At 53.2% G+C, this 57,671-nt stretch carries 47 protein-coding genes and 1 pseudogene (2 of these 48 only partly in view); 12 read left to right on the top strand and 36 right to left on the bottom strand.

The features are described from left to right. Positions 1-408: the final stretch of an ABC transporter substrate-binding protein gene (locus tag AC6I8L_RS20430; RefSeq protein ID WP_058960758.1), read on the top strand. 477 nt of this gene lie to the left of the window's left edge; only the last 408 of its 885 coding nucleotides appear in the window; its start codon lies off the left edge, out of view; its stop codon occupies positions 406-408. Beyond that, positions 405-2,324: a Fe(3+)-hydroxamate ABC transporter permease FhuB gene (fhuB, locus tag AC6I8L_RS20425; protein WP_064511349.1), complete on the top strand. Its 1,920-nt coding sequence runs from the start codon at positions 405-407 to the stop codon at positions 2,322-2,324. The genes AC6I8L_RS20430 and fhuB overlap by 4 nt, the downstream gene beginning before the upstream one ends. Before the next feature lie 7 nt (positions 2,325-2,331). Here the strand turns inward: fhuB and AC6I8L_RS20420 are convergent, their stop codons facing one another. Then, the gene (locus AC6I8L_RS20420; RefSeq protein ID WP_058960790.1) at positions 2,332-3,351 is read right to left on the bottom strand and encodes a helix-turn-helix domain-containing protein; all 1,020 of its coding nucleotides are present in this window, start codon (positions 3,349-3,351) and stop codon (positions 2,332-2,334) included. A 102-nt stretch (positions 3,352-3,453) separates the two neighbouring features. Between AC6I8L_RS20420 and AC6I8L_RS20415 the strand changes: the two genes are divergently transcribed. Continuing rightward, entirely contained in the window at positions 3,454-4,938 is a 1,485-nt protein-coding gene (locus tag AC6I8L_RS20415) for an MFS transporter (protein WP_479401742.1), read from the top strand. Between the two features lie 3 nt (positions 4,939-4,941). Here the strand turns inward: AC6I8L_RS20415 and ddpX are convergent, their stop codons facing one another. From ddpX to AC6I8L_RS20375, 8 genes are read right to left on the bottom strand one after another with little or no spacing between them, the layout of a single operon-like run. Then, positions 4,942-5,502, bottom strand: a complete 561-nt coding sequence (ddpX, locus tag AC6I8L_RS20410) for a D-alanyl-D-alanine dipeptidase (RefSeq protein WP_058960759.1) — start codon at positions 5,500-5,502, stop codon at positions 4,942-4,944. 15 nt (positions 5,503-5,517) lie between these two features. Next, positions 5,518-6,630, bottom strand: coding sequence for a M24 family metallopeptidase (locus tag AC6I8L_RS20405; protein ID WP_058960760.1), 1,113 nt, complete (start codon positions 6,628-6,630; stop codon positions 5,518-5,520). Beyond that, positions 6,630-7,856 carry a M20 family metallopeptidase gene (locus AC6I8L_RS20400; protein WP_058960761.1) on the bottom strand — a complete coding sequence of 409 codons (1,227 nt, stop codon included), beginning with the start codon at positions 7,854-7,856 and terminating at the stop codon, positions 6,630-6,632. The genes AC6I8L_RS20405 and AC6I8L_RS20400 overlap by 1 nt, the downstream gene beginning before the upstream one ends. 10 nt (positions 7,857-7,866) lie before the next feature. Beyond that, positions 7,867-9,504 (bottom strand): dipeptide ABC transporter ATP-binding protein, encoded by a 1,638-nt coding sequence (locus AC6I8L_RS20395; protein ID WP_058960762.1) that lies wholly within the window; start codon positions 9,502-9,504, stop codon positions 7,867-7,869. Next, positions 9,504-10,331, bottom strand: coding sequence for an ABC transporter permease (locus tag AC6I8L_RS20390; protein ID WP_058960763.1), 828 nt, complete (start codon positions 10,329-10,331; stop codon positions 9,504-9,506). The genes AC6I8L_RS20395 and AC6I8L_RS20390 overlap by 1 nt, the downstream gene beginning before the upstream one ends. Continuing rightward, a complete protein-coding gene (locus AC6I8L_RS20385) occupies positions 10,324-11,271 on the bottom strand; it encodes an ABC transporter permease (protein ID WP_058960764.1) in 948 nt (315 codons plus the stop codon). The genes AC6I8L_RS20390 and AC6I8L_RS20385 overlap by 8 nt, the downstream gene beginning before the upstream one ends. A 9-nt stretch (positions 11,272-11,280) precedes the next feature. Beyond that, positions 11,281-12,879 (bottom strand): ABC transporter substrate-binding protein, encoded by a 1,599-nt coding sequence (locus tag AC6I8L_RS20380; RefSeq protein ID WP_058960765.1) that lies wholly within the window; start codon positions 12,877-12,879, stop codon positions 11,281-11,283. Positions 12,880-12,900: 21 nt separating this feature from the next. Continuing rightward, complete coding sequence (locus tag AC6I8L_RS20375) at positions 12,901-14,181, bottom strand: M20 family metallopeptidase (RefSeq protein ID WP_058960766.1); 1,281 nt, start codon at positions 14,179-14,181, stop codon at positions 12,901-12,903. A gap of 79 nt (positions 14,182-14,260) precedes the next feature. On the opposite strand from AC6I8L_RS20375, the gene AC6I8L_RS20370 reads away from it, so the two are divergent. Continuing rightward, positions 14,261-15,031, top strand: a complete 771-nt coding sequence (locus AC6I8L_RS20370) for a GntR family transcriptional regulator (protein WP_058960767.1) — start codon at positions 14,261-14,263, stop codon at positions 15,029-15,031. Between the two features lie 62 nt (positions 15,032-15,093). On the opposite strand, the gene proX is transcribed toward AC6I8L_RS20370, so the two are convergent. From proX to AC6I8L_RS20355, 3 genes are all read right to left on the bottom strand, one after another. Beyond that, a complete protein-coding gene (gene proX / locus AC6I8L_RS20365; protein WP_058960768.1) occupies positions 15,094-16,092 on the bottom strand; it encodes a glycine betaine/L-proline ABC transporter substrate-binding protein ProX in 999 nt (332 codons plus the stop codon). A gap of 451 nt (positions 16,093-16,543) precedes the next feature. Beyond that, entirely contained in the window at positions 16,544-17,911 is a 1,368-nt protein-coding gene (locus tag AC6I8L_RS20360; protein WP_167347118.1) for an MFS transporter, read from the bottom strand. Between the two features lie 267 nt (positions 17,912-18,178). Beyond that, positions 18,179-18,928, bottom strand: coding sequence for an IclR family transcriptional regulator (locus tag AC6I8L_RS20355; RefSeq protein WP_058960770.1), 750 nt, complete (start codon positions 18,926-18,928; stop codon positions 18,179-18,181). A gap of 247 nt (positions 18,929-19,175) precedes the next feature. On the opposite strand from AC6I8L_RS20355, the gene AC6I8L_RS20350 reads away from it, so the two are divergent. Genes AC6I8L_RS20350 through AC6I8L_RS20340 form a run of 3 tightly spaced genes read left to right on the top strand, consistent with a single transcriptional unit; the run spans position 19,176 to position 24,586 of the window. Beyond that, a complete protein-coding gene (locus AC6I8L_RS20350) occupies positions 19,176-20,519 on the top strand; it encodes an NAD(P)/FAD-dependent oxidoreductase (protein WP_058960771.1) in 1,344 nt (447 codons plus the stop codon). Positions 20,520-20,527: 8 nt separating this feature from the next. After that, positions 20,528-22,579, top strand: coding sequence for a hydantoinase/oxoprolinase family protein (locus AC6I8L_RS20345; protein ID WP_058960772.1), 2,052 nt, complete (start codon positions 20,528-20,530; stop codon positions 22,577-22,579). A 15-nt stretch (positions 22,580-22,594) separates the two neighbouring features. Further along, entirely contained in the window at positions 22,595-24,586 is a 1,992-nt protein-coding gene (locus tag AC6I8L_RS20340) for a hydantoinase B/oxoprolinase family protein (protein ID WP_058960773.1), read from the top strand. 65 nt (positions 24,587-24,651) lie between these two features. Here AC6I8L_RS20340 and AC6I8L_RS20335 read toward each other — a convergent pair whose 3' ends face one another. Beyond that, complete coding sequence (locus AC6I8L_RS20335; RefSeq protein WP_479401749.1) at positions 24,652-26,052, bottom strand: YfcC family protein; 1,401 nt, start codon at positions 26,050-26,052, stop codon at positions 24,652-24,654. Then, positions 26,039-27,178: a M20 family metallopeptidase gene (locus AC6I8L_RS20330; protein ID WP_058960775.1), complete on the bottom strand. Its 1,140-nt coding sequence runs from the start codon at positions 27,176-27,178 to the stop codon at positions 26,039-26,041. The genes AC6I8L_RS20335 and AC6I8L_RS20330 overlap by 14 nt, the downstream gene beginning before the upstream one ends. Positions 27,179-27,288: 110 nt before the next feature. On the opposite strand from AC6I8L_RS20330, the gene AC6I8L_RS20325 reads away from it, so the two are divergent. After that, entirely contained in the window at positions 27,289-28,212 is a 924-nt protein-coding gene (locus tag AC6I8L_RS20325) for a LysR family transcriptional regulator (protein ID WP_058960776.1), read from the top strand. 6 nt (positions 28,213-28,218) lie between these two features. On the opposite strand, the gene AC6I8L_RS20320 is transcribed toward AC6I8L_RS20325, so the two are convergent. After that, complete coding sequence (locus AC6I8L_RS20320) at positions 28,219-29,088, bottom strand: NAD(P)-dependent oxidoreductase (RefSeq protein ID WP_058960777.1); 870 nt, start codon at positions 29,086-29,088, stop codon at positions 28,219-28,221. 49 nt (positions 29,089-29,137) lie between these two features. Further along, complete coding sequence (locus AC6I8L_RS20315; RefSeq protein WP_058960778.1) at positions 29,138-30,343, bottom strand: MFS transporter; 1,206 nt, start codon at positions 30,341-30,343, stop codon at positions 29,138-29,140. A gap of 190 nt (positions 30,344-30,533) precedes the next feature. On the opposite strand from AC6I8L_RS20315, the gene AC6I8L_RS20310 reads away from it, so the two are divergent. Next, positions 30,534-31,142 carry a TetR/AcrR family transcriptional regulator gene (locus AC6I8L_RS20310; RefSeq protein ID WP_058960779.1) on the top strand — a complete coding sequence of 203 codons (609 nt, stop codon included), beginning with the start codon at positions 30,534-30,536 and terminating at the stop codon, positions 31,140-31,142. Between the two features lie 7 nt (positions 31,143-31,149). Here AC6I8L_RS20310 and AC6I8L_RS20305 read toward each other — a convergent pair whose 3' ends face one another. The 11 genes from AC6I8L_RS20305 to AC6I8L_RS20255 all read right to left on the bottom strand — a co-directional run bounded on the left by AC6I8L_RS20305 (position 31,150) and on the right by AC6I8L_RS20255 (position 42,273). Then, positions 31,150-31,599: a GNAT family N-acetyltransferase gene (locus AC6I8L_RS20305; protein ID WP_058960780.1), complete on the bottom strand. Its 450-nt coding sequence runs from the start codon at positions 31,597-31,599 to the stop codon at positions 31,150-31,152. Positions 31,600-31,694: 95 nt separating this feature from the next. Further along, positions 31,695-31,916, bottom strand: a complete 222-nt coding sequence (locus AC6I8L_RS20300; protein WP_058960781.1) for a hypothetical protein — start codon at positions 31,914-31,916, stop codon at positions 31,695-31,697. Positions 31,917-32,140: 224 nt separating this feature from the next. Beyond that, a complete protein-coding gene (locus AC6I8L_RS20295) occupies positions 32,141-32,764 on the bottom strand; it encodes a response regulator transcription factor (RefSeq protein ID WP_058960400.1) in 624 nt (207 codons plus the stop codon). Positions 32,765-32,906: 142 nt separating this feature from the next. Then, a complete protein-coding gene (locus AC6I8L_RS20290; RefSeq protein ID WP_498014647.1) occupies positions 32,907-34,907 on the bottom strand; it encodes an autotransporter outer membrane beta-barrel domain-containing protein in 2,001 nt (666 codons plus the stop codon). 466 nt (positions 34,908-35,373) lie between these two features. Beyond that, positions 35,374-35,946: a DUF1120 domain-containing protein gene (locus AC6I8L_RS20285; protein ID WP_058960402.1), complete on the bottom strand. Its 573-nt coding sequence runs from the start codon at positions 35,944-35,946 to the stop codon at positions 35,374-35,376. A 10-nt stretch (positions 35,947-35,956) separates the two neighbouring features. Further along, on the bottom strand, positions 35,957-38,365 hold the full coding sequence (locus AC6I8L_RS20280) for a fimbria/pilus outer membrane usher protein (RefSeq protein WP_153012289.1): 2,409 nt from the start codon (positions 38,363-38,365) through the stop codon (positions 35,957-35,959). A 5-nt stretch (positions 38,366-38,370) separates the two neighbouring features. Continuing rightward, positions 38,371-39,072, bottom strand: coding sequence for a fimbria/pilus chaperone family protein (locus tag AC6I8L_RS20275; RefSeq protein WP_058960404.1), 702 nt, complete (start codon positions 39,070-39,072; stop codon positions 38,371-38,373). A gap of 221 nt (positions 39,073-39,293) precedes the next feature. Continuing rightward, positions 39,294-39,992, bottom strand: coding sequence for a DUF1120 domain-containing protein (locus AC6I8L_RS20270; RefSeq protein ID WP_082678112.1), 699 nt, complete (start codon positions 39,990-39,992; stop codon positions 39,294-39,296). 31 nt (positions 39,993-40,023) lie between these two features. After that, the gene (locus AC6I8L_RS20265; RefSeq protein WP_058960406.1) at positions 40,024-40,707 is read right to left on the bottom strand and encodes a DUF1120 domain-containing protein; all 684 of its coding nucleotides are present in this window, start codon (positions 40,705-40,707) and stop codon (positions 40,024-40,026) included. A gap of 29 nt (positions 40,708-40,736) precedes the next feature. Next, a complete protein-coding gene (locus AC6I8L_RS20260; protein ID WP_058960407.1) occupies positions 40,737-41,441 on the bottom strand; it encodes a DUF1120 domain-containing protein in 705 nt (234 codons plus the stop codon). Positions 41,442-41,628: 187 nt separating this feature from the next. Continuing rightward, positions 41,629-42,273: a response regulator gene (locus tag AC6I8L_RS20255; RefSeq protein WP_498014764.1), complete on the bottom strand. Its 645-nt coding sequence runs from the start codon at positions 42,271-42,273 to the stop codon at positions 41,629-41,631. Positions 42,274-42,634: 361 nt separating this feature from the next. On the opposite strand from AC6I8L_RS20255, the gene AC6I8L_RS20250 reads away from it, so the two are divergent. Both AC6I8L_RS20250 and AC6I8L_RS20245 read left to right on the top strand, forming a co-directional pair. Beyond that, positions 42,635-45,523, top strand: coding sequence for a response regulator (locus tag AC6I8L_RS20250; RefSeq protein WP_479399953.1), 2,889 nt, complete (start codon positions 42,635-42,637; stop codon positions 45,521-45,523). Between the two features lie 107 nt (positions 45,524-45,630). After that, on the top strand, positions 45,631-46,245 hold the full coding sequence (locus AC6I8L_RS20245) for a LuxR C-terminal-related transcriptional regulator (RefSeq protein WP_479399952.1): 615 nt from the start codon (positions 45,631-45,633) through the stop codon (positions 46,243-46,245). A gap of 20 nt (positions 46,246-46,265) precedes the next feature. On the opposite strand, the gene AC6I8L_RS20240 is transcribed toward AC6I8L_RS20245, so the two are convergent. Together AC6I8L_RS20240 and AC6I8L_RS20235 are read right to left on the bottom strand one after the other, a co-directional pair. After that, positions 46,266-49,691, bottom strand: coding sequence for a transporter substrate-binding domain-containing protein (locus tag AC6I8L_RS20240; protein ID WP_498014632.1), 3,426 nt, complete (start codon positions 49,689-49,691; stop codon positions 46,266-46,268). A 185-nt stretch (positions 49,692-49,876) separates the two neighbouring features. After that, positions 49,877-50,494, bottom strand: coding sequence for a response regulator transcription factor (locus AC6I8L_RS20235; protein ID WP_058960413.1), 618 nt, complete (start codon positions 50,492-50,494; stop codon positions 49,877-49,879). A 284-nt stretch (positions 50,495-50,778) separates the two neighbouring features. Here AC6I8L_RS20235 and AC6I8L_RS20230 point away from each other — a divergent pair. Further along, a pseudogene (locus tag AC6I8L_RS20230) lies at positions 50,779-50,901 on the top strand (Fic family protein); the annotation flags it as partial. A gap of 116 nt (positions 50,902-51,017) precedes the next feature. Here the strand turns inward: AC6I8L_RS20230 and AC6I8L_RS20225 are convergent. From AC6I8L_RS20225 to AC6I8L_RS20195, 7 genes are all read right to left on the bottom strand, one after another. Continuing rightward, positions 51,018-51,887: an ATP-grasp fold amidoligase family protein gene (locus AC6I8L_RS20225; RefSeq protein WP_058960414.1), complete on the bottom strand. Its 870-nt coding sequence runs from the start codon at positions 51,885-51,887 to the stop codon at positions 51,018-51,020. A gap of 5 nt (positions 51,888-51,892) precedes the next feature. Beyond that, positions 51,893-53,128 carry an oligosaccharide flippase family protein gene (locus AC6I8L_RS20220; protein ID WP_498014631.1) on the bottom strand — a complete coding sequence of 412 codons (1,236 nt, stop codon included), beginning with the start codon at positions 53,126-53,128 and terminating at the stop codon, positions 51,893-51,895. 447 nt (positions 53,129-53,575) lie between these two features. Then, a complete protein-coding gene (locus tag AC6I8L_RS20215) occupies positions 53,576-54,442 on the bottom strand; it encodes a DMT family transporter (protein WP_058960476.1) in 867 nt (288 codons plus the stop codon). A 5-nt stretch (positions 54,443-54,447) separates the two neighbouring features. Then, positions 54,448-55,818: an amidase gene (locus AC6I8L_RS20210; RefSeq protein ID WP_058960415.1), complete on the bottom strand. Its 1,371-nt coding sequence runs from the start codon at positions 55,816-55,818 to the stop codon at positions 54,448-54,450. After that, positions 55,811-56,014 carry a hypothetical protein gene (locus AC6I8L_RS20205; RefSeq protein ID WP_034822440.1) on the bottom strand — a complete coding sequence of 68 codons (204 nt, stop codon included), beginning with the start codon at positions 56,012-56,014 and terminating at the stop codon, positions 55,811-55,813. The genes AC6I8L_RS20210 and AC6I8L_RS20205 overlap by 8 nt, the downstream gene beginning before the upstream one ends. A 66-nt stretch (positions 56,015-56,080) precedes the next feature. Then, positions 56,081-57,088, bottom strand: coding sequence for an ABC transporter substrate-binding protein (locus tag AC6I8L_RS20200; RefSeq protein WP_034822438.1), 1,008 nt, complete (start codon positions 57,086-57,088; stop codon positions 56,081-56,083). A gap of 2 nt (positions 57,089-57,090) precedes the next feature. Then, positions 57,091-57,671: the 3' portion of an ABC transporter permease gene (locus AC6I8L_RS20195; protein ID WP_058960416.1), read on the bottom strand. The gene runs 262 nt beyond the window's last position; the window shows 581 of its 843 coding nt (coding positions 263-843); the start codon falls outside the window, past its right edge; the stop codon is at positions 57,091-57,093.

The raw sequence follows: 57,671 nt of genomic DNA, 5'->3' as shown, positions 1-57,671 counted from the left end.
TATCGCCAGCGCCTGATTAATCCTCAACACACGCGCGTACTGGTGATGGTGTTGGATCAGGATGGTAAGTACGCAACGCTTTACGGTAACGGCAGTCTGGCCGATGCGGTGTTACGCCAGCTCGGTTTGATAAACGCCTGGCAGAAATCGGTTAACGCTGCGCACGTCGCGCGAGTGCGCATAGAGGAACTGGCCGATCTCCCCTGCGACTGGCTTTTCTACACTGAATTACCGACGGCGATGACACGTTTGATGCGCGCCCGGCAGCCGAACGGTTTATGGCACCACTTGCCGATGGTGGCGCAAGGGCGTGTGACCCGTTTGGATCATTTCTTTCCGTTTGGCAGCCTCGCGACGGCGCTTGGGCTGGCGGACGATATCACTCGCGTACTGGAAACCGCATCATGAAACCGATGAGCGCCATGGTGCTGCTATGCGCCGCTTTTATTGCGGCTCTCACGCTGGTCACCGTCAATTACTCCACGTTGCTGGCACGCTATCCCGTCTCACTATCATCGCTGCTGGTTGAGCAAAGCTTTCTGCCGCGCATCGCTGTCAGCCTGCTGTGCGGCGCGGGCCTGGCGTTGGCCGGTTTGCTGTTTCAGCAGGTGCTGCAAAATCCGCTGGCTGAACCGGGAACGCTCGGCGTGGCTGCCGGTGCCAATCTGGCGATGTCCGCAGCGCTGGTTTTCGCGCCCGGCCTGCTGGTCATCGGCTTGCCGCTGCTGGCGCTGATCGGATCGATGGTGGCTATTTTGATCCTGATGGCGCTCACCGCGGGTCGCCGATTCGCACCGCTGAGCGTGATTCTGGTTGGCATGGTTCTCAGCCTGTACGGCAACGCCCTGAACACACTATTGGTGCTGTTCAACCACGATTACCTCAGCGATCTGTTTAGCTGGCAAGCCGGGACACTGGCGCAAAGCGGCTGGAGCAGCAGCCTGGTATTGGCGGTAACGCTGGCTTGTGCACTGATCGCCAGCCTGCTGCTGGTCAGGCCGCTGACGGTGCTGGGATTATCCGAGCAAAATGCCCGTGCGTTGGGTCTGGCCACCGTGCAGGTGCGCTTTATGGCGCTGGGCGTGGCGGTGTTTCTGAGTGCGATGATCACCAGCCAGGTGGGGATTATCAGTTTTATCGGGCTGGCGGCCCCGGCGATGGTTAAAGCCTGCGGCCTGCGCCGCTTCCCACAGCAGCTGATTGCCAGCATGCTCTCCGGTGCAACCTTACTGCTGTTGGTCGATCAGCTCGCATTACGCTGTTCCCCTGCGGCGGGCGACATTCCATCAGGCGCCGTGACGGCACTGTTAAGCGCACCGTTATTATTGATACTGCTGATGCGGCAACGCGCCATACATCTGCCGACCGGGCAAACGCGGCTCAGCGCTACCCCGCGTTTCAACACGCGTCAACTGGGGATGCTGTTACTGCTTTTGCTGCTGATTCTGCCTGCGTCTCTCTGGTTCAACCGTACACCGCCAGGCGCAATCACTTCGCAATTGCTGGTCTGGCGCTGGCCGAGAATCAGCGGTGCGCTCTGTGCAGGGATGATGCTGGCGTGTGCGGGGGTGCTAATTCAACGCTTAACCGGTAATGCGATGGCGAGCCCGGAGCTGACCGGCATCAGCAGCGGCGCGGCCCTCGCGGTGTTATTGACCGTGTTGTTCACCTCCTGGCCCCTGACGTTTATGTTACCCGCTGCGGTGGTCGGCAGCCTGGTCGCCATGCTGTTGCTGTTTTTGTTTGGCGCGCGCAGTAGGTTTAACCCGCAGAAGATGGTGCTGATTGGTTTGAGCCTCACCAGCCTCGCCAGCGCGCTGAATATGATACTGATGCTAAGTGGCGACCCGCGTGCCCTGATGCTGTTGAACTGGAGTACCGGCTCGACCGCGAACATAGACGCAAGCATGGCCGCTGGTGCGATGGTTGCCGCGATGGTGTTGTGTCCGCTGGCGTTGATGATGCAACGCTGGTTAACGCTTTTAGGATTAGGGCAGCCGACTGCTCAGTCATTGGGCATCGCCTTGCGCCGCACGAATTTGTTAATTCTGCTGCTCACGGCATTACTCACTGCTGCGGGCACACTGCTGGTCGGCCCGCTGAGTTTTATCGGTTTGCTGGCACCGCAGTGCGCCAGAGCGCTGGGTGCCCATTTGCTACGTCATCAGCTGTGCGCCGCCGCGTTGATGGGAGGATTGTTGATGGTGCTTGCCGACTGGTTGGGGCGCAACATCGCCTGGCCATGGCCGATCTCCGCCGGGCTGTTGACTGCATTTATCGGTGCACCGTGGTTTTTATGGCAACTGCGCAGAACGTCAGGCTGAAGAACACTCAGCCCATCACAAACCGCTCATTGAACGCCTTGCGCCATTTGGTCGGCGTGGTGTTAAAGCGTTGTCTGAAGTGATGGCGCAACGCTTCGGGAGAACCAAACCCCGCCTGCTCAGCGACCTGATCAATACTGAGCGCGTTGTTTTCCAGCATCGCGCAGGCCTTTTCCAGCCGAATGCCGAGCAACCACTCGCCCGGCGAGGTGCCGGTGGCATCATGAAAGCGACGAATAAAGGTGCGACGGCTCATGCCTGCTTGCCGAGCCAACTGCTCGATCACCAACGGCGCGTTCAGATTATTGCGCAAATCGTCGAGCAGGGGCGCGAGGCTATTGCTGCGGCGTTGTGGAACAGGTTGTTGGATCAACTGCGCCTGGCTGCCCTCTCGTAGCGGCGGCGTCACCATTCTGCGTGCGGTGCGATTGGCGACATCAATGCCGTAATCGCGTCGAATCAGATGCAAACATAAATCGACACCTGCTGCACCGCCCGCCGAAGTGATGATGCTGCCTTCATCCACGTAAATCATGCCGTGTTCCACCTGCACCTGAGGAAATCTTTCGGCCAGGATCTCGGTGCTGTTCCAGTGGGCGGTGGCACGTTTCCCGTTTAACAGCCCCGCTTCACCCAGTACAAAGCTTCCGGCACAAATGGAGACAATCCGTGTGCCATTTTGATGGGCTTTTTGTAACGCTGTGATTAACGCCTCAGAGGCCGGTGCGGTCACGCTGCGCCAGCCGGGGATGACGATGGTTCCGGCGTCTTCCAGTAACTCAAGCCCGCCATCCACCACCAGGCGCACACCGCCCTGCGCACCAAACACGCCCTCTTCCACCGACGCCACGCTCAGGTCATACAGCGGATGGCCGAAGACGTCATCTGCTCGGCCAAACGCTTCAACGGCAGTACCAAATTCAAAGGTACAGAGGCATTCATACGCCAAAAGCACCAGCCGCCGATTTTTCGGCGCTGCAGGAGGGGAACGCAGAGAAGAAGTGATTTGCATGTCAGCCTTATCCATGATGTTGGCACGATTTTGACGATATCTGGCATCGGCATGGATTTCCACCGTTGCGTCAATCTTCCATGCTGGCACGCTCTTAACGTGACGCAGGAATTCAGGATGAAGAACATGTTGGCGCTGATGGCGGTGTGCTTAGCCGCGTTGATGTCGGGGCTGGAAATCTCCAGCGTGCCGGTGATTTTGCCGGTACTGGAACAGGAGATGCAGGCGAATTTTCGCGATCTGCAGTGGATCATGAATGCCTATACGCTGGCCTGCACCGCCGTTTTAATGGCGACCGGCACGCTGGCGGATAACTATGGCCGCAAGCGCATCTTTCTCATCACCATTGTCGGTTTTGGTTTGACCTCGGTGATGTGCGGGCTGGTCGGGAGTGCATTCTGGCTCATCATCGGGCGCTTCCTGCAAGGGCTAAGCGGCGGTGCGATGTTAACCTGCCTGATCGCCATACTCTCGCACCAGTTCCCGCAGGGAAAACCCCGTAGCCAGGCCTTTGCCGCATGGGGGATAACCTTTGGCTTTGGTCTGGGTTTCGGTCCTATCATCGGCGGGATGCTGGTGGCGGTTTTAAGCTGGCAATGGGTGTTTCTGGTGCACGGCTTTATCGCGCTGCTGACATTCGTGCTCGCACTGAAAAATGTGGATGAATTCCACCCTGGCCAAAGCAACAAACTCGATCGGGTTGGGTTGATCACCCTCACCCTATGCGTGGTTGGCGTGACCTATCTCATTACCCAGGGTGCCAGCATGGGTTGGCGAGGTCTTGAAGCCCGGCTAATTATGCTGGTGATCCTGATCAGCTCAGTGGTGTTTATTCGCACGGAGAAGCGCCATCCTCACCCAATGTTTGATTTCTCGGTGTTTCGCATTCGCTCCTTCTCGGGGGCTTTGATGGGTTCGATTGGCATGAACTTCAGTTTCTGGCCGCTGATGATCTACCTGCCGGTTTATTACCAGAGCGGGCTTGGGTTCAGCAGTATGGATACCGGTTTTGCCCTGCTTGCCTATACCTTGCCCACCTTATTGATGCCGCCGATAGGGGAAAAACTGGTGCTGCGATTTGGCGCTGCCCGTGTCATTCCCCTCGGATTATTTTCGATCGGTGCTGGGTTCGTGCTGATGAAACTGGCCATCACGTACCAACTGAGTTTGCTGCCGGGTGCCCTGCTGGCGGGAACCGCGCTCGGGCTCACCAATACGCCGGTGACCAATACCACGACCGGTTCCGTTGCCGCTAATCGGGTAGGCATGGCTTCCGGGATTGATATCAGTGCACGTTTAATCACGCTGGCGATCAACATCGCCTTGATGGGCAGCCTGCTGGTGGCAGTGATCGCCTCCAGTCTGCGGCAACGGCTTCCTGCCTCCAGCGATGTGGTTGCGCTCGCAGAACGCATAGCGGCTGGCGCTGAAGTTTCGCTTAGCCGCGCTATCGCCTCGCAAGTGCTGGCTGACGGTTTTTCCGCCGTGCTGACCTATGGCGCGCTGGGTGTAAGCGGTCTGGCACTGGCGAGTTATCTGCTGTTCAGGCCCAAAAGTCTCAGAGTGGCTGAGCGGACGACCCATCCCTGCCGACGAGAGTGAGGGTTATCGCGCCACGCAGCCAAAGCGATCTTCCAGCAACGGATAGCGCTGCGCATCCGGTAACTCAAAATGCCACCACTCGGTTGGCATACCGACAAAACCGCCTGCCAGCATAATGGCATTGAGCATCAAACGATGGCGCTGTGCCTGTGGCGGTACATCGGGATGGAACGGATGCGAAAGATCTTCCATCGCATCAAAGGCGGTGCCCATATCCAGCACCTTGCCCGCGTCATCCACTAACGTCAGATCAATCGCCACGCCACGGCTGTGATTCGAGCCGATTGCGGGCGGCACCACGTAGTCGGCATCCGGGCAGGCATCCCATAGATGCCACTGCGCCTGCTGGGGGCGATAAGCATCAAAAATCAGTAAGGTGAAGCCAGCCAGTCGGGCGACCTCAACACTTTTTTGCAACGCGCGCGCCGCTTCTGGATGCAGCAGGGCCCGCGCTTCGCGATAAATGCCGTAACCGGTGATGTTATCGGTCGTGGCGTATTTCAGGTCAAAAGCCAACGTTGGAAAGCTAGCGGCTAAATCAGTGAGTAAAATGTCCTGCGTCATCCTTCATCCTGTTGATCAATGTTCCGGCAATGATAATAGCTGGCGCGGCAGCGTTGTCAGCCGCTCTGCACCCTGCGGCGTCACGCGAACGGTTTCGCTGAACGCCAGACTTTGCGCGGAAGTATACATATGGAACACCATATCCTCCTCCAGTAACCACTCCGCTTTGGCATGGAAGCTACAGGAAAAATCACTCGGGCGCGGCGTGCGCGTATACAGCCCCAGCGCATAGCCGGTGATGTTGGGATAATCCGTACGAAGTCCATTGCGCAATAACCCCTCGCGCACAATCGCATCCACTTCCCGTGCGCTGACGCCGGGTTTCATGGCCCTGAACTGTTCATCCTGTATTGCGATAAGTTGCAGCGCCAGCTCAGCGCGCTGGGTGGAGATCTCCCCCACAATAAACGGACGCATCAGACGCGCGCTGTAGTGTTTCACTTTAGGAATCAGCTCTACGTGCAGCACATCGCCACGCTGTAAACGCTGTTCATGGCCGCTGGCATGGAGAAAACCGTTGTCGCCGCTGGCGATGACGATAGGCCCGGTTTCCCCGGTATCCGCACCCAGACGCAAAAATTCGCCTGCCGCCAGCGCAGCGACATCGCGTACACGCCAGCTGCCCTGCACGGCTTTGCCCATCGCGTCCAGCGTGGTATCGGCAATGGCGGAGGCCTGACGCAACGCCTCCAGCTCTGCCGGGAATTTCACGCTGCGCAGCCGATCGCTCACACCGGTTAAATCGCACCACTGCACGTCCGGCAAATGGCGCGACAGCTGCTGCCAGCTGTGCACCGTCAAGCCATAAGAGGTGTAATCCGCGCCCAACCGCGCCCGTTGAAAACCGCGTCGGAGCAGACTGTGCGCCACCGCAAACCACGGGTCCTGATCGTCACGATAGCTTTCTACTGCCAGCGCAGGAGATTGCGCCCGGCACGGCGCTTCATCTAACTGGCGCAGCACCATCCAGGGATTGCCGTTAAGCGGCACCAGGCAAGCGCGATACAAGGTTTCTGACACGGTATAACCGGTCAGCCAGGCCAGCAGTTCACCATGATCGATGATCATTACGTCCACATTGGCCTGCTGCATCGTGGCACGCAGGCGACTCAGCGCCGCGGCGTTCATTATGCGCCCTCGACCGGATGGCAGATCTCCAGAATCGCGAGCAGATAAATGCGCACCATATCAAGGAATTCGGTTATCTCGACGCGCTCATCCGGCATGGTGTTGTATTTACCGCCCGGACCACACACGATGCCTTCCATGCCCGCATGCTGATACAGGTGTGCAGCATCAGTACCAAAGAAGGCTGGCGGCGTGATGACGCCAGTAGGCTGTTCGGTGCCACGCACGGTTTTCCAGCCGCGATTCACCGCTTTGACAATCGGTGACTCTGGCGACACTTCGAAAGGCAACATGGTGGGCTTATCGCGGATACCGTCATCAAACAGCTCAGCTTTCAGGCCGGGTAAGCGCTGGCACAGTGTATCCAGCAGCGCTTGCAGATCCGCTAACACGCCTTCAACGGTTTGACCCGGCGCAAAGCGGGCTGAACCCTTCAGGCGTACAAAGTCAGCCACCTGCGGCGGACGCCACTCTTGCAGATCGCGCCCCAGTGCGCCGTGCGCAGTACCGATATGTCCCCGGTTAATTTTCAGATGCTCTTCACTTTTCGCGCCGCTGAACACCATGCCATTAATCTGCGGAATCAGTTCGACGGCGGCGTTGATCGCATCCACCGCCTCTTCGCGTTTTGACAGATGGCGGGTATCACCGGTGAGTTCAATGGTGAACATCAGTGAACCGGCATGCATGGTCAGCGCCTGCAGATCAGTGGGTTCCGCATTGATAAAGTAATCGGCGCGCACGCCCTGTTCAATTGCCGCCAGCGTGCCGATACCGCCCTGCAATTCGCCCACCACGTAGGTCAGAATCACATCACCTTTCAGTTTCACACCGGCATCAATCAGCGTTTTCAGCGCACAGAAGTAGGCCGCATCGCCCGCTTTCATATTGGAGACGCCAATGCCGTAAATGAACTGGTCGTCAATTTTTCCTGCCCAGGGATCCACCGTCCAGCCTTCGGTTACCGGATTGGTGTCCAGATGGCCGTTGAACAGCAGGCTGTTGCCGCCGCCGCTGCCCGCCAGGCGACCGATAGCATTGAGACGATCGCCCGGGACTTTTTGCAGTTCGGTTTCCAGGCCCAGCTGTGCCATCTGTTCTGCCATATAGCGGGCTAACTCACGTTCGCCATCGGTGGCGCTGTAGCTTTTGTGCTGCACCATTTTTGCCAGGAAAGAGAGGCAGAACTCGCGATCGATATGATGAATTAACTGTTCAGGATTCATGCGTTTCTCGTTAAGCAACGGATTGGGATAAGTCGGGAACGTGCACCGCATCAAGCAGTGCGCGGGTATAAGGATGCTGCGCCAGCGCGCTCATATTCTCGCCGGGCAGCACTTCCACCACATCGCCGCGATACATTACCGCCACGCGATGGGCGATTTGACGTATCAGGTTGAGATCGTGGGTAATAAACAGATAGGCCGTGCCGTAGCGGCGACGCAGTTCCAGCAAAAGCTCGATGATGGTGGCCTGCACTGACACATCCAGCGCAGCGGTGATTTCATCGCAAATCACTAAATCTGGTGGATTGGCAAAAGCACGTGCGATAGCAACACGCTGTTTCTGACCACCGGACAGCGCGTGCGGATAGCGCGTGGCAAACTCTGCGGGCAACCGCACTTCCTCTAACAGGCGAGCCACGGCTTGCGCTTCCGTTTCTCCCGGCGGCAAACCGTATAAGCGCAGCGGACGCGCAATGATTTCACCGATGGTCATGCGTGGATTCAGCGAGGCGTCCGGATGCTGAAAGATCATCTGCACCCGGCGGCGATACTCTTTATCCATCTGCGCGCGGCCTTGCAGCGCATAGCCGCAGAAGTCGAGCTCACCGCTAAACGGCACCAGTCCGGTGATCGCTTTGCCCAGCGAGGATTTCCCCGAACCTGACTCGCCCACCACGCCAAGGATCTCGCCCTGATGCACGGTGAGCGAAACCGCGTTGGCGGCACGCGTGGTATTGGCTTCACGTTTAAGCAAGCGGTCGACAAAACCTTGCTGGCCGTAATCGATGGTGAGCGCGTCCAGCGTCAGCAGCGGCTGCGATCCGGCGGCATCCTGTACCAGACGCTGCTGCGGATTTGGCACTGCTGAGATCAATTTGCGGGTATAGCTGTTCTGCGGCGCGCTAAACAAACTCTGCGTGTCGGCCTGCTCCACAATTCGCCCTTTTTCCAGCACGCAAACGCGATCGGCGACTTTCGCCACCAGCGCCAGATCGTGGGAAATATACAGTGAGGCCACCCCCGTCTCTTCGCGCAGACGTTCATAGAGATCGAGGATCTGCGCCGAGCTGATCACATCCAGCGCGGTGGTCGGTTCATCGAAGATCATGCAGTCCGGCTGACAGGCGAACGCCGTGGCGATTAAGATGCGCTGCTTCTCACCCCCGGAAACCTGATGCGGATAACGGCGCATCATGCGTGCCGGATGTTTGAGCTCGACGTCATGTAACAGCGACTCGCCCAATTCCTGCGCTTCACGTGCCGTTAAGCCGCGATGGCGCCGCAGCACTTCTGTCACCTGTTCGCCCAGCGTAAGGGTAGGATTGAGCGAAGCACTTGGGTCCTGAAAAATCATCCCCATCTTCGCGCCGCGCAAGGCCATCAGTTTTGGGGCAGGCAAACTCAGCAGGCTCTCTCCGTTGAGGCGGATGTCGCCCCACTTCTCACGCGCATTGCCCGCCAGCCAGCGCATGATCGCCCAGCCGAGCGTGGTTTTGCCGGACCCGGATTCCCCCACTAACCCCAGCACTTCGCCGGGCATCACGTTTAACGTAATATCGCGCAGCACCGGCAGTGACTCACCGCTTTGTAACGCGTAATCAAGGCTGTAATTTTCCACCGACAGCACCGGTTCAGGCTTCACACTCATCAGTGGCTCCTTGGGTTGAGCACGTCTCGCAGCCCGTCACCCAGTAAGTTAAAACCAATCGCCACCAGCGCGATCGCCAGGCCCGGAATCATCATCATCCACGGCGCGGTGAAGAAATAGGTGCGGGCTTCGGAGACCATCAGCCCCCACTCTGGCTCGGGAGGCTGTGCGCCTAAACCGAGGAAACTCAGGGTGGCGAACAGCATGATGGCGAAGGCCACGCGGATGGTGGCTTCCACGATGATCGGTGCGAGGATGTTCGGCAGCATTTCACGCAGGATGATGTAGTGCCCGGCTTCACCACGGGCAATCGCCGCGTTGATGTAATCCTGCTGCCGCGCCGCCAGCGCCACGCTGCGTGAAATACGCACCATGCCCGGCACAAACGCAATGGTGATCGCCAGCACCGCATTCATGCTGCTCTGACCCAAAGTGCTGACAATCAGCAAAGCAAACAGCAGGCTGGGGATCGCCATCACGGCATCCATCGTGCGCATCATAAATTCATCGATCTTGCCGCCCAGATAGGCGCTGGCGGTGCCCAGTACTGAACCAATCACCATGGCCAATGCGGTTGCCAGCAGTGACAGCACGATGGTGGAGCGTGCGCCAACCATTACCCGGCTGAAGATGTCTCGCCCCATTTGATCGGTGCCAAACCAGTGCTCGGCACTCGGCGGTTTGTAACGCGTCAGAATCGAGATCGACTCGGGATCAAAAGGTGCGACATGCGCGCCACCGACCACCATCAGCAGCGACAGCAGGATAATCAGTACCCCGACCGCGCCCTGCGGTGAGCGCAGTAAACGTTTTAAAATATCAGGCATAGGAAATTCGCTTATCCAGAACCACATAGGCCAAATCGGCGAGGAAATTCACCACCGAATAGGTCGCGGCGAGAATCATCACACCGGCCTGAATGGTGGGCAGATCGCGTGCCTGCACGGCAACAATCAGCTCACGACCAATACCGGGAATGGCGAAGATCTCCTCGACCACCACAATGCCGCCCAGCAGATAACCGACATCCAATGCCACAATGGTAATGGTCGGCAACAAGCCATTGCGCAGCGCGTGACGCCAGAGAATGCGGCGGCGCGACAGGCCTTTCAGCCAGGCGGCGCGGATGTAGTCGGTATGCAACACATCGACCATCTCCGAACGCACCATGCGCGAAACGTGCGCCACCAGGATCAGTGCCACGGTGATTGACGGCAGGATCAGGTGCTGGACGCCGCTGATGAAGTTTTCACTCAGCGGCACATAGCCGGTGGCGGGCAGAATCTGCCAGACATCAGCAAACAGCAGTAGCACCAGCGTGGCAGTGACAAACTCGGGGAAGGAGATACCGATGTAGGAGATGACGCTGACCAGCACATCGGCGGTTTTGCCGCGACGTATTGCCGCCCAGATACCGAGCGGAATAGCGATCACCAGCATCAGCAACAGTGCACACACCGCCAGCAACAGCGATCGCGACAGCGCGGTCAACAACGTCGGCCCCACTTCGAGCCCATTGCGCATCGACACACCAAAATTGCCCTGCAACGCCTGGCTCAGCCAATGCCAATACTGCAACCATGCTGGCGCATCCAATCCCAGTCGTTCGCGCACCGCGGCGAGTGCCTCTGGCGTGGCGTTTTGCCCCAGCAAGGTGACAGCGGCGTCCGCTGGCAACAGCTGCGTGATGCCAAAGACCAGCAGTGACACCACCAGCAAGGTGTAGATCATTAGCAGCAGGCGTTTAAGCAGATAACTGGCTGTCACGGTCGCTCCTTACACTGCACGCTTAGGCGCTTTGTCAGTTAACCAGGTATGGTCGAGACGGAACACGGCACCACGCGGATGCAGATGATATCCGCCAACGTAATCACGGCTGGCAGCCAGCAAATCGAAGAAGGTCGGAATCAGCGAAGGCACTTCGTCATGCATCAACTGTTGTGCTTTACCGTACAGCGTGGTGCGCTGCGCATCATCGTTGGTTTCACGGGCGGCATTGACCGCACTATCAAAATCGGCGTTGTTCCAGCGCGTTTCGTTCCATGATGCGGTCGAGGTGTAGAGCAGCGAGAACACCGCATCCGGCGTCGGTTGCATGTTGTAGAAGCCGACGTAGAAGTTGCCTTTTTTCCATACCTGATCGAGGTAAGTGCTGTGTGCCATGGTCTGCACGTCAATGCGGAAACCGCCCTGCTTAGCCATCTCACGCAGCGCGATACCCAACTGGGTGCGAGTCGCCGGTTTATCCGAGGCAATCAACGTTAAATCGAGGCCGTTGGGATAACCCGCGTCCGCCAATAAGGCTTTGGCTTTGCTGTAATCCACCGCTTTTTTCGCCAGGTTAGCGAAGTAAGGGTAAGAGGCGTTGATTGGCGTATCGTTGCCTGGCGAACCGAGGCCATCGGCAACAAAGTCCACCGATGCCGGGCGATCAACGCACAGTGCCAGCGCCTGACGCACGCGCACATCGTTAAACGGCTTTTGATCGCAGCCCATGTTCACATTGAGGAACTGACCGGATGCCACCCGCAGTGGCAGCACACCTGACGATTTGGAGAGACGCGCAAATTCGCTCGACTGTGCACTCAGCATCAAATCGGTATCACCGGAGATCAGCGCCGAGCTTTCTGCGATGCCATCGGGATAGACCACCACTTCCACGCCATCAAGATAAGGACGCGCCGGGTCGTAATAATGCGGGTTGCGCTTTACCACGATTTTGCGTTCGGGATCGTAAGAAACCAGCTGGAAAGGCCCCGCGCCCAGCGAGGCTTTGGTGAGTTTGTCGTACTGACCCTGCGCAATGCTGGCGGGAATGATTTTGGCATCGGGATAGGCCAGCATCACCGGCAGGTCAGCGTAAGGGGCATCGGTTTCGATCAACACTGTATTGGCATCTTTGGCGCTCACCGCTTTGATCGGACCGATGTTGTGCAGTGCCGGAGAAGCATTTTTCGGATCCAGCAACGCCTGCAAACTGGCTACCACATCTGCCGAGGTCAATGCGCTGCCGTCACTGAACTTGAGGTTCGGACGCAGGGTGAAGGTCCACTGCTTGAGATCGGCACTCGCCTGCCAGGATTGGGCCAGGTCTGCTTCGGCTTTCATCTCCTGCGTCAGGCGCGTCAGGCCGCTGTAGAGCAACTCCGCGACCAGATATTCCGGGTTGACGCGCACCTGATGCGGATTCAGCACGCTGACCGCCTGATCGACACTAATACGCAGTACGCCGCCTTTACGTGGCGTGCCGCCCGGCGTCGCGCTGGTTACCGCTGCGGCATGGGCCGAGAACGACCAGGGTAACATGGCTGCACCGGTCAGAGCGGTAGAGCTGGTGATAAACTGCCTGCGGTTTAACCCTTTCATCGCGCACATCTTCTCTTCCTCGTTAGTTTGTTAAATACCCTGGGTTGGCTGAAACTCATCGGCGAGATACGCCAGAATGGACTGCGAAAGTGCGATAACATCTGCCATCGTTGTGAACTCATCGGCGGCATGAATGCGGTTGTCGGGGCGGGCTAAACCACCCAGTAAAATTTCCTGCATACCGGCCTGCTGAACCCAACCCATATCCGAACTGGTTGAGGATCCCCAGGGTTTAAACTCCTCCGCTTTAAAACCAAATCCCTGACTCAGTGCGGCCTGCCAGCGTGGCCAGTGCGGGCCATCAGGATTGGCCACCGGGGCCAGATGACCAATCATTTGCACGCTGACATCAAGCGCTGGGCTGCCTTGCATCGCTTGTTGGATGCAGTGGGTCAACTCCTGCCAGACGTTGTCAAACGCCTCTTCCGGGGCATAACGTCGATTGACCAGCAGTTCGAAACGTTCGGGGATGGTTGAGCCTTTGCTGCCACCCTGTGCGGCAGCCAGCGTCACCAGTGAGGTCAGCGGTTTGCCCTGATAATGCGGCGGCGCAGGCATTGCCGAGGTGCGCTGTTCCACTTCGCCTTTCAGTTGATAAAGCGCGTTCATCAGCGGCAGTGCGGCTTCGATGGCGTTGATGCCGTGCAGCGGATCGCCAGAATGCGCGGAACGCCCGGTAATAATGATTTTGAGATCGATACTGCCAAAGCAGCCCGCCCAGATGCGTGGCACTGCGCCACCATTGAAGCTCAACAGATGCCCAGCGAAGCGCTGCTGTTCCGCGAGGTAACGAATACCGGGATACAACCCGCCCTCTTCATCGGTACAAAGCAGAAAGACCGGATTGAAACGCAGCGGCAGATTGCAGGCCTGCGCTGCACGGATCGCCGCCATCGCCGCCACGATCGTCCCTTTCATGTCCGCCGCGCCGCGCCCAAACAACTTACCTTCGGCCACCGTCAGTGCCAGCGGAGGAAATCGCCAGCCATCTCCCGCAGGCACCGTATCGGTGTGAAAGTAGAGATTGCAGTTTTCGGCTGCGCCACAGTTAAGCGTTGCCAGCAAATTCACTCGCTCGCCGGATGCGCTGCCATCGGGCGCTTGCCAGAGATCTTCCGGCACTGAAACACGCTCAAAGCTAAAGTGCATTGGCGCTAACAGCTGTGTCATCAGATCGGCAAATTGCCCATAGCCATTGCCCGGTGGAAAACAGGTATCCACGGCCAGCATGCGCTGCATATCGTCAGTTATCTGTGCGGTGTCATCCGCAATGGTCTCTAACGCACTGTTAAGGCGAGAATTCTGCAACATAGGATTATCGTCTGTTGTATTTCTATATAGTTTATAGATAATGCAATTCAAGGACGCAGGTCAATCGGTAATCGGAAACATGCAAAAAAACTATGACGCAGACAACAGGCCGCAATTCTCTCGTTTAAGCGAAGGGGAAGGCGCGCCATTGTATGAAGTGGTGAAACGCCATATCAGCGAATCGATCCTGCAGGGTGAGCTACCTGCGGGCACAATCCTGCCGAGTGAAAACAGCCTGGCGTCAAAATTTGGCGTGTCGGTGGGAACGGTGCGCAAAGCGCTGGCCGCGTTGACCACCGAAGGGATGTTGATGCGCCGTCGCAAAACCGGCACGGTGGTGACCGGCTGGGCACCGCTGCACAACCTGAGCCACTTTTTCCAGTATTTTCGCCTGCACGATAAAAGCGGCGGATTGCTACATTCAGAAACGACACTGCTGGATTATCAGTTGCGTCAAGCTAACGAGCGGGAAGCAGAAAAACTGCAGATCGCCGCCGGAGATGACGTGATACGCCTGAAGCGCACGCGTCGGGTGAAAGGCATTGCCGCCATGCATGAAACGCTGATATTGCCTGCTGCGCGTCTGCCTGATTTCCCTCCGGCAGAACACTTGCCGCCGCTGCTCTATCGCTTTCTGTTCGAACATTACGATGTGCGTGTGGCAGCGGTACGTGAGCAGATTACGGCACAGTTGGCAAACGAAGAAGATGCGACATTGCTGGAGTTGGCATTGCCGCACGCGGTGATGGTGATAGATGAAGTGTCTTTTGACCAGAGTGCGATCCCCGTGATCCTGGCGCATCATCGTTTCAGCACCGAGCACTTCATGTATGTGAATGAAGTACGGTAAAGCGGTTTCCCGCCCTGCGATTCTGCAGGGCGGGAAGCGGATTCCTGGGGACGCTAACGCCGTTATTGCGCTGCGGCGGCGGCCTGCTTCACCCAGCCATCAAACGTGGTCTGGTGCGCATGAATCCAGCCATTCACGTGGCGCTGAATGTCTTCGCTGGACGATTCTCCCTGATGCATACGCTGGTTCTGCGCATTAACATCATTAAGCGGCAGTTTGACGATCTCGAACAGTTTCGCCGCGGCAGGATTCTTTTCTGCCCAGGCTTTATTTGCCACCACATGTTCATTGTTTGGTTTGAAGCCATAATTCTTGCCATTTGGCAACGCGGTATCTTCATTCTTCTGCGAGCCTGGCGTGACAGAATACGGCACCGTCAACCAGACCACATCTTTGCCCGGTTTTAATTCATCGCTCACCCAATAAGGTGTCCAGGTAAAATAGAGCACCGGATTACCCGCTTTATAGCGGGTCAACGTATCGGCAATAATCGCAGAATAATTACCCTGATTCTGCTGCACCGTATTACTCAGACCATAAGCATCAATTTGTGCATTAATCACCTGACCACAGACCCAGCCCGGATTACATCCCGCCAGATCGGCTTTGCCATCTCCATTAGCATCAAAGAGTTTAGCCAGTTTCGAATCTTTCAGCTGAGAGAGATCGGTAATGTGATATTTGTCAGCGGTCTTTTTATCGATAAGATAACCCTGCGCGGCACCACTGATATAGGTGCCTTTGCGATAGAATTTTGTATCCCCGCCTGCGGCGTTGTACATATCCTTTTGCAGCGGTTCCCAGTTAACCGCCATGTAAGTGGCATCGCCCGCAGCAATCGCCGTGTAAGCCACGTTGTAGTCCACTTCTTCAGTGGGTTTGACCTCGTAGCCCAGTTTTTCCAGCGCTCTGTTAATCAGCTCCGTCTGGAATGACTCTTCCGGCAAGGTACTTTGCACCGGGGAGACCGTCACACCTTTGCCCGGCAAGTCGGCAGCAAACAGTGTCGGTGAACTGATTAACGCAGTGAGGGAAATCGCGAGTAGATTCTTCCTGGTCATAATTTAAAACCTTATTATTTTGGTCGATGCCAGTGAATGGCGTGAGAATATCCCTCTGCAGTGAAGAGAGATGAAATGCAGCTGTCAGTAAAAATTTAAAAGCAGAATATTACTGTTGCAGATAGTGACGTGCGTAACGAAGGCGGGTGTTGTAGGTGGAGAAAAAAGATAAGTCAGAATTCATCATTATGATATCTGGTGACAGACCCTGTTTCCTGTTATCAGGTCCGCGACATTCACTCCGGTAAATTAATCGTGCCGTTACCATAACACATTATTTTCTCACTGCAACCGCTAATCATTTCCCCATAACCAGCAGAGAAATTAGGGCTGAAAAATATAGCGTTTTTAACTACGCTAAAGCCATGAAATTTATCTCCACTCACCTCTCATCAAATAGACATCGGTAACCACGGGAAAACGGTTACCGATGCTCCGTGATGTAAAACGTTTATCGGCGCAGGCGCGCCGCTATAGGATTGCCCTGCGCGGCGCTGCTCGCAAGCTGATAAGCGTTATGCGAGGCGCGATGCGGATAGCGGAAAAACAGCGCAATCGAAATGAATGAGACGATAGCCACGGCGGCAACATAGTACACCAGCGTAAACGCACTGCCCGACCAGCCAATCAACGCCGCGCCAATCAGCGGTGCTGTGCCACCGAACAACGCGGTACCGGTGTTGTACGCCATTGCACCCGCAGAGGCACGCATCTCGGCCGGGAACATATCGACCAGACTGATGGTCATTCCACTGGTGACCATCGGGAAAACCATCACTGGCACAACCGCTGCGATAATGGCACTGCCTAACGTGCCATGCTCAGCATAGGTGAAAGCAAAAAACATCGCCGGGATCACCAGCACACAGCCCAACAGTAACCAGCGTTTTCTACCTACCACATCACTGAGATAGCCATGCAATAGCGTGCTAAAAATCAGTACAAACTGAGAAACTAACACCGCCATTGCCGCATCGGTTTTGGCTAGCCCGACAAACGTGGTGAGATACGTGGCGAAGAAGCCCAGAATCAGATAGTTGGGCAGCGTATGACTCATCAGTATCGACATGAACACCAGGATATTTTTCCACTGCGAGCGAATGACCTGAGTCACCGTTGGCGGATTCAAACGCTGCTCCACCCGCGCCCGTTCAACCGCGCGGAATTCCGGGCTCTCATCCAGCTTGCGGCGAATCAGCAACCCAACCAGCCCCAACGGGAGGCCGATGGCAAACAGTACACGCCAGCCCCACTCCTCCATTTGTGCCGCCGTGATCAACGAAGACAACAAGGTGTAGAGACCAATAGCGATCACCGTGCCGATATAGGCACCTATGGGCGAGAATGACGCACGAAAGGCGCGGCGTTTTTGATCGCTGTTCTCGACAATGTAATCCGTGGCTGTCGCGTATTCGCCGCCAGCAAAAAAGCCCTGAATCAGTCGGCAAATCACCAGCAATACGGTGGCGCTGGTGCCTGCCTGCGCGTAAGTGGGGAGAAGAGCGGTCAAACCGGTCACCACACTCATGCCGGTGATGGTGATCATCAACACCGAACGCCTGCCCCAGCGATCGCCCGCCAATCCCAACACGATGCCACCAATCGGGCGCACCAGAAAACTCGATGCATACAGCAGTAATACCGAGAGCAGTGCCGTCAATGGCGCATCCTGCGGGAAAAAGATCCGTGAAATCACACTGGCCAGTAGGCCGTAGAGGGCAAAGTCGAGAAACTCGACCAGGTTGCCGGCAACAGCACCGATCAGCGTTTTGCGCTGCATTTCAGGTGTCACCTGAGGAAGCGTGGCAGAAGTTGTCATGGTTAACCCCATCTTCACCGCATAACAGCACGGTCAGTGAACGTGACTCAGAATGAATTCAATCATTCCACATTACGGCATGGCATTCCGTTAGTTACGTTAGTTGAGTGAAAATTAGACGTCAATATGCCGGTGAGAGGATCTCGCTATAGGTCACACGGAGATTGAGCTGGAGGGCACGAAGGGAGATGAGTCGATTAATGTCACTCAAAAACAAGATGTTAGGATGAAATGACCACACCGCAGTGTGGCCATTGCGTCATGCCGTTAACCTCTGGCATTTCTCTGGAAGCCAATTGCCTGGGCAGCCTTAACAGTTAGCGCGCCCCACTCTGCGATTTTTTCTTCATGATAACGAGAGTCCGGCATCGAGATGCAGATACTGGCGACCGGCTGGTGGGCTGCATCAAAAATGGGTGCCCCGATGGCGAAAATACCAGAGCGATAATAGCCTCGGTTGATTGCGTACCCGCGCTCACGCACCTGCTTCAGTTCTGCGCGAAGTTTATCGGCATCGGTGATGGTGGCAGGGTTAAAGGCACTCAGCTCGCCGGTAAGGATATTTTCAAGCTGGCTTTCCGGTAAGAACGCCAAAATCGCCATGCCATTTGCCGTGGAGTGAATGGGCGCAATATCCCCAATCGGACTAACCGCGCGAACGGGATGCGGACTTTCCAGCCTGTCGATCACCACCACCGCGCCATTGCCGTCATACACCGACACATACACCGTCTCCTGCGTGCTATTGCGCAACTCTGCCATCGGATCCTGGACGGCAGCAGACAGTCCACCGCCCGCCAGCTCGATCGGCCGCACGCTGAGCACACGAGGGCTGACGGTCCAGCGCGGCATGTCGCCTTCAATCAATCGTAACCAGCCCGCCTCATGAAAGGTCCAGAGAATACGCTGTACGGTGGTTTTTGGCATCGACATCATTTTGGCCAACTCGCCCACACTGATCGGCTGTTTCTCGGCCACCTTCTCCAGCACTTTCAGGCTCTTAATCAGGCTCTGCATACTCCACCCTCCCTACTTTCTGACTTCATTGTCTCCACTTGCTGTGCCGTAATATGGCACAGCCTGCCCTCTGCCGCTCGGCGTTTTGCCCGCGAGCCGATCACAATTTCCTCCGAATGCTTAATTTTTGTGCTTGCAGGAGAGATAAAATCATGTCACGTTAAAATTATGGAATGGCATTCCTTATTGTGGAACGGCTAGATTTCAGCCGCTGGATTTCATGAGTGATGTTTAGCGAGGCAGAGTGATGAGAAGTCATCAGTCGATTTTTACCGAAGATTTTAAGGCGGCGCCCTATTGGTGGGAGCAGTGGCAACCACAGGATGCATCGCCCAGTGACGTTCCGCCCGAAACGGAATACGTGATTATTGGCGCTGGCTATGCCGGGCTGTGCTGTGCATTGACGCTGGCGCAACACGGCAATCAGGTGGTGATTCTGGAAGCCGGCTTGCCGGGCAGTGGCGCGAGTACGTTGAGCGGTGGTCAGGTCACTGGCGGCATCAATGTGGGCAAAACCATGTCGGCCAAAAAGGGGCTGCGGCAGAGCGATGAGCAGCTGAAACGCGACCTGCTGCTGGAGGCGGCTGACGGCTATCGCTATCTGGAAAGTCTGATCGCACAGCACGCTATCACCTGCGATTATCGACAAACCGGACGCCTCGCCGCCGCGTGGAGCCCGGAACATCTGGAGAACTGGAAAAAGCGGTTGGCACTTCTCAATAGCGTGAGTCAGGTGCAGGCGCGCATGCTAACGCGCGATGAACTGCGCGCCGAACTGGATAGCCCGGCTTATCACGGCGGCGTACTGATTGAGCGTGCTGGTCTGCTCAATCCCGCGCTTTATTATGCAGGTTTGCTGGATGCGGTGCGCAAAGCTGGCGTGGTGGTGTGCAGTGGTTCTGCGGTGAGTCGCATTGAGAAACACGCGGCGCATTACCAGGTTGATTCTCTGCGCGGCACGCTCAATGCGCGTCAGGTGATTATCGCCACCAATGGCTATACCGGGCCAGAAATGGCCCATTTGCGCGCACGCGTGGTACCCGTCACCAGCCATCAGATTGCCACTGAACCCTTATCCGCAGATCTGCGACGCACGCTGATCCCGCACCAGCGCGGCATCGCGGAAACCCAGCGCGTCACACACTATTTTCGTTATTCGCCCGATGGCTCTCGTCTGCTCTTTGGGGGCCGCGCACGCTTCTACGCCCTTGATCGCCAGCAGTCTGCGCGCGTGCTGCATCAACATCTGACGCAACGATTTCCACAATTACGCGATATCAAAATCAGCCATAGCTGGGGCGGTAAAGTCGCCGTCACGCTTGATTACCTGCCGCATATCGGCCAGACGCCGCAAGGCTGTTTTTATGCCGTGGGCTGCAACGGCAGCGGTGTCACCATGATGAGTTGGCTCGGCCACCGTTTAGCCCGTCACCTGATCGAAAATACACCGCTCAACGCAAGTCCTTATGGGGTATCGCCGCTGCCCGGCCACCCGCTCTACACCGGCAACACCTGGTTTATGCCGCTGCTTGGCAGCTACTACCAGGTGCGCGATCGCCTGGATAAATCCGCTCATTCGCAAACCAATTAGGGGGAAGTATGGGATTACGCATTGGTGTCGATATCGGCGGCTCGTTTACTGACTTCGCCGTTTTCAACGAAGCATCGGGGCAGTTGCACAGCCTGAAAGTGTTTTCTCGTCCCGATGATCCGGGTCAGGAAGTGCTGCACGGCGTTCAGGAGTTGGTGAAGCGCTATGGAATCGATCCCGCCGATATTGAATATTTTACCCACGGCACCACCGTTGGCGTGAATGCCGTGGTGCAGAAAAAAGGGGCGAAGCTGGGGCTGATCACCAATCGCTATTTCGAGGATGTCCTGGCACTTGGCAGACTGAAGACGCCAGATATGTACAGCCTGCATTCGCTGCGTCCGGAACCCCTGGTGTCGCGCGAAAATGTGTTTGGCATTGACGGTCGAATGGATGCGACCGGAAAAGAACTCACGCCGATTGCAGAACAGAGTGTGCTGGCCGCTGTCGCGGGCTTGCGCGATGCGGGCTGTGAAGGAGTCGTGATTGCCCTGCTGCATGCCTATCGCAATCCCGAACATGAGAAGCAGGTCCAGGCCGTGATTGAAGCGGCCGTGCCAGGCTTTTTTGTCTGCTGCTCTAGCGATGTCTGGCCGACTATCCGCGAATTCGAGCGTACGCAAACCGCCGTGATTGGTGCCTATGTTCAACCACGCGTCGCGCATTATCTCGGTGCTTTGCAGCAGGCACTGACGCAAGCAGGCGTGACGGCTGAGCTGAAAGTCACCAAGTCCAATGGCGGCGTGATGAGCGCAGAGCGCGGCAAAGCCGAGTGCGTGCAGATGATCTTGTCGGGAACCGCATCAGGTGTGATGGGCGCAGCCTGGGTGGCACGCCAGTGCGGTCGTGAGAACGTCATGAGTCTGGATATTGGCGGCACCACCGCCGATGTGGCGCTGATCGTCAACGGAGAAGCGCAATATGACACCGGTGAGTATATCGGTGACTACCAGATTCACATTCCGTCCGTGTCCGTCACATCGATTGGTGATGGCGGCGGTTCTGTGGCGCGCGTTGATGAGTTGGGCGTGCTCAAAGTTGGGCCAGAAAGCGCAGGCTCAACGCCTGGGCCAGTGTGTTATGGACGTGGCGGCACGCAGCCCACGATTACCGATGCTTTTGTGTCATTGGGCATTCTTGGCCAGGCAACGTTGGGCTACAACGCGGTGAATGTGGATGTCGCCGCCGCGAAAGCCGCCATAGGATCGCTGGCCGATCGACTGGGTCAATCCATCGAAGCCACGGCGGAAGCGATCATTAACGTTTCCGTGTCCGGCATGTACGCAGGAATTAGCCGACTGGTTTCCCGTTTCGGTATCGACCCGCGCGCCTTTTCCCTGATGCCTTTTGGCGGTGCAGGCCCGATGATGGCCTGTTATCTGGCGCGCGCCATGCACATGCGTGAAGTGCTGGTGCCGCTGACGCCCGGCGTGCTGAGTGCATTAGGCGGTCTGGTTGCCGATGTGAAAAACGATTTTGTTCGCATCATTTATGGTGATTTAAGCGCAGATAGCTTGCCACACCTCGAAGCTGAATATCAGCAACTCGAACAGCAAGCCCGCGAATGGCTGAGCCACGAAGTCAGTGATGCCAGCCAGGGCCAGTTTAGCCTCTCGGCAGAGATGCGTTACAAGGGGCAGTCGTTTGAGATCGCCACACCGTTACAGCGTGAGGATTTGGCGAGCGGCAATCTCTCAACGCTGCGTGAAGCCTTCCATGCGCAACACCATCATTTATATGCTTACAGCGACCGTGATGCCCAGATTCAGGTGGTGTCGCTACGTCTGGTGGTCAGCATGCCCACGCCGAAGCCGCAACTCGAACCTTTGCCGCACTCTGACGCAGCACCGATCCCCGCTGAGCATATTGATGTGTGGATGTCGGGCCGTTATCTCACCGTGCCACTTTACCAGCGCGAGCAGCTTGCGGGTGGTCAGTCATTTACCGGACCCGCGGTGATTACCCAGTCCGACACCACTGTCGCCGTATTACCCGATTTCCGCGCCCGGGTGGATGCGCTCGGCAATCTGATCCTCACTGACCTCACCCACACGGCTTAATAAAGGAGTCGCGATATGGCTTTTAATACTTCAGGTCTGCAGATTCTGGCTAACTACTGTGTGGCGGCAGCAGAAAGCATGGCCCATACGCTGGTGCGTACCGCGCATTCGACTTTTGTCAAAGAGACGGAAGACTTCTCATGCGCCCTGCTCACCCCCGAAGGTCTGGCATTTGCTTCGCCGAAAACCTTAGGTGCCACCTGGTATATCGGTCTCGATTACGGGCCGGTACTCGGCATGATCGAGGACTATCGCCCCGGCGATGTGGCGATGACCAACGATGCTTACAGCGGTAACGTTGCGACACACAGCCCGGATATGGTGATGTGGAAACCGGTGTTCTGGCAAGGCAAGCTGGTGTGTTTTGTTGGTGGTCATATTCATAACACCGATGTGGGCGGGGCCGTGCCCGCCTCGCTGTCGCGCACGCTGACAGAGATCCATCAGGAAGGAATACGTATCCCGCCGACTAAGATCGTGCGTGAAGGCGTGCTGGATGAAGCGTTGCTCACGTTGATCAAAACCAATGTGCGTGCGCCAGAACAGAATATGGGTGACATGCATGCCCAACTGGCGATGCTGGCCAATGGCGAAAAACGCGTGCTGGAGATGATCGCGCATTTTGGTGTGGAAGATTTTCAGCAAGGTATGGTGGCCCTGCTCGATTATGCGGCGCAGCAGGCAGAACGCATCCTTGAGAGCGTGCCGGATGGCGATTATTTCTTCGCGGAATACGCTGATGAAGACAGCGTGAACGGCAAACCGATGCGCGTGGCGATGACGCTGAAAATTCGCGGCGGCCGCGCCATCCTTGATTACACCGGCAGCGATCCGCAATTGCTTTCATCATTGAATATGCCGACCGGCGGTATGACGCGTCACGCGCTGGCGCTGGTCGGCTATCACTATGTGCTCTATACCCTGAATCCCGATATTTTGCTCAACGCGGGGCTGGATCGCGTCGTCGAATGTGTGCTGCCCGAAGGCAGCGTGATGAATGCCCTTTACCCGGCTGCCGTCGGCATGCGCAGTCTGACCTGTAAGTTAACGCATGTATTGACCTTTGGCGCGTTTTCACAAGCGATCCCTGACCGTTTGCCTGCCTGCGCGGCCTGTGGACTGGCGATTCTGAACGTGAAAACCACCAACACCTCGGGTCGCCCGGTGATTGCTTCCATCGGCCCGGTGGGCGGCGGGGCGGGCGGCATGCCGTTCGGTGACGGAGAAGAAGGATCGGGCGCTAACGTGGCGTTTCTGCGCAATACGCCAGTGGAGATTAACGAAGCGGAAGTGCCGATTCGTATCACCCGCTATTGTCTGGTACCCGACTCCGGCGGTGCAGGAAAATATCGCGGTGGTTCCGGGCTAATGATGGAATTTCAGGTGTTTGCACCTGATACCACCGTCACGGCGCGCAATCGCGATCGCACCCATTTCGCTTCCTGGGGTGTCCTTGGCGGAAAAGCGGGCAGCAATGCCATTTTTGTGAAAAACCCGGAGAGTGAAGCACCTGAAATGCTCGGCAACAGCGATGTGATCCGTTGCCAGGCAGGAGATGTGATTCGATTAACCGGGGCCGGTGGTGGCGGATATGGTTCACCGCTGGAGCGTGATCCCCAGCAGGTGTTATCAGACGTGAAAAGCGGCTACGTTTGTTCGGCGCGTGCCGAGCAGGATTACGGTGTGGTGATCCGCGAGGGTGAGCTGGATATGGAAGCCACGCAGATGAAACGCAATCAACGCTCTGCGACAGCCGACAGCGTGGCACATTTTGACTTTGGCCCATGGCGCACTCGCTTTGAACAAAGCTGGACGCCGGAGCGCTATCGGGCATTGACTGATATCTTATGTCGCGTGCCGGTCATATGGCGTTTTCACATCAAACATCGCCTGTTTGATGCGCTTGCCGCTGCGGAAGCCCGGGGGCAAACCACTCAGGGGGGTCAGGTAATCTATCAACTCTTTGACGAATTGAGTGAGGAGTTCCGGGACTTCCTGCAGGCGTAACGTTGCCCTTAAGCAGTAATAAAAAAGGGATGCTATCGTCAGCATCCCTTCTCATTTTCACTGGGTTAGAACGGACCCCAGTTGATCGCCACGCCAATCAGCAGCGTCACCACGCAAACCGCAAACCAGATGGCGACGACCGGTGCCACGAATTTAAGCCATTTGCCGAACGAGATATTGGCCGTGGCCAGCGCGGCCATCAGCACACCCGAGGTCGGACTGATGGAGTTCACTATCCCTTCGCCCAGCAGCACGGTTTGCACCGTCACCTGACGTGTCAGGCCGAGGTTATCGCCCAGCGGGGAGAAAATCGGGATCAACAACGCTGACTCGCCCGAACCGGATGAAATGCCGAAGTGCATCAATGCGGCGCTGATAAACATGCCCACAGCGGCAATCGCAGGCGGAACCGGTGCCAGCAAGTCTGACAGGAAGCCAACAATCGGATCGAGGATATTGCCCTGCTGCAGCACCACCGAAATCGCACCTGCCATCCCGACAATAAAACCGCCTTTGACCAGCTGAGAGCAGCCGGACAGGAAGGTGTTAGCAATAGCAGAACCGGAAAGGCGACCAATCAAACCGACCATGATCGACAGGATGATAAACATCGCCGACATCTCATTGGTGGCCCAATGCAGCTGCACCGTGCCGACCATAAACAGAATCAGCGTCACCGCGCAGGTCAGCAGAATCAGTTTATGACGGCCGGTAATCGCCAGCGGTTCAGCGCTTTCCACCGCAGTGTCCACGCGTACCTGACCATTTTTGCGCATGCGCTTCACGGTAATGATCAGGTAAATCGCCACCGTTAACACAAACAGCAGGTTGGTGATGCCGCGCAGTAACATGCCCGAGAACAGCGGCAACTGCGCCAGATGCTGTGTCAGACCGGTGGTGGCCGGCCCGAGGAACGCCACGTTGAAACCTGCCGCGCAGGTTAGATAGATCAGCGCCATACCGATAACCGGCGGTAAACCTAACGAACGCGCCACCAGCAGGCCAATCGGCACAAAAGCCACCACCGAGTTTTGCACCACACCGGTACTGCCGAGGATGGCGAAGATCACCGCGAAAATCAGGATCAGACGGGTATCGCTGATTTTGGTGCTGCGTGACAGCGAATTCAGCGCCGTGGCAATCGCGCCGGTGGCTTCAATCACCGCCAGCAGCCCGCCGGTAAATAGAATCAGGAAAATGATCGGTGCCGCTTTGATCACCCCCTGTACGATGGCCATGAAAATCTCGCCAGGATAAACACCCGTGCGCGCCACTTCATGCAGACTGCCTTTAATGGCAAAGGTCACACCATTGCGGGTTTCATGATCAAACTTGCCCGCCGGGATAATCCACGTAGCGACCGCTGCCAGCACCAGGATGATAAACAGCAGCAGATAAGGGCTCTGCTCACTCTTCTTGCCTGCGGGCTGCATCGCACTATTTTTTTCAACATTAACCTGCGACATGGTTTTCCCCCAGCATTAGACCCGCTACCAGCGCGGTACGTGAGGCAATATCAGCAATGATGATGTGCTCATGACGCGCATGAATGCCTGCACCGGTCGCGCCCAATCCATCTAAGGTTGGGATACCCAACGCTGCAGTGAAGTTACCATCGCTGCCGCCGCCCACCGATTGACCTTCCACGCTGAAACCGATCTGTTGTGCCACGGCTTGCGCACGCTGCATGATCGCCAAAGACTCTGCGCTCTGGCGCATCGGTGGACGTGATTGTGCGCCGGTAATCTTCAGCTTAATGCCCGGTAAGTGCGGCTGAATCTGGGTGATTTCGGCGTGAATGCGCTGGGCTTCCTCTTCGCTGGTGACGCGCGTATCGATGCCCAGCACCGCTTTATCCGCCACCACGTTGATGCGATTACCGCCCTGCGCAATACCGACGTTGACGGTGGTGCCACGTTCCGGTGCGTTCAACCCATGCAGGAACAGCACCTGATGTGCCATCTCCTGCACCGCGCTAATACCTTCTTCAGGGTTGTTACCTGCATGCGCGGCCTGGCCGGTGATCGCGATTTGATACTGACCCGTACCTTTGCGCGCAACCTTCAGCGCACCGGTGCCAGCCACGGCGGGTTCCACCACCAGCACTTGCGATGACCCTAACGCATGACGGGAGAGCCACTCGCTGGAGCTTGGGCTGCCCACTTCTTCGTCGCTGCCACAGAGGAAAACGATGCGTTTCCCTGCCAGTAAGTCGTGTTCTTTTAACGCGCGTGCGGCCCAAATCGACTGCACCAGGCCCGCTTTCATGTCCAGAATGCCGGGGCCATAAAACTTGCCGTCTTCCTCGCCCATCGGCAATTCGCCTTCATCCCAGACGGTGTCAAAATGGCCGAGCACCACGGTTTGATCCTCGCCGGAGCCCAGCGTGAACTTGAGGTGGTTCCCGTAGTGTTCCTGTACATCGATTTCAGCATCAATACCCAGACGCTTAGCAAACAAGGCACGTAGCACATCGCCACAGCGATCCACCGCTGCCTTGTTCATGGAGGGTGACTCTGCTGCCACCAGGGTTTTGATATCTGAGAGAATGTCGTCTGAATGCTGTTGCAAATAACTTATTATATTTTTCATTACTTCTGTCCTCACCAAGTGAATCCCGAGTATGAGGATAAAATTGCGCTTAAAAAATGGGTATAAAACGTTATTATTGTTGACCTGAGAACAACAGATAATGAAAACCTATGGCAATGCTGCTCTATCCTGACAAGTCCATAAGATACTTGTATGAAGTCGGTGTCCATGGCGGCATTCGTCGTGCGGCGGAAGCACTGGATGTCGATCCCGCGGCCATCAGTCGTCAGCTTTCGCAGCTGGCGCGTGATATGCAACTGCCGTTGCTGGAGCGGCGTGGACGCAATGTGGTGCTCACCGAAGCGGGGAAATTGCTGGCTGAGGATTACGCGCAAACGCATCAACGCAGAAGCCATCTGGAAAGGCGTCTGCGTGATTTGCGCCATAAACGCGGCGGCTCGATCCGTATGCGTGTCGGCCAGGGGATGGTCGATGAGGTGGTGAAGTATGTCTTGCGGCCTTTTTCGCAAAGCTATCCTGAAGTGTTCATCGATATTTTATCGGGCGATATGCAAACCACGGTGAGCCTGATCACTCGTGGCGAAGTGGATATGGCCGTGGGTTTTGGCCCCCTGGGTCCGCCCGGCGTGAAGTGTCACAGTTATCTGCGCGGCCCCATCTGCGCCATTGTGCATCGTGATCACCCCATCGGATTGTATCAACAGGTTGAGGTCAGCGATCTTGCCGAATATCCACTGATTGGCATGGACAAAGACTTTGGTATTCAAAGCTATATGAACGTCATGTTTAATCAGGAAGGATTGGTGTTCACGCCCGCCTACAGCTGCAACCTGTTTTCCAGTGCGATTGCGCTGAGCCAGGCGGGAATGGGCATTGCCTTTATGACCACTAAAGTGGTGGAAGACGCCCTGGCATCACGCAATCTGATCGCGGTGCCGATCAATCATCGCATCGCCCGCGAGAGCCAATGCCATCTGTTACGCAGCGCCGACCACCGCTTTACCCCAGCGGCACAGCACCTTTGGCAGCTGCTGTGCCAGTTTTTTGAGGGCAGTTCACATGCTGCATCATAAAGGATTTCACGTTGTCGGCGATTTAGATGCAGCTGACCGCAGCGTGTAGTCGGCCATGATCGACCAGTCACGATCGCCGCCTCCGGCGTTTACCGCCCGATGCATTTGCTGATGCACCGCCTGCAACATCGGCAGTTCGGCTTTAGCGTGGGCGGCAGCGGCCTGCGCCAAACGAAGATCTTTTAACCCGAGGCTGGCCTTGAAGCCGGGTTCATACACCTCCTGCATGATGTTGGCGGAATAGACCTGATAGCTCCGGCTACCAAATAAGGTATTGAGGATCAGATCAAAGAAGCGTTCACGTTCCAGCCCGTTGGCTTCGGTGAGCACCACGGCTTCCGCCATTGCTTCAATCGCCATGGTGATCATCATGTTACAAGCAATTTTCGCCGCATGAGCCGCGGCCGGTGTTTCGCCCATATTCCAGATGCGTTTACCAATCAATGCTAATACCGGTTCCACTCGGCTAAGCGCTGACGATTCTCCGGCTACCAGCACATTTAACTCGCCGCGCGCGGCAACGTCCGGCCTTCCCAACACCGGTGCTGCGATATAAGCAATACTCGCCGCCTGATGGCGCTGCGCCAGCTCATGAGAATAAGCCACCGAAATCGTCGACATCACGATATGCACCAGATGCGGGTTGGCCTGGCTGAGCAGATCATCATTGATGATCACATCCTCAATCGCCCCATCATCAGAGAGCAACGTGAGCACTATATCAGCCTGAAAAGCTTCAACGGCGGTGGTGAGTGCTGTGACTCCCGGAACTTCACGAGCGGATCGACTCCATCCTGAAACCTTATGCCCTGCGGCGATAAAATGTTGTGCGATGGCACTACCCATTGCGCCCAGTCCGATAATTGCAATATTCATCTTGTTACCCTGTTGATAGAGCTGAACGCAGCCAGCTCAGGAGGCGTGATTAATGGCCGGTGCGCGCGCCGGAACTGAAGCCGTGATTGCGAGCTCGCAAAGTGATGAGAAAAGCGATTGCCAGCAGCACAAGCAAAACGGGCGAGAACGACTGGGCGCCCCAGTGATTCAACAGAATGCCGCCGGTGATGCCGCCCGCCGCAATCGCGCCGTTCCACGCCACCACGTTCATGGAAAGTGCGATATCTGCGCCCTCTCCGGCGGTATCCGCGAGTGCCGTTTGCAACAGGGTTACTGCCCCGCCGAAGGTCAATCCCCACACGGCAACACCGAGATACAGCGCCGCTGGAATGTGCGAAAAGCCCATAAATCCCAATGAAACCAGGGCAAATACCGCCAGACTCACCAGTACGCTGCTGCGTAAGTGGTGATCGATCAGCCGCCCGATCACAGCAATCGCCAGCAGCGCGGAAAGCCCGAACACCAGCAGCACGACATCCACTTGAGAACCCAATCCGGCCAACTGCAGAAACGGGGCGATATAGGTATAGAGAATATTGTGAGCCAGCATCCAGGCGATCACCACACTGAGCACGGGTCTCACACCTGGCGTGGTGAGCACCTTCAATAGCGGCATACGTTCATGGCGCGATTGCCCGGGATAATCAGGCACTTTGGCCAGCACCCACACCACCAGCACAAGGGTTAAGGCAGAGATAACCGCAAAGGCACTGCGCCAGCCCATCACGCCACCCAGCAAGGTGCCGAGCGGCAAGCCCAGTGACAAGGCAATGGGCGTGCCCACCATGGCGATCGCCATCGCTTTGCCCTGCTGGTGAATCGCCACCATCCTGCGGGCATAGCCCGCCAGCAGACTCCATGATAATCCCGCTGCTACGCCAGCCAAAAAACGTGCCGTTAGCGTGAGCCAGTAGTTTGCGGACAGCGCCGTAATAGAATTGAAAATCAAAAATCCGGCGATAGCCAGCAGCAATACATTTCTGCGCCGCCAACTCTGTGTCGCGATGGTCAATGGAATCGCGGCGATCAGCGAGCCCAGCGCATAAGCCGTGACCGTCTGCCCCGCCAGCGCATTAGAGATGTTCAGTCCCGCCGCCATTTGCGGCAACAGCCCGGCAGGCAAGGTCTCGGTGATGATGCAAATAAAGCCCGTCATCGCCAGCGCCAGCAGAGCCGATATCGGCAGCGGTTCTGTTGCTGCATCTTGCTCAGTGAGTGCGAGTTCTTTTTCCATAATTCCTTCTGAAATCATTTATGTATCGACTGGTATATATTTAGGCGTGCAATGTAGCCTTGTTAAGGTTAAAGGGAGCGATCTAGATTAATGTAACGATCGATACACTAGTCAGGCAGGTTCGCTTTGTCAACGAGTTATGTATCGTTTAGTATAGTAATCCACTGCACGCATTAAACAGGAGGACGCGATGGCGACGATGGGACGCCCGAGAACATTTGATCGAGACCAGGCGATCGAACAGGCGATGTATCTGTTTTGGCAGCAGGGCTACGAATCGACTTCGCTTACCCAGCTCAAAGCCAGCATCAACAACGGCATTTCCGCACCCAGTTTTTATGCCGCGTTCGGTTCGAAAGAGGCACTGTTCCGTGAGTGCGTGCAGCGCTATCTCGCGACCTTTGGTCAGGTAACGGAATTCCTGTGGGATACCCGCCTGACGGGGCGCGAAGCCGTGGAAACCTCGTTGCGCCGATCCGCGCAGATGCAGTGCGAGCCAGGCCATCCAACCGGATGTATGGTTGGCCTCGGTGCCATGAGCGCCACCTCCGCCGAACATGCCGCCGTGACCGAACCACTGACACGCTCGCGCAATCGTACCCGAGCCGGAATCGCCGCCGCGATAGAGCGTGCCGTTGCCGCGGGCGAATTGCGGCAGGATGTTGATGTCCGCGCGCTGGCGGCATCCTTCAGCACTTTCATGTTTGGTTTATCGATTCAGGCGCGTGACGGCGCCAGCATTGAGGAACTTAACAAGGCGATTTCGCAGATGATGTGGATGTGGGATGCAAATAGATAAGGTGAGATCAGAGTGTTCTGCTTAAACAAACGGATTCGGTGCGACCAACATACGGGCCGTAGTTTTCAATCTGCTTAAAGCCGTGTTTAAGATAAAAATCCACGGCGCGAGTGTTGATGGCGCGTGTTGAAAGCTGAATTTCTTCGAAGCCTACACTCACGGCCCACCGTTGCAAATGTTCTAACAGCGCCGCCCCCACGCCGTATACGCTGCGATCCGAATACATGCGTTTTAGTTCTGCGATGTCATGCGATAGCGGCCGCAGTGAAGCACATCCTACCGCTCTCCCCTGCTGATCTTTTGCTAATACCCAGATGGAGCGTCTTTCATTCAAGGCTTCAGCATTAAAGTGGCTCTTTCCGTTGTTCCCGGTGATGGCCGCCAACTCTGTAGAGAGTTGTTCAATCAGACGTTGGGATTCAGGGGCGAGGGGGTCAGCGGACTCGATGGTGATCATAATGGGCGATCTATTCCTGATGTGCGGCGATGATGCTCATCGCCTCCGGATTAATCTGCAGTCAGCACGTTAAACCGGAAGCGTTTATCTGCCAATTACTTTTGTTGCTGCTGTTTGGCTTCAGCTTCTTTTTGCTTCTTACTGGCCATGTGATGACCCACGACACAGCCCCCTACCGCGCCCATCACGGCATGGTGCGCAACATGCCCCGCTGCGGCACCAATCATCGCGCCTTTCAGGCATCCTTGCGCTTCCGCCTGAGCGCTGACGGCTAAAAACAGGCCTAAAGTGATAACCAGCTTTGACAGATTTTTCATACAACTGTGGTTCCGTAAAGGGATGAAGCTGAGTACGTTACCGATAAATTTGTTTGAATTCGTGCACTATTCGCTGAGGTGCACCACTGATTGAGGGCTGTTGATGAATGGTTGTTGATTGGGTGCTGCAATGGGGTTCGTCAATCACCCATTCATCAACCACTCACGGCACATCGTCATGCTGTTCGATGCCTGGAGGGCTCTGATTAAGACTGTGAGTGATGCTACAGCAAATGATAGCGGCGCGCGAAGTCAATGAGTTCCACTACGGAGGTAATGTTCAGCTTTAATTTGAGGCGATGTTTATAGGTGCTGACGGTTTTTTCACTGAGCGACAGTTGCGCGCCTATCTGTTTATTGCCCATGCCTTTTGCCAGCAAAATCAACACCGTCATTTCGCGCGCGGAGAGCATGCGTAAGCGTTGCTCATCACTGGCACCATAGCGACGATGGGCTGCCGTCGGAAAATCCTGCGCTGGGGCGAAACTGTAGCCGCGCATTACCATGCGCACCGCCTCTTTGAATTCGCTGATTTGATCCGAGGCGATGACATAGCCATCGGCGCCCGCGTCCAGACAACGCTGCGCGAAATGCCCACTGTGCGGTGTCGCTATCACCAAAATTTTCATGGCACCACTGAGTGCGCGAAATGCGGACAGCAGCGTTAATCCTTCGATGTTGTTGATGAGATTGACCACCAGCAAGTCCGGACACCGTCGTTGAACCTGATCCAGCGCTTCAACCTCAGGCAAGCAGTCAGCCAAGACGGCGATGCCGCTGTTTTTCAGCGCCATCACGCGTTCGCGGCAATGGTCTGGGTGGTCATTGATAATAATGGCGGTTTTCATGGCGTTCTGATGTTCCTTTCAGAGGATGAATAAACGTCCTTGCATGCTTATCACCTTAGCCCGCGAACGCTGTATCTGCTGTAGGAGAGTACTTATCTGTTGAGTAAAATTCCGGCGACAAGATGCCGCCGGATATCCGTGATTACCAGCTCCAGCGCACACCGAAAGCCGCATTCCACGGGCTGTTCATATGCCGTCCTTTGCTGGTCGCTGCTTCGGTATAAAGCTGTAGATCAGGTTGAAGCTGAGCAGACATCCCCAATGTCATCTCTGCGCGCGTACCGGCCAGATCATTGCTGAAACGCTGATCGTTAAGGGTCATGCGGTTGTTGTTTTCCAGCTCCTGAATCGCTGATAACCGTACCCACGGCGTTAACTGCGCCCCCTGGGATAAGGTCAGTGACTTGCCCACGACGTCGTGCAGCGCAACTTGTTGCGAGCGTGCCGAACCGCTACGGGCAGCCAGGCCATTATCAAAGCGGAAACTATCACTCTTCGCCCACAACGTGCTCAACTGTGCCGACGGCTCAACGAACCAGCCATCATCAAGTTGCAGTTTGCGTCCCGCCTCAAAGGAAAGACCCAGTGCGGGCACACTAAATCCACCTTTGCTGCGTTCACCGTCCGACATCACGGCATTGGCGCGTGCGTTGTAGTTGTTCAACTTCAGCACGCTGTCGGTAAACCAACCGTCCTGGTGCAACCAACTGCTGTAAGCACCCAGATAGAAGCTGTTGATGCTACCGGTGCTGCCCCCTTTGAAATCCAGATCGCTATTGCTGATACCGCTGAACAAACCGTTGATCACCTGACCGGATTCCACCGCACGCGCGCTGTCCACGCCAAGGGTCACACTCTGCTGATTTTGCTGATACGCCACACCGGCCTGATTATCGACCCGCGTTTTGCTGCCACGGGTTTGAATCCATGCTCCGCCCTCACGGTTCCCTTCACGCACTTCACCCAGACGGCTGCGTAAGGTACTCAGTTCGCTGTACCATGCGGTGGGAATGGCGTTCACCAGACCCAGAGCGCTGGCGGCGGTGGGCGATGGCAACAGCGCTCCCCCACTGTTGGTCTTCGCCGCTAACACCCAGTTATTACCGCTTTTTTGCAAGGCGTAACGGTATGCCCCGGCGTCCACTGCACCGCCGGCCAGTCTGAAGACTCCCGCGCCACCGCCACTGGTCACCAGTGTCACGATGCCATCTGGTGCACTGGGTTCTGCACCGCTGTTCTTCACCGACAGTAGATGTGAGCCGCTGATATCACCGCTGACATCAATACGATCGGCACTCAGCGCAGCAATATCGCTATTCATCACGAAACCGCCGTTACCGCTGAGCGTACTTAACGCGAGAGTTTTAAAGCCGGATGGTGCGTCACTAAAGGTTACGGTGCCGTTATTATTCAGCTGGTTGAGTGATGAGTCGCCATTGAGCAACCAGCGACTGCTGCCATCAATACTGAAGCTGTCTAAACCGGTCACCGTACCTGCCAGCGAGGAACCACTGTTCAATGCAAGAGCGATGCGGCTGGTGGTGTCAGTGCGGACGTTACCGGTGAGTACCGAGCCATGGCAGGCGGTGACTGCGGCTAAGGCATTGCTGTTGCCCTGTAATACATTGCCACTACTGTTGACCTGGGTATTGTCCAGCGTGATATCGCTGACAATACCGTTGATACCCGACGTCATCAGTAAACCGATACCGCTACTACTGTTAGCACTGAGTTTTCCGTTGCTCAGCGTCAGATTACCCTCACGTACCCAGCCCGCCGCCGCATCACTCCCGAGGGTAGTCACGGTTAACCCATCACCCTTGATGGTTGAGCCGGGATAGGCCAGCAGTCCGGCCGCGCCATCTCCTGCAGTGGTAATCGTGGTGTTCATTAATGAGATCACCCCGCCGCGCGCGGCAAATACGCCAATGCCACTGGTGCCTTGCGTGGTGATGGTATTGCCACTGCCACTGACTTCATTCTCACTGTAAAGCCCGTAACTGCCACTGCCTGATGTACTCAGCACACTGTCATTGACAGTGGCTTTGCCGTACTGCGCGTTGAGGGCATGCGACATATCACCCATTGTAGTAATATTGGACGCGTCGATCGCAGAAAGAGTGCCGCCGCTTGCCAGCCACATACCATCTGCACGATTGTTCTTTGTGCGGATGCTACTGTTAATAAGTGAAGCACTTGAAAAATTATTAACGTTAATGCCTTTCCCATCATTAGTCGTGACTGTCACATTTTTTAGTATTGCATCCCCGCTGAGCAGGTAAATACCGTCACCTAGCTCTGTAATAATATCGCTGTCATCGAGATGGATACTACCGCGGCCACTCCCTGAGGGATTATATATTTCAACGCCTCGCTGAGTACCCGCTGCGATAATAGACGCATTAGTGATGATAAGGTGCGTAGAGCCTATGAATATAGGAGGTTGGGGATTTCTTTCTGCAGAAGCAGTTGAGATAATCGAAAGGTATAAAAAAGATAAATTAAACATACTTTTTGTCATGGCGTATCCTTATCAATGACAAGTCGGGTAAGTCAGGCATGATAAAACAGCTCACTGAGTCCGATTCAGTGAGCCATTAAGATGCTAATTATTTATTCATTTCAATTGAGAAATAAGCATTGCTAGTCGTTATTTGCCTTACACGAGCAGCACAATCTTCCATCACAGGGACAATCTCAAGTTTCGCTTGAAAGTTTTTACCCATCGCAGCAGCCCCGTTTACCCAGGCAGAAAAACGTGTCCCTGCTTTCAATGAAATCTGGGACTGTGGAGTATTCCTATCATCAGTGACATCAATCAGTGCAACTGAACGACCATCTAACCAGGCGTCACTCAATTTAAGTTTTAATCTTCCCGCTGTACCATATCGAATATTTCCGCTTTCATCCGACAGTCCTTGTGCAATCATTTTTATTAACTGCGCATCGGGACAGACAACATTCAGCATCAGCACACGTGTGCCAGGACTAAATGTTTTGTTATCACGTTGCAACTGTCCACGTGATAACATGCCAAAATCAATGGCACTATCACCGACAGATATATTACATCTCGGGTCAATTGGCATAACAGACTGCGAAACATCACTCATTTCACTAGCAAAACTCGACAGGCTAAAAAATGTGCCGAATAACACTAATGATAATTTTTTAAAATTCATAATTGTCTCATCACTCAACGCGGCAAATAGCTTTGGAATTTTCGTAAAGCTCATTACCTGAGGGGGCGTTTTCCAGTGAAAGCCTAAAACTACATAAGGTTTTCCCTGACATTTGCACATCCATTTTTCGCGCATTCTCAGCATCGGGAATAAAAATATTGCCGTTTTCACCCACCACAGAGATGAAATTACCGTCCTGATCAAACACACTGGCGCTATATGGCAGTGCTTTTCCATTCTGGTCATTAACCGAGACTAAAACACGCCGAGTTCGTACCACATTGAAATGGATAGAGCTTACCGAACCGCGCGCGGCATCGGTTTCATTCCAGGCATTATCAATATCAACGTTTTTTGCCAATGAACGAGTATCCACTTGAATAGTGGAGCGTTGGAAACTGCTAAGCGATGGCAAAACAGCATATCCACGACCATCAGTCCATGCAGGCCCTGAGGGGGTACTGAGCCTAACCCCCTTCTCTTCACCGACTTTGGCGACACCGAAAGTATCACCAACTCGGTATGCTGACGGGGTAACCCCACCGTCATGTGCCACTAATGCACCACTAGCACGTGCAGAATAACTCGTGTAATTATCCGAATTACTCGTAATGCTGGCACTGACTAAACTAACAGGAGTTGCCATATCTATGCCCGCCGTTCCCGATGTACGGCGAGTTCGGAAATCACGCTCGGTTGAAAGGCTAAAGCCTCGGTCCTGGCTTAAACGTTCACTGTAACGCAGTCCACCTCGAGTGTTTTTCTCGTTAGATGAAATGTAACTGCTGATGCTGCGATTGCTACCCAGTGGCAAACTGAGAGTCAGATATGCACGTTTATCGCTATCGCGATAGCGCCCACCACTGTCTTTCTCAAGACTCACACCAACATAAGCGCGACCGAACGCTCGGCTCCAACTGGTACGTAAGTAATTCACAGCATCGCCATTAAAGGTATTACTACGAGCCCATGAAAGTGAGAAGTTGCCGAGGTAATCCTGCGACCAACCTAAGCCAACACTGATTTGGTCTCGGGTACGCCCATTGTTGGTTTGCTTCTCGGGGGATAACGCATCACTCAATTCGCGATATCCAATAGTTTGCCGGCTCACACCCAAACTGGCGGTAATTTTCTCAGTAATAGGCTGGCCGAACATCATGTTCGCCTGAACACCTTGACTATTATGTCGCTTATCCTGCGCACCCGTGATTTGCAGGTTGAGTTGGCTACGTTGCCATAATTGAGAGTTAACATTAGCAGCCAAAGCGCGCCATGGATCAGAACCCATAACCCCTGCATTTACGCTTACACGGTCTAATAATGGCCATCCATTGGCTGCCGTCACCAATAGAGGCGCTTCGCGACTTCCTTGCTGCTCAAGTTTACCGATACCAAAAGACCAACCTGGGGAGATAACACTGCCATTGAGCAATAGACTGGAAGCAGGCACAATAAATTTACGTTGCGTACCCTCACTGGCAGTTAGCGTTACCTCTAAATCGCTACGGGTGTTTAGCAAAGGAAATCCCCGCAGCCGGAATGGTCCGGCAGGAACGGTAGTGCTATAGACCAGCACCCCGGATTGTCGTACTTCAACTACAGACTGGCTGTCAGCAATGCCTTCCACTAAACCCGGACCATCGTTACTTTTTTGCAAAGCTTGTTCTGGGAGAAATTGGACACCTCGTACCTGGCCTGCACCAAACATGGAGTTGCCCAAACTAATCTGACCCGCCTGCATGACTTTGCCTAAACCCGCAAAAGTACGTTGTGCATAAGCGGCTTCATGATTCACATTATCGACACCGTTAAAACGCGTAAATGTCTGGCGACTGCGAACAATCCAGTCACTCGCGTTGAAACCTGCTTCGGTTGCCAACTGCATGAATTCCAGCCCTGCAATTGCTCCACGACTGCCACTATATTGGGCATCATAGTTAACTAAACCTGCAATACCACCATGATGCCAGGAAGTGTGTTCATCGCTCTGTATTGACACAGCCTCCGCCGGTAAAACTAATTCAACACTGCTTTCGTTTGAATTTAATAACCATTCGGCCTGCTGCCATGCCATTTTTAAATCAAAGCAGCTAGCGTCCTTCATCATTCCTGATGGCATTTTCAAACCAGCAGCTTTAATGAACTCACCATCAACACAAGGTTGACCTGTTTCATTAAAACGCATCGTTAAACGCCCGCGATCGCTACCATTCACTTTCAATGCCACACGACTTTCGCCCGCCATAAATCGTGGCGCTTCCGCAAATTGAGCCGCCATGCGAGGATCAAAGCCCAACGCGCGCAATGTCTGTTCGTCGAACACCGTTTTGTCTTCGGCTAAAGCTACAGTGGGGCTCACTGCCAACATCACTGCTACTGCGACAGGTGTGAAGCAATAGCCAATTGATCGTTTAGCCACAGAAATCACCTTACAATCAGTGCATCGTAGCTTTTGACGGCATAACCCCAGGTTGTAGCAGGTGCCAGACGTACACTGTTAGCAGTGCTTGATTTTTTTCCTTCATCCGGCTTCAACGTCAGATGTTGCCCGGGCAGAATATAGCTTTCTGGCAAGCTCCAGGTCACATTATCAGGCAACGTTTGCACAGCTTGATTAAGGCGAACTACATAAGGTGAATCATTGCTCACTGTCAGTTGATTACCGTTATGTTTCCACACTAAACGTTTCCAGGGTGCATCATCACGCGGCAATTCTGCTGGACGAATAAGCACAGGCAAATTCTGGCGGACTGTCATTCGAACGACATTTTCACCTTTTTTCTGTGGAGGAACTCCTTCAAATATGACACGTCCAAGGCGCTCAGTTTTAAGCGGAGTCTTATCTGTCATAATAAAACGTACGCGTTGATTTTTATTGCTATCAACGCGCGCTGCTGGTGGCGTAACACTCATTAAAGACGTAACATTATCGCCTTTAATATTCTTTAGCGTAGTGACCAGTAACACGGGATTAGCATCTGTATTTTTAACATTAATAGCACCCTCGCCATCTTTTTGTTCGATAATAACGACGGAAGTTTCGGGAACCATTCCTGTCGCCCAAGATGCTGATGTGGACAGGTAAAGCGCTGCTGCGCCACCTTTAATTAAAGAAGAGAACTTCATTATTTACCTCACTAATTAAATGCGCCAATCACAGCGCCACAATGTATTAATCAATCGCATCAACTTAACCACAGTGATGCAATGGGAAAATTATGCTATTTTTTACATTGATCACCCAGCAGGAAAGGATTACTAACCTGTAGGAAATTACTTAGGAGGGCCTGGAATCATAAAAAAGGCCTTGGTTAGATACCAGGGCCTTTTAACAATACGAAAAGATATTAAAGATAAATTAGTTCTATACTACTTTGGCCATCAAGCTTAATTGCATGATCAATATTCAAATCAGTCTTGTTATTGATAAATGCCTGAACGCTAATGTTGCCGGTCATCGTCGTAAATTCTACAGGTGTCACACCACCTGTGGTTGCAAAAGACATCTGTCGTGGTGTTGGATTCAATACTGCATACATGGAATTTTGCGCTCCGCCGGCGGACCAACTGGCACCATCAGTATCACTTAAAATAAGATCTGCAGACGATCCCTCTAATTTAATATCTTTCATCAGAAGAGAGTATCCACCAATTTTCTCACCGGCTGTCGTTGAGCCCAGCCCGACAACATGTGAACCATAAACTACTCCAGCAGTGCTCGTACCTACACCCACAGCAGACTCTGTCGTTACACCCGGAGTCGTATTGAGTCGCATCGATTTTGCTGCAAGCGCAATTTTTGTTGGTGCTGTACACGTAATGGTCATTGCAATATTTTTAGCCGGTTGCACGGTATAACCTGTTGTACTTAATGTATTCGCAGAGATATTACCATAATCTACAACGCCAGCATCCGTTAAAACTGGCGTACAAGCCGCTGGTTTAATTGTACCGATCACACTGACATCTACAGACTGAGCTTGTGAGGTGCTGATCATCGCCGCCAGCATAGCCAGCGAGCAGAAAGAGGTTTTCAATTTCATCATTTTTTTCTCGTAAATTAAGTTACGTTGATCATCACAGATAAATCAGTTCGAAATTAGCCAGGCCATCAAGCGTGATTTCGGAGCTCAAATCCAACTCAGAGGCTTTATTAATATATGGCTGGGCTGTCACATTCATGGTGAGGTTTTCGATAGCTTGTGGCACGATAGATCCTGCTGCAACCGGCGTGATCTGGCGCGGATTACCAGAACCGGAATTCCACATAGAGGTGCCTGAAGCCACATTCTGCCAAGCCCCTGTTTGGTTATCCCGGAATGCGGCGTCAAGAGGTGTGCCATTTTCCTTTAACGTATTAATACCTAACGCGTAGCCGCCAATCTTATCAGTCCCTGCCAAGCCCAGCCCTGCCTTCTGACTATACCAGCCCCCCTGAAGATAGCCGATGCCCCCTGCACTTTCTGCAACCGCTCCAGCGACTGAACCCGGACGAAGGGAGGTTGCCTCAATCGCCACAGCAGTCGGAGCATCGCAGGCAACTGAAAGTGTGATAGTTTTTGCATTCAAATACGTATATTCACTATATTTGAGATCACCTGCCTGAATGGTAGCCCAATCCATTACTCCACCATTTGAAAGCGTCGGGGTGCAAGATGAGGGGAGCAGGGTTCCCGTAACGGTAATATCTACCGACTGTGCCTGGGCGTTAATCGATGACGCAGCCAAAATGGCCAATGCAACAATATTTTTTTTCATCATTTCAATATCTCTTTATCGATGGCGAGGTTTTATAGATAAATAATCTCAATGTTACTTTGTCCATCGAGGCTAATTGGCTGGCTTAAATCAAGTTCTGATGCTTTGGTGATATAAGCTTGCACTCCAATATTACCGGTCAGTTGACTAATTGCCGATGGAGTCGATGTTGCAGTAGCAGCAACAGACATATAGCGAGCATTGCTAATGCCAGCATTATAAAACCCCATATAGCTCCCGGGCGTTAAATTAGTCCAGTTCGAACCCAGATCGTCGCTAAATAATGGATGTGCATTTACTCCACCTATTTTCGCATCCTGAAGCCACATTGAATAACCGCCAATTTTCTCCCCACCGGCAGTTAACCCCAGACCTACCTTTTGCTGAAATCTACCTGCTGCAGAAGTAGAGGGATGTTGTGCAATTCCTGAAGCATTCTCAGCGAGTAATGCTGTTGTCCCTTTACGGTTTGAGGATGCAGCAAGCGCAATTGGGGTAGGAGCACTACAGGAAATACTCAGGCCAATTGATTTTTCCGGAAGCACGGTCAAATCACTATACTTAAGATCAGCAGCAGAAATATCGCCATAATCAATAACACCGCCATTGACCAATGTTGGTGTGCATGCCGATGGCGCGATTTTTCCTGTAAGCTGTAGCTGCACCGAATCAACCGCTTGCACTGATGTAGCTGTTATCGCACATACCGCAAGTGCACAAAAAGAATTCTTCATCATTTTTCACCCTTGTTAGTTTAAATAATCGCAACGACTCAGATTTTAAGCATCACGCCCTGTGAGTCCTCTGTTTAACTCTGCATTGTTGCGTTGAAATGAGATTACTAAAGTGAAGAGGATAAGTTCAGCGGAAAAGGATTAGCCGCTTGTCAGTAATTACTGATGCACTGCCAAATGAAATTCAAATTCAAAAAAGATCATTTCGGTACTTGAACAGTTCTAAATCGGTGTTCAGCCCCAGTTTTTTCATCCCCGATTGCTTGTGCCCGCTGATGGTTTTACAGCTGCGCTTTAATTTTTCTGCTATCTCAATCACCTGCATGCCATCAAGAAAACAGCGGATCACTTCCGCTTCACGCGGTGATAACAGCGTATCCAGTCGCGAAAGCTTCTCGCCGTTGGCGTAATACAGCGGCCCATCTAATACCGCGCCATCGCGCTTTCGCACCGGTATTTTGCTTAATTCACTTTCAATGTTATCAGGAATAAAGCGCAGCCCGCTGTTAATCACGCGAATGGCTTCAAAATACGCCTGCGCCTCTTCACGCTTAGAAATATAGCCTTTGATTCCACTCATAAAGGCGGCACGTATTACCGCCAGGCTTTCCATGGAGGACGAAAGTAAAATCTTTAATTTTGGATGGCGTGATAAAATCTGTTTGATTAACGACAAGCCATCTAACTCATCGCCACCCAAAATATAATCCAGCACCAGTACATCAGCAGAATTCTTTTGCAACCATGATAAGAGTTCGTGGCTATGGGAAAAACTGCCGGTGATCTGCATATCGGGATAGTGGCTGGCTGCCATTTCCAGTGATAATCGAATCATCGGGTGGTCATCCAGTAAAACCACCGTTATTTTTTCACCCGCGTAACGAATCATCAATGTCAACCTCATCAGTCAGCCAGAATAAACAACAAAATACGTTTTATTGTGCGCTGATCGTAACGCAAGGTGAGACCATTCTGAGTCAACAGTTACTGATTAAATGGTAGGAATTTACTTACACAGCCATGGCAAATCTTAGTGCCATCAAACTTCTCTGACAGACGTCGCTAAAACAAGACCGCGCCTGGCCTACTTCACGCCACAATTTCGCACAATACCCCCAGATTATTCTGACACGTCAATAACGCCCTGCCTGTTTTGTTTATTGGACTTTTCCTGATTAGGAACTCAGCGGATTATTATGAAATTCTCTCACCTGCTATCGCATCTCGTACTGATTTATACCCTGCTTTTCGCGAGCGGCAGCATTGCGGGTGGCGTACCGTTAGTGTTAACGCCCCGTATTGAGGTTAACCCGCCTGCGGTCACCTTGAATGCCGATGTCAGACACTGGTTGCAACGCCACCCACGTATTAACGTCGGGGTTTGGGGTGTATCGCAGCCCCCTGTCAGCCTGGGGGTCGAGCGTGGTGTGCTAGCCGGTATTGATGCCGATTATTTATCCGTCATCGAATCAACCCTGAATGTGCATTTCCAATTGCTCTATTTCCCGACACGCAGCGAAGCGCTGAGCGCGTTACATCACGGTGACATCGACATGCTGGCCATCTGGCGTCCCGCTCTGGAGAACAACCGTACCGTTGCCGCCTCCTTGCCGTGGCTGCACGATCAGGCCGTTGTGATACATTCCGATCAGGCTCTACTTCAGCAAACGGAAATTGAGAACGGGTTATTGGCGTTAATGCAAGACAAACAGCATCAATGGGACCCCTATGGTGCTTCACCAAATAGTTTTTTGGATTATTACCATGCAGTACAGCGACTGGCTACCGGTGAGTCCGGTGCGATTGCCATTAATCGCACCACCGCCCACTACCTGGCACGCGACTTAAAGCTTGATAATGTCTGGCTGACGCCGGATGCAGCCTTAGGTGCGCTGAACTTCAGCTTTGGGGTGAACAGCCGTGCGCCACAATTACTTACCGCTATTGACCAGGTGCTGGATGCCCTGCCGCTGGTGAGTCGGTTGCGCATTTCTCACGATTGGGGGTTGAATCACGACACCGCTGAAGCGTCACGTGTGCTGGCGTTAAGCCCTGAAGAGATCACGTGGTTAACCGAAAACCAACCAGTCAAAGTGGTGCTGGATAGCCGCCTTGAGCCTTACAGCTTCATGAATGCCCAGGATAAGCCCGACGGCCTCTCCATCAATCTGCTGAAATTCATTAGCGATCGCTTTGGAATTGCTTTTGACTATCATGTCATCAACAACGATCAGGAAAAGGCTGCTTTTCTCGCGCGCTATCCTCAGGCGTTAGTCAGCCAGGCTTTTAGTGTGCCGGGTGAAGATGAAACCACTGCACCCCGGCTGCAAACCGGTACGCCATGGTTGGTCACACCGCCTGTACTGTTGATGAATCGTCAACACGAACGTCCCTTGTCTCTGCAAGATTTGTCAGACGAGAAGATTGCCATCGTAAGACAAAACCCATTAATTCCCTGGCTACAAACCTGGTACCCCACGCTGCAATTGGTTGAAGTGGAGAACCTGCAAACGGCACTTCACCTGCTAAAACAGCAGCAAGTACGTGCTGTGGTGGCCTCACAGTTTGCCGCGCAATATCATCTGAAACGCACGGGTATCGGCTCGCTCTATCAGGCATTAGCGTTGCCCGTGAAGCCGCTGAATATCAGTTTTGCGGCGAAACGGGATAATCCCCTGGCCTTGAGCTTGACCAATAAGGCATTGCAGCAGATCACCCCGAATACGCTGACCCATCTGGCAGCATCGTGGCGTGATACCCTCCCGGTCCCCGAGCAGAGTCATTACGATGCTGAGACCTCATGGACGCTTTTTATCATCATCATCACCGCCCTATTGATAGCAGGCTGTCTCTTTTTGTGGGTGACTCGCCTGCGCAACAGCCTGAAAACAGTGGCCCGGCATCTGCAATCCAAAGAGGCGTTAATCGAACAACTGGAACGCGCCACCGCCGAGAATCAACAGGTGCTGCACTCACGCAACCAATTTATGAAGAGTATGGGCCATGAAGTGCGCACGCCGCTTAATGCCATGATGGGGTTGCTGGAGTTGGAACTCGGCCGATTGCAGCAGCAAAAATTGCACAATGAGAATGTGCAAACCGCTTATGAGTCCGCCTGTATTCTTTTGTCACGGGTGGGGGATGTATTTGATATCTTCCGTGCCGAAGCGCGTGATAGCAATAATCACAGTCGGGTGGTGAATATCCCATCACTGCTGCACAGTACGGTGGCGCTTTTTCGCCAGCAGGCGGAAGATAAAGGGCTGCAAATCAACGTGACCGATGCGCTGCCAGCCCCGATGTTTGAGTTCGATCCGCTGTTTATTATCCGTATTGTCTCTAGCCTGCTGCGTAATGCCATTCAACATACCGAGCAAGGGGAAATTGCAGTGGCAATCTACCCGCTTGAAACCCTGCCCGATGGGTGCCATCACCTGGTCATTGAAGTGAGCGACCAGGGCAACGGGTTTGATGCCGCCACCGCACTCATGAACAGCCCAGAGGTGACAGAGGAAGCCGACGAACGCGACTGGGCGCTGACCGGCTTCAGCCTCGCAGCCTGTCAGCGGATGGCACATGCGGCTGGCGCGGAGATTACCGCTGAAGTGGTGGCAGGCAAAGGCAGCGCGGTGAGTCTCCATCTCAGTGCGCATCCAGCCAAACTGACACCGATAACACTTCCCGGCGAGCAGAGGCGCTCAAAGGTGCTGATAGTTGAAGATTACCCACCCGCGCGCCTGATGCTCAGCCAACAGCTACAAAATAACCACCATGAGGTTCTGGTTGCCAGTAATGGCAAAGAAGGATTGGCGTTGTGGCAGAAGCATCAGGCTCAAATCGATGTGATCATCACTGATTGCACCATGCCTGAAATGGATGGTTTTACGATGACGCGTCATATTCGCCAGCAGGAAGCCAATGAGCGTCTTGGTCCCGTGCCGATTCTGGGGCTGACCGCAATGAGCGGCTTTGATGCCACCAAAACCTGTCTTAGCTCAGGTATGAACACCTGCCTGACAAAACCGCTTTCCCCCGAAGAATTGGCGCAATGGGTTGAGCGACATCTTCATATCCCTCCTTCGTAAAAATATTCTTGTCTGTCATTCGATGAATTAAAGACCCAGCTTGGTTAATAAAAGGCACCGCTGTGTGAGAATAGTTTAGTATTTTCTTACACAGCAAGGACGCCCTGATGCACGTTATTATTTATGATCGACAGCCGTTAATTCGCGATGTTTTAGTGCCTTTGTTTCAGCAACGTCAAGATAAAATCATTATCGCCACCGGCGATGAGGATGACTTCATCTATAATACGATAGTGTTTCGCCCACATCTTGTGGTTTTTGACCCGGCCCAACTTAGCCACGCCTCGCTAGAGAAACTCATTAGGTTAAAGCGTCGTTATGCCGATATCCGAATCTTTGCATATGCAGGAGACGACAGCGTTTATTATCTGTTGCGCAGTTTACGCCTGGATTATCAGGCGTATATGAGCAAAGCCTGTCCCATTGAAAAACTCAGCAGCGTGTTAACCGCGCTCGCCAATAACGAGTCCGTGATATTTCGCCATGCTAAAAACGCTTATCATCAGCGATATCCTGACAGATTGATTATACAGTCACTCACCAATCGGGAAATACAGATGCTACGTCATCTGGCCGCCGGTAAAAAAAACAAGACCATTGCCAAGGAGCTGGATATCAGTTGTAAAACCGTCAGTACCTATAAACGCAGCATTATGAAGAAGATGCAAACCAGTAAGATCAGCGATGTGGTGGATTTAGCCGCGAGAAATGGCTTTGCATAGCAGAGAAATAAACCGGTGCCTCACAGCACCGGCGAATTCTGTAAGTCAGAGAGATAAGCGTAAAGTTCTGTCGTCAGTGACGTCAGAGCGGGTGTGAAGACCTCGACCGGTAAAGACGTATCCCGGCACTGCTTTTCCAGACTCAGACAGGCATCTGCCAGCTCATTACGCCGCGCAATACGCAGACTTCCCGCGATACGATGAACAAGATCGGCGATCACGTGGCGATCCTCCGCTGGCGTTAAAACAGCAAGTTTGGAGAGATCCTCTTGTAATGTGGTGACCATTAAATCATGCAGGCTTTCCGCCATGCGTTGTTCTTCATCCGCCTGTTCAATTGGCGGGTTATGTTCTTCAACCCACTCAGCAGCCTGGTCGGAATGGGCCTGACTGAGTGCCGCTGACAAACTGTTTAACGAGCAAGGTTTAAATAAACAACTGTTCATGCCCGCTTCCATGCAACGCTCATAGACTTCTTGCATCGCATTGGCGGTGAAGCCGATAATCCACGCCGCCCTACGCGACTGCTCTGCTTCTGATTCTCGGATCACCTGGGTCAATTGATAGCCGCTGAGACCCGGCATATTGCAGTCAGTGATGATCACATCGAAGTGTTCTTGCTGCCAGAATTGCAATGCTTCATAGCCATCACACGCCAGCGTCGCCTGCTGCCCCAGCCAACTGAGCTGTTTCGCCAGTAACATGCGGTTGGCGGCATTATCATCGACCACCAGCACCTTACCGCTGGGCAAAGCCGCAGCAATATCATGGATTGATTCGTCTCTTTCCCCTGCACTGCTCATCAGAGGCAAACGCATCACCGCTTGCACACAGGTCCCAATACCCCGCTCGCTTCTCAGAGTTAACGTACCGTTCATTTTTTCACAAACGGTCCGGCTGATATAAAGACCTAATCCGGTCCCGGATCGACGATTGTCCGCCTGGCTAAAGGGCTGGAACAACGTCGCCTGCTGTGCCTGATCAATACCGATACCACTGTCCTGCACATCGATGGTATAGGTCACCAGATTGCTCACCGCATCCACCTGCTGCTGGACGATCAGTGAAACACCGCCCTGATCGGTAAATTTAATGGCATTGCCCAGTAAATTGGATAGCACTTGCTTGATACGCAGAGGATCGGCAAGAACCGGTTGAAGAGGTTCTTCAGGATAGCGCTTGGTCAGACTGATGTTTTTATCCAGTGCTAATCCCTGAAAAACTTTGAGCAGATTATCAATCAGCTTTGCCAGATCAACGGGTTCAGGATGGTAATCCAGCTGTCCACCCTCGATGCGTGAAATATCCAAAATATCGCCAATCAGTCCCACCAGACTGTCAGCCGATTCATAGGCGACTTCAAGGGCTTGTATATCCTGCTCGCCATTGCGTCCTTTCTTTAATGCCATATCCAGCATGCCGATGATCGCGTTCATTGGCGTACGGATTTCGTGGCTCATGGTTGAGAGGAACACGGATTTCGCACGGTTAGAATCTTCCGCACGCTCTTTGGCTTCACGTAGCTCGGCAAACAGTGCTTCACGTTCCGAGATATCCATCCATCCCCCGATCACACCCACCACCGTGCCATCACTGTCATGCCAGGGTTCAATCCACTGATATACCGTAATGCCGATGGAAGAATTGGGGTTGTCCCACAAGTCGTAACGGCGATCTTCGAGAATGCGGGAGTCGGAGTTCATCACTTCCATTAGCTGGCCATGGTAGAAAGCCGCTTGTTCTGGGGTGCGCAGGCCGGGATGTTCCACCATGGTTTTGCCCAGCGCCTCGTCATAGGTGACACCGGTTTCGACTAAATAGCGTTCGTTGCAGAATGTCAGTCTTCCCTGACGATCGCGCAGTGAAACGGGGAACGGCATACTGCTTACCACGGTACGCAACTGCGCCAGTTGATTGTTTAATTCCCGGCGGAGTGCCGCCTTACGTTTTATCTGCTGACGCAGATAAAGAGCCCATCCCACCGTCAGCAGGATAATGATGCCGGTGAAAATAGCGGACGCGATCATCAAATCACGATAACGCGCCCAAAAATCGTCAACATTGACAAAATCCCCTGGGCGCCAACGGTTTGCCAAACTCTCCATTTCGACGGGCGGAATGCTTAACAGTACTTTATCAAGTATGGATTGCAGTTCAGGATCGCCTGGCCCGACACCAAAGGATATCCAGGCGGGCCGATCCCCCACGGTCGCCACAATTTTAAGTTGCCTGGGGTAGTAAGACTTAATTTGGTAATCCGACATCATCAAAATACCCACAGCAGCATCTGCGCGCCCTTCAGCCACGGTCTCCATCAATGCAGATTCGTTATCCACGGAAACCAATGTGATATCAGGAAAATGAGTGTGAATGAGATCTTCTGATCCACTGCCCGACACCATCGCCAGCCGCTTACCACGTAGATCTGGCAGAGAATGAATATCGCTGCGGTTTGCGCGCGTGGTAAGAGCATAAGCACTGCGCAGATAAGGGCGAGTAAAGAGGATCTGTTGCGAACTCTGCATACTGGGGGTGAGTGAGGCGAACATGTCAACTTCCGCCGTTTTAACTCGTTGCATCAACTGGATGGCATTATCGACAGTACTATATTCAAAGATGAGCCCGGTTTTCAGACTCACTATTGAAAGCAAATCGTATGCCATTCCGCGTAATTTCCCATCGGCCCCCACAATGGTCATTGGCGCCGCTTTATCGCCGCTAAACAACACCACATTGACGTGAGAATGCGCCGCCATCCATCGTTGTTCTTCCGGTGTGAACGTCAACGAATTAACAGACTGGGTAATATCGACTAAATCAGGCTGCCAGATGCGGTTGATTTGCAACTTATCAGCCAAAGGAATATTCGCTAACGCCTTGTTAAATAATGACAAAAGCTCAGGCTGATTGTGGCTAAACGCGAAGGCGATATCCCTGACGGGCAAGGTGCTGTAACGCGACAAATGCACATTATTTAGGTAGTTGCGACTTAGCGAATAACTGTTACCCAGGTAGACATCCGCTTTGCCAAAAGCCACAGCGCTGAGTGCATCCTGATAATTATCATAGAGACGAAACCTGGCTTGCGGGTAATATTGGCGTAACAGTGAAAGCGGCAGGTAATCTCTGACTAAAGCGACCTGAACCCCTTGCAGATTATCAGATAGCTTTTTGGTGTGTTTCATCTCCATACCCAGAACCGCCCGGTCTCTGGCATAGGATGCAGACATGGCAAAATCGTTGTTGGCTACGCATTTGGGCACAGAAGGAATAAAATCGATTTTTCCTGCCGCCAATGCTTGCCAGCGCTTTTCAGGATCGTTAAAGGTTTCAATACGTACCGGAACGCCTAACTGTTGTGCGATTAGGCCGACGTAATCCGCGCTGATACCTTCAAATTCGCCACGAATATTACGCATTCCATAAGGGGGCGAGTCGTTACGCATTACGCCCATGACCAACTGATGCTTCTGATGAAGGAAGGCCTTTTCATCGGGGGACAATACTAAAGCAGGTTGTTCTGAGCCTATCAGATGCGTCATTAACTGAAGTTCGGAAGCCTGAACGGGCGCGCAGATAAGCCACATCCCAATAAACAGTAAAATGACGCGTAAGCGCTGCATAGCAAGAATTATCCAATCAAATTGTTACGACGGGCAAAATCGATCAACTCAATCAACGTGTGTGCGTTGAGTTTCTGTTTTAGGCGATGTTTGTAGGTACTGATGGTCTTTTCACTTAACACCAGTTGCTCCCCGATCTGCTTATTGGTCAGCCCTTTAGCAATATTGATCAGCACACTGAGTTCACGATCGGAAATATCAGAAAGCAATTTGCCGTCATCCCGATTATTCGACTGCCCATACTCCATTTGCGGGAAAAAGCTGTAATTGCGCATCACCATTTTAATCGCATCGGTGAGTTCGCCTAAATCATCACTTTTCGTCACAAAACCGTCAGCCCCAGCCTGTTTGCAACGTTGAGCAAAGTTTGCTCCCCCCTGCGAAGTCAGCACCAAAATTTTCAGCGGTAACTGCAGTGCGCGCAGGCGTTGTAACACCTGAAAACCATCCACTTTAGGTAAACCGATATCCAGTAGGACTAGATCCGGGCGCGTATCTTTGGTCTTCTGGATAGCATCCACACCATTATCGGTTTCCGCCACAACCTCCATATCGCTTCGCTCCAGCAGCATTTTCACGGCAAAACGAATCACCGGATGGTCGTCGACAATAAGCACTTTCTTCATGGGATAGGCGGTCCGTAAGATCGGTTGACAGGATTGATTTGGAAGATAGCCTAACAAGATAACTAAGAATAGTCTGTAGGAAAGTACTTATCGAAACCCCATCTTGTAAGGTGAATAATGCATTGATTTTTATAGTATTAGTTCCTTTAACATTGACCTCTTGCTGTTATGTGTTCATTTAACATTTTAGGCTGAATGATATATCTTACATATTATGATTTCGACATGTTTACGCCATCGACATGTTATGGCCATATGTCGATAAAACCGTATTTTTTAAACATATGGTCTGGAATCCTGAAATCCCTTACAACGCCTTGCCTTTGCTGCCGCCTGACCAGGAAACGATTGAGACTCGTAAGGTGTTAAAGGCCTGTATCACTGCCAGGGCCGCAGTCGCGGAGCTGAATCAATAAATGAAAAGGGATTAAGTGCTTCATTATGCCGCCCTCAATCCCCAAAACGCTATTCATCAACTGCGAGAGTTAACTCTACTCTGTCTGGGGCGCTCCATGTACACAGATCACAACCTTAGTTGCCCACCCAAAATGGCATCCGCTTCCTGAAGTGACACATCCAGTCCCGCTGAAGGTGTAAATGTCAGCTCGCCAAAAATGACCTCACCATTGAGAAGATAGAAATCAGCGCGCACAAATTTAAAATCCGTCGCCAGTTTCATTGCATATTGCTTCATTTTCACAAAGCCATCAGGCATCTCTGGCAGGTCATACTTATTAATCAACTTCACCGTATCCTCAAAGGGTAGCGGATTCCAGTTCATGTCAAAGTAATAGAATTTAGGTGTGCCTTTTTCACGGCCGACACAAACCATGACCGCGTAGGGTTTACCGTTAAAGCAGTAAAACTTATAGTCGTCTGGAAAACCACCGCGTTCATTCTCGATGAATTTTTCACAGAGAATCTTTCTCTCGATCTTGCGGTATTGAGGCTCAATAAAATGTGATGAGAAATCCTCACTCAACCACTTACTCAGCTGCCTGTTGGTTTTTTCAACATCCAATGAGGATTTATCACTACAAATGATGTTGTAGCCTGCGCCGTGGTTGCACTTCAGGGCAAATCTTTCCGGTAATGCAGCATAGTCAATGTCCTGCGGATTATCGTAGACGCCATAAAGCTCATTGAGAATTTCACCGCAGCCTTTGGATATAATATATTCTCTGACCTTGAATTTATCTGCACACTGCGTGTAAATCTCATTATTGAACTCATTAAACTTAAGCCACTGAATTTTTTCATTGAAATTCGTGGGGTTTGATAAGTTAAGTTTTTTCTTGAATTTTATATAGTAGTGAGCTTTAGCACAGAATTCTGGTGAAATATTAGCGCTAATTTTCAGAGCTGACTTAACTGTGTGTTTAATCATTCTCATTGAAATTATCTCATTTTGAAAATGTTGAGGTGCATTTTGATGATTGTTTTATTCTTGAAAAAGTAATTCAGTAACGTACAAGACAAAATTTCGACAATCAAAAAACAGTATGCAGCGCCATTAATCCCGAAGGTGCGAATCATTAGCCAGGAGAATGGCACGGTTAATACACAACATAAAAACATCTTCTTAGCCAGATAGTTGTATCCGGACTCTTTAATCATATACCGGTAGCAGATCGTTCCCAGTGACGAGAACATCGTGCCAATAATGATGATGGGTATAATTTCGGCAGATCCCATATACTTATTGCCATAAAGCAAATGGATAAAGTCATCACCAAACAGATAGAACCCACCTAGCACAACAAGAGACAGCAAGATAACAATCCTATTGATTTTACTTAGCAATTCATCTACAGCAGGTTGATTCTTTTCATTGTAAATCTTTGAGAAAAAACTCGTTATTAATGCCAATACGATAAATGACCAGGCACCTCCTATGGTTAACGCAACGCTATAGATTCCCAGATTTGAGTAAGAGATCATTTTAGCCAGAAAAATACTCGAAATCTGCGTGTAGATATCCGCTGATATGCTCGACAGAATTAAGGCCCCGCCGGTATACAACATATGACGGTTATACATCACAGCACCTTTACTACTTTCATTGACTGCTGTGGTCTGCCTAAAGTACACAAGGCGCATGACGTAAGGGACCAGAGGGATAATGATGATAGGTATCGTGAAATAGTAAATCGGCAGTTCAAAGTGTGATATGTAGAATCTGGCCATCAGTGCCAAAGACAATCCGATGATATTGGTAATCGTATTGATCTTTGATTTTAATTGAGTGTTGTTATAGATCGAAAAGAAGTCCATCACGATGTAATACGTAGCGATGCAGTTGGCCACGCCAAAGATAAAGACCGTGAGATCCGTAAAGAAGTAGAGATACGTGAGTACTGCACTTGAAGAGATGAGAAAGAAAAAACGTCTCTGATTCTGCGTATGCATCGCTAAAGAGATACCTGAACGGACTCTCTCACTCATGCGTTTAAAAATAATATTCTGGCCACCAAACCATGACAACGTCTGTACAAAGATAAACAGCGAGGTGGCGATGTTTATCTTGCCAAAGTTATCCGGGCCAATGTATTTAGCCATTAATGAATTGATATATATCAGCCCGATGATATTGACTGACTTCTCCAGCATGATCCATATCGCGTTAGAATACATGTCACGTCTCACATACACTTATGTTGAGTTGCAGTTGTTTATGCTTGATTGATGTTCTACGCTCAAAAGCAACGGGGTTTATATGCATTACTGGTATATTTATTTGTCAAAAGGTTATATAGTCAAATAACCTTCACATTCTCTCTTTACTTTACGCTTTCATTTTAATTGGTCGATACTGTGACTGTTTACACAAAAATAGTGAAGGGTTTTCTGTTCGAATCAGATTAATAGCAGTCATTTATAAATATTAGTGCCAGACATTAATAAAGCGCTGTATTGAGGGAATTAATTAAATAGGAGAGTAATAATCAGGAAGATAGGGGAATTAACTCACGGTTTTGAGCCGACGTGCGCGCCTTACATGCCGCATAGCAGGTTTGAGTGATATGCCGATATAACCCTCTTACATAAAGAGTTCTGAGCATTCCGGCTGAATAATCCCAATTACACGACCACCCTCTTCTTCATGACTGTGCCTCGTACCACTGCCAGCAATATCCCTCCTACAATCAGCAGCGTGCCGATCACTTTGCTGTGATCCAGCGATTCATGCAGAATTGCTACGCCCATCAGTAATGCCAGCGCCGGGCTGAGCAGTGACCAGGGCAGAATCTGGCTGGCGGGATAGCGTTTCAGCAGGCCGTACCACAATGAATAAGCGAGGATGGACGAACCCAGCGCGCTGTAGATGACCCCGAGCCAACCGCGCCAACCCGCTGCGAGTAGCAAAGTGAATTGCTGCTGCTCGGTGAGTAGCGAACTCACCCCCACCAATGGAATGGCAAACAGTGACAGCCAGCCCGTCATCGCCAGCGGTGCAATCGGCGGCAAACGCTTGATCAGCACCGTGCTGCATGCCCAACCACAGGCGCTCATCAATAACCACATAATGCTTTGCCAGTGCGACAGCGCCGGACTGCCCGCAAGAATCATCACGCCCAAAAACGCCACCACTACGCCGCCGATTTGCTGATAGCGCAGCCGCTCTTTGAGCCAGAATGCTGCCAGCAGCATGGCGATCGGCGTGCCCATCTGGATAAACACGGCGGTGGTGCCCGCATCGGTGGTTTGCATGCCAATCACCATTAACCCGAAATGCACAAAGCCAAAGGTGAATCCCAGCAGCATCATGCCAGGTAGCTGACGCCACGTCAGGCGACGAAACGGCAGCAGCAGGGCCGCCACCAGCACAAAACGCAGCGTCAGCATGAAAAGCGGCGGCAGTTCCATCAGGCCAAACTTCATGGCGATAACGTTAAAAGCCCAGCCGTTGACCACCAGCAGCAGGATTAACAGGTCGCGCAGCGGAATGGGTTTCACGCACGTAGCCGGGTTGGCGTTTGCAAATGATAATCGTGCTCCTGTTGGAATCGACGCGCGAAAGCGAGCAGTTTGCGCTCAGCGCCATCACGTCCGATGAGCTGCATGCCAATGGGCATCCCTGCATGATCAAACCCGGCAGGCAGACTGATAGCGGGCAGTGCTGACAGGCTTGCCAGCGCGTTGTAACGCATGTTGCCGGTCAACACGCTCTCTTCGCGGTCTCCCATTTGAATCGCTTCCAGTCCTTTATGCGGTGCGGTAAATGGCAGCGTCGGCACCAGAATCACATCCACCTGATTCAAATGCTGCAACAACTGCTGGCGTAAACCGGTGCGGAAACGTTGTACCTGCAGATACTCCACTGCGGTAATGGCGAGTCCCGCTTGCAGCAGATTACGCACATCCGCACCGTATTCTTGCGGACGGTCAGCAAGCCAGGCGGCGTGCAGTGAAGCCGGTTCCGCAAGGTTGATCAGCACCAGCGCATTCACCGCCTGCTCAAGCACGGTCAAACTCAGCGTCTGGCAGCATGCACCTGCTGCGCTAAACCACTGCACCATTTGATCATAGGCAGTCGCGACATCAGGCTGTACCTGCTGATGCACATCCGGCAGTAAGCCAATACGCAATCCGGCCAGTTCCGGTAATGCTGTCAGCGGCTGTGTTTTGCCGTCGAGCACATTAAACAGCACTTCACACTCTTCGGCATAGCGAGCCAGCGGCCCGACAGTATCAAGACTGGTGGCGAGGGGAAAAATGCCCTCCGTGGAGAGTCGCCCCACGCCCGGGCGCAGACCGGTGATCCCGTTCATCGACGCCGGTAAACGGATCGATCCCCCGGTATCGGTGCCCAACGTTGCCAGCGCACTGCGCACCGAGGCGGCGACACCCGAACCGCCGCTGGAACCGGCAGGAATGCGGGCATCATCCCAGGGATTGCTGCTGGCACCGTAGTGCGGATTATTGGTGGTGCCGCCCCAGGCGAACTCATGCATATTGGTGCTGCCGATGAGTAACGCGCCCGCCTGCTTCAGACGTTGCACCACCACCGCATCACGCTGGGCGATATTGCCGCTGAGTATCTGACTGCCCGCGTGCATCTCCTCACCGGCCAAATCGATATTGGCTTTGATGGCAATCGGCATGCCATGCAGTGGGCCCAGATCGTAACCCTGTTCCAGTAAGCGTTGGCTGGCTTTAGCCGTCTGGCGTACCTGAGACACATAAACTTCATTGAACGCATTGAGATCGCGTGTGATTTCCTCACGCGCCAGACAGGCTTCAACCAGTTCTGGCACGCTGGTCTGCCGCATGCGCAACTGTTGTGCCAACGTCAGCATCGAGACATCGATCAACTCACTCATGGGGCAACTCCAGCGGCGGCTGCAAAGCGGAAACCCAGGCGTTTGCCGGCAGCAGCGTTGGCGCGAAATGTTGCGCAGCAAAGGCGCTAACGCCCGCCGCACGCGCTTCACAATCGGTAAGCAGGTGTTCCAGCTCAACCGCATCAGCCGCGCAATGGCGCTGTATCAATGCCAGTCGAAGTGTCAGTGCATCCATAATCATTCCTCTTTTATTGCGGGCGCACAGCGGTGCGCCCATCACCTTTCGAAGGTAGGTGAGGACTTACTTATCACCCATCGCATCGACCGCTTCTTTGGCCTTAGTCGCCAGCGTCGTGTTCACGTTGTTCTGATATGACGTGGCTTCAGAGGGATAGGCTTTGATGTTTTTGGCATACAGCGCGATGTTCATGTTGTTATCCCAGGCCTTCTGCGACACCAGCACGTTCTCCGGATAGCCTTTGGCATCGATTTCACGCTGCACTGCGGTTTTCACCACCTCCTCGGGCAACGCCGGGAAGTATTTACGTGCAATGGTCACCGACTCAGCCGGATGCTTGTAGATAAAGCGTGAGGCCTGTTCAAAGGCGGTCACGACGGCCTGCGCGGCCTGTGGATTCTTATCAATATATTGTTGTGTGGTCGTCAGGCTAGAGAAGGCAAACGGATACCAGGATTGCGCGGCTGAGAACGAGTAAGCCACATGCAAGCCGTTCTGCTTTTCGGCCATGGTGACCTGTGGCTCCGCCGCTAACGCGTAATCTGCACGACCTGCCGCCACCGCCGGGATCTCATTGCCAATCGCCACATGCACCAGCTTCACGTCTTTGAGGTTGTTCTGTTTGATCAGATAACTCATAAACGCCCAGGTGGTATCAGGTTGCGGGCTGGTCACCACACGTTTGCCCGCGAGCAGTGACAAATTGTCCTGCAAAGAAGCCGCTTCTTTGCCGAAGATGAAGATGGTTGGCGCGTTCTGTACCCCGGCCACCACCACCCCTTTGCCGCCGTTTTCACGGGTTTTCGGCACAAACACCGGATCCTGAATCGAGAAATCTGCCGAGCCGCCAATCACCGCCGCCCAGGATTGCGCCCCGCCGCCACCGGTGCTGATTTTCACATCAACGCCCTGCTGTTTAAAAAAGCCCTGCTCTTGTGCCACATACAACGGCAGATAGAGCAGCGATTGAAACGCCTGGTTGATGCGCACTGGCGTGTCAGCCGCGTGCGCACTCACCAGAGAAGCCAGACAAACTGCGGCAGAGATCGTAGCTAAACGGAATTTTTTCATGATTATTTCCTGTCCCAGGAGAGAATGAGGCGTTCAATAAATGCCACCAGCGCGTTGAAACACAGCATCATCAGCATGACCAGCACGATGCCAGCCAGCACAATGTTCATACCGAAATTAGAACTGCCCAGCAGGATCATGTGACCCACACCGCTATCTGAAGAGATGTACTCGCCGACGATGGCACCAACCAGCGCGAAGCCGACGTTAAGGCGTAAGCCTGACAGCACCCACAACATCGCGGATGGCACCACCAGCTTGAAGAAAATGGTGCCGCGTCCGGCATTGAAGGATCGCAGGAGGTTGATGAGATCGGGATCGGTGCGCATCGCGCCTTTATATGAGGTGGTCAGTGACACCACCACGCAGGAAAACGCCACAATCACCACTTTGGAAAGCATCTCCGTGCCGAACCAGATGATGGTCATCGGCGCAATCGCCAGCACCGGGATTGAGCCAATCGCGGCGATAAACGGCGCGGCAAGGTCAGAGATAAAGCGCGAGTACCACAGCAGCAACCCCAGGACAGAGCCGCCAATCGCGCCCACGGCAAACCCCACCAGGGTTTCAACGGCGGTGACGC

It is taken from the genome of Type-E symbiont of Plautia stali (assembly GCF_059731115.1).
This window is presented reverse-complemented; position numbering and strand designations above follow the sequence as displayed.

What these genes read in the sequence shown, in the direction of transcription:
- fhuB (WP_064511349.1), top strand. Translation starts at nt 405, where the DNA reads ATGAAACCGATGAGCGCCATGGTGCTGCTATGCGCCGCTTTTATTGCG.
- AC6I8L_RS20420 (WP_058960790.1), bottom strand. Translation starts at nt 3,351, where the DNA reads ATGGATAAGGCTGACATGCAAATCACTTCTTCTCTGCGTTCCCCTCCT.
- AC6I8L_RS20415 (WP_479401742.1), top strand. Translation starts at nt 3,454, where the DNA reads ATGAAGAACATGTTGGCGCTGATGGCGGTGTGCTTAGCCGCGTTGATG.
- ddpX (WP_058960759.1), bottom strand. Translation starts at nt 5,502, where the DNA reads ATGACGCAGGACATTTTACTCACTGATTTAGCCGCTAGCTTTCCAACG.
- AC6I8L_RS20405 (WP_058960760.1), bottom strand. Translation starts at nt 6,630, where the DNA reads ATGAACGCCGCGGCGCTGAGTCGCCTGCGTGCCACGATGCAGCAGGCC.
- AC6I8L_RS20400 (WP_058960761.1), bottom strand. Translation starts at nt 7,856, where the DNA reads ATGAATCCTGAACAGTTAATTCATCATATCGATCGCGAGTTCTGCCTC.
- AC6I8L_RS20395 (WP_058960762.1), bottom strand. Translation starts at nt 9,504, where the DNA reads ATGAGTGTGAAGCCTGAACCGGTGCTGTCGGTGGAAAATTACAGCCTT.
- AC6I8L_RS20390 (WP_058960763.1), bottom strand. Translation starts at nt 10,331, where the DNA reads ATGCCTGATATTTTAAAACGTTTACTGCGCTCACCGCAGGGCGCGGTC.
- AC6I8L_RS20380 (WP_058960765.1), bottom strand. Translation starts at nt 12,879, where the DNA reads ATGTGCGCGATGAAAGGGTTAAACCGCAGGCAGTTTATCACCAGCTCT.
- AC6I8L_RS20375 (WP_058960766.1), bottom strand. Translation starts at nt 14,181, where the DNA reads ATGTTGCAGAATTCTCGCCTTAACAGTGCGTTAGAGACCATTGCGGAT.
- AC6I8L_RS20370 (WP_058960767.1), top strand. Translation starts at nt 14,261, where the DNA reads ATGCAAAAAAACTATGACGCAGACAACAGGCCGCAATTCTCTCGTTTA.
- proX (WP_058960768.1), bottom strand. Translation starts at nt 16,092, where the DNA reads ATGACCAGGAAGAATCTACTCGCGATTTCCCTCACTGCGTTAATCAGT.
- AC6I8L_RS20360 (WP_167347118.1), bottom strand. Translation starts at nt 17,911, where the DNA reads ATGACAACTTCTGCCACGCTTCCTCAGGTGACACCTGAAATGCAGCGC.
- AC6I8L_RS20355 (WP_058960770.1), bottom strand. Translation starts at nt 18,928, where the DNA reads ATGCAGAGCCTGATTAAGAGCCTGAAAGTGCTGGAGAAGGTGGCCGAG.
- AC6I8L_RS20350 (WP_058960771.1), top strand. Translation starts at nt 19,176, where the DNA reads ATGAGAAGTCATCAGTCGATTTTTACCGAAGATTTTAAGGCGGCGCCC.
- AC6I8L_RS20345 (WP_058960772.1), top strand. Translation starts at nt 20,528, where the DNA reads ATGGGATTACGCATTGGTGTCGATATCGGCGGCTCGTTTACTGACTTC.
- AC6I8L_RS20340 (WP_058960773.1), top strand. Translation starts at nt 22,595, where the DNA reads ATGGCTTTTAATACTTCAGGTCTGCAGATTCTGGCTAACTACTGTGTG.
- AC6I8L_RS20335 (WP_479401749.1), bottom strand. Translation starts at nt 26,052, where the DNA reads ATGTCGCAGGTTAATGTTGAAAAAAATAGTGCGATGCAGCCCGCAGGC.
- AC6I8L_RS20330 (WP_058960775.1), bottom strand. Translation starts at nt 27,178, where the DNA reads ATGAAAAATATAATAAGTTATTTGCAACAGCATTCAGACGACATTCTC.
- AC6I8L_RS20325 (WP_058960776.1), top strand. Translation starts at nt 27,289, where the DNA reads ATGGCAATGCTGCTCTATCCTGACAAGTCCATAAGATACTTGTATGAA.
- AC6I8L_RS20320 (WP_058960777.1), bottom strand. Translation starts at nt 29,088, where the DNA reads ATGAATATTGCAATTATCGGACTGGGCGCAATGGGTAGTGCCATCGCA.
- AC6I8L_RS20315 (WP_058960778.1), bottom strand. Translation starts at nt 30,343, where the DNA reads ATGGAAAAAGAACTCGCACTCACTGAGCAAGATGCAGCAACAGAACCG.
- AC6I8L_RS20310 (WP_058960779.1), top strand. Translation starts at nt 30,534, where the DNA reads ATGGCGACGATGGGACGCCCGAGAACATTTGATCGAGACCAGGCGATC.
- AC6I8L_RS20305 (WP_058960780.1), bottom strand. Translation starts at nt 31,599, where the DNA reads ATGATCACCATCGAGTCCGCTGACCCCCTCGCCCCTGAATCCCAACGT.
- AC6I8L_RS20300 (WP_058960781.1), bottom strand. Translation starts at nt 31,916, where the DNA reads ATGAAAAATCTGTCAAAGCTGGTTATCACTTTAGGCCTGTTTTTAGCC.
- AC6I8L_RS20295 (WP_058960400.1), bottom strand. Translation starts at nt 32,764, where the DNA reads ATGAAAACCGCCATTATTATCAATGACCACCCAGACCATTGCCGCGAA.
- AC6I8L_RS20290 (WP_498014647.1), bottom strand. Translation starts at nt 34,907, where the DNA reads ATGTGGCTGGCAAGCGGCGGCACTCTTTCTGCGATCGACGCGTCCAAT.
- AC6I8L_RS20285 (WP_058960402.1), bottom strand. Translation starts at nt 35,946, where the DNA reads ATGAATTTTAAAAAATTATCATTAGTGTTATTCGGCACATTTTTTAGC.
- AC6I8L_RS20275 (WP_058960404.1), bottom strand. Translation starts at nt 39,072, where the DNA reads ATGAAGTTCTCTTCTTTAATTAAAGGTGGCGCAGCAGCGCTTTACCTG.
- AC6I8L_RS20270 (WP_082678112.1), bottom strand. Translation starts at nt 39,992, where the DNA reads ATGATGAAATTGAAAACCTCTTTCTGCTCGCTGGCTATGCTGGCGGCG.
- AC6I8L_RS20265 (WP_058960406.1), bottom strand. Translation starts at nt 40,707, where the DNA reads ATGATGAAAAAAAATATTGTTGCATTGGCCATTTTGGCTGCGTCATCG.
- AC6I8L_RS20260 (WP_058960407.1), bottom strand. Translation starts at nt 41,441, where the DNA reads ATGATGAAGAATTCTTTTTGTGCACTTGCGGTATGTGCGATAACAGCT.
- AC6I8L_RS20255 (WP_498014764.1), bottom strand. Translation starts at nt 42,273, where the DNA reads ATGATTCGATTATCACTGGAAATGGCAGCCAGCCACTATCCCGATATG.
- AC6I8L_RS20250 (WP_479399953.1), top strand. Translation starts at nt 42,635, where the DNA reads ATGAAATTCTCTCACCTGCTATCGCATCTCGTACTGATTTATACCCTG.
- AC6I8L_RS20245 (WP_479399952.1), top strand. Translation starts at nt 45,631, where the DNA reads ATGCACGTTATTATTTATGATCGACAGCCGTTAATTCGCGATGTTTTA.
- AC6I8L_RS20240 (WP_498014632.1), bottom strand. Translation starts at nt 49,691, where the DNA reads ATGCGTAACGACTCGCCCCCTTATGGAATGCGTAATATTCGTGGCGAA.
- AC6I8L_RS20235 (WP_058960413.1), bottom strand. Translation starts at nt 50,494, where the DNA reads ATGAAGAAAGTGCTTATTGTCGACGACCATCCGGTGATTCGTTTTGCC.
- AC6I8L_RS20225 (WP_058960414.1), bottom strand. Translation starts at nt 51,887, where the DNA reads ATGAGAATGATTAAACACACAGTTAAGTCAGCTCTGAAAATTAGCGCT.
- AC6I8L_RS20220 (WP_498014631.1), bottom strand. Translation starts at nt 53,128, where the DNA reads ATGTATTCTAACGCGATATGGATCATGCTGGAGAAGTCAGTCAATATC.
- AC6I8L_RS20210 (WP_058960415.1), bottom strand. Translation starts at nt 55,818, where the DNA reads ATGAGTGAGTTGATCGATGTCTCGATGCTGACGTTGGCACAACAGTTG.
- AC6I8L_RS20205 (WP_034822440.1), bottom strand. Translation starts at nt 56,014, where the DNA reads ATGGATGCACTGACACTTCGACTGGCATTGATACAGCGCCATTGCGCG.
- AC6I8L_RS20200 (WP_034822438.1), bottom strand. Translation starts at nt 57,088, where the DNA reads ATGAAAAAATTCCGTTTAGCTACGATCTCTGCCGCAGTTTGTCTGGCT.